Annotated in this window: 54 protein-coding genes and 2 tRNA genes (1 of these 56 running past the window's edge); 29 read left to right on the top strand and 27 right to left on the bottom strand. The window is 31.7% G+C overall.

Annotated elements, in window-relative coordinates:
* Positions 1 to 13, top strand: the 3' end of a protein-coding gene (locus tag H574_RS0110370) for a deoxynucleoside kinase (RefSeq protein WP_027880514.1). 602 nt of this gene lie to the left of the window's left edge; the window shows 13 of its 615 coding nt (coding positions 603-615); its start codon lies off the left edge, out of view; its stop codon occupies positions 11 to 13.
* Between the two features lie 96 nt (positions 14 to 109).
* On the opposite strand, the gene H574_RS0110365 is transcribed toward H574_RS0110370, so the two are convergent.
* The 5 genes from H574_RS0110365 to H574_RS0110345 all read right to left on the bottom strand — a co-directional run bounded on the left by H574_RS0110365 (position 110) and on the right by H574_RS0110345 (position 8,031).
* A complete protein-coding gene (locus H574_RS0110365; RefSeq protein ID WP_027880513.1) occupies positions 110 to 1,111 on the bottom strand; it encodes an App1 family protein in 1,002 nt (333 codons plus the stop codon).
* 75 nt (positions 1,112 to 1,186) lie between these two features.
* Positions 1,187 to 3,649, bottom strand: coding sequence for a sodium-translocating pyrophosphatase (locus tag H574_RS0110360; protein WP_027880512.1), 2,463 nt, complete (start codon positions 3,647 to 3,649; stop codon positions 1,187 to 1,189).
* Positions 3,650 to 3,794: 145 nt separating this feature from the next.
* Positions 3,795 to 4,322, bottom strand: a complete 528-nt coding sequence (locus H574_RS0110355; RefSeq protein ID WP_027880511.1) for an inorganic diphosphatase — start codon at positions 4,320 to 4,322, stop codon at positions 3,795 to 3,797.
* 151 nt (positions 4,323 to 4,473) lie between these two features.
* Complete coding sequence (locus tag H574_RS0110350) at positions 4,474 to 6,975, bottom strand: DUF5686 family protein (RefSeq protein ID WP_027880510.1); 2,502 nt, start codon at positions 6,973 to 6,975, stop codon at positions 4,474 to 4,476.
* Between the two features lie 78 nt (positions 6,976 to 7,053).
* Positions 7,054 to 8,031 carry a pyruvate dehydrogenase complex E1 component subunit beta gene (locus tag H574_RS0110345; RefSeq protein WP_027880509.1) on the bottom strand — a complete coding sequence of 326 codons (978 nt, stop codon included), beginning with the start codon at positions 8,029 to 8,031 and terminating at the stop codon, positions 7,054 to 7,056.
* 241 nt (positions 8,032 to 8,272) lie between these two features.
* On the opposite strand from H574_RS0110345, the gene H574_RS0110340 reads away from it, so the two are divergent.
* From H574_RS0110340 to lspA, 9 genes are all read left to right on the top strand, one after another.
* A complete protein-coding gene (locus H574_RS0110340) occupies positions 8,273 to 9,019 on the top strand; it encodes an electron transfer flavoprotein subunit beta/FixA family protein (RefSeq protein WP_027880508.1) in 747 nt (248 codons plus the stop codon).
* 45 nt (positions 9,020 to 9,064) lie between these two features.
* Positions 9,065 to 10,027 carry an electron transfer flavoprotein subunit alpha/FixB family protein gene (locus tag H574_RS0110335; RefSeq protein ID WP_027880507.1) on the top strand — a complete coding sequence of 321 codons (963 nt, stop codon included), beginning with the start codon at positions 9,065 to 9,067 and terminating at the stop codon, positions 10,025 to 10,027.
* 114 nt (positions 10,028 to 10,141) lie between these two features.
* Positions 10,142 to 10,756 carry a bifunctional nuclease family protein gene (locus H574_RS0110330; protein ID WP_027880506.1) on the top strand — a complete coding sequence of 205 codons (615 nt, stop codon included), beginning with the start codon at positions 10,142 to 10,144 and terminating at the stop codon, positions 10,754 to 10,756.
* Positions 10,757 to 10,772: 16 nt separating this feature from the next.
* On the top strand, positions 10,773 to 12,470 hold the full coding sequence (locus tag H574_RS0110325; RefSeq protein WP_027880505.1) for a NupC/NupG family nucleoside CNT transporter: 1,698 nt from the start codon (positions 10,773 to 10,775) through the stop codon (positions 12,468 to 12,470).
* Positions 12,471 to 12,680: 210 nt separating this feature from the next.
* A complete protein-coding gene (locus H574_RS0110320) occupies positions 12,681 to 13,505 on the top strand; it encodes a thymidylate synthase (protein WP_027880504.1) in 825 nt (274 codons plus the stop codon).
* Positions 13,506 to 13,515: 10 nt separating this feature from the next.
* The gene (locus H574_RS0110315) at positions 13,516 to 14,427 is read left to right on the top strand and encodes a dihydrofolate reductase (protein WP_027880503.1); all 912 of its coding nucleotides are present in this window, start codon (positions 13,516 to 13,518) and stop codon (positions 14,425 to 14,427) included.
* Between the two features lie 42 nt (positions 14,428 to 14,469).
* On the top strand, positions 14,470 to 16,026 hold the full coding sequence (locus tag H574_RS0110310) for an NAD(P)/FAD-dependent oxidoreductase (protein ID WP_027880502.1): 1,557 nt from the start codon (positions 14,470 to 14,472) through the stop codon (positions 16,024 to 16,026).
* 247 nt (positions 16,027 to 16,273) lie between these two features.
* Positions 16,274 to 17,167, top strand: a complete 894-nt coding sequence (fabD, locus tag H574_RS0110305; protein WP_027880501.1) for an ACP S-malonyltransferase — start codon at positions 16,274 to 16,276, stop codon at positions 17,165 to 17,167.
* Positions 17,167 to 17,655 carry a signal peptidase II gene (gene lspA / locus H574_RS0110300; RefSeq protein WP_036227548.1) on the top strand — a complete coding sequence of 163 codons (489 nt, stop codon included), beginning with the start codon at positions 17,167 to 17,169 and terminating at the stop codon, positions 17,653 to 17,655. Before fabD ends, lspA begins: the two co-directional genes overlap by 1 nt.
* A 55-nt stretch (positions 17,656 to 17,710) precedes the next feature.
* Here lspA and H574_RS0110295 read toward each other — a convergent pair whose 3' ends face one another.
* The 3 genes from H574_RS0110295 to H574_RS0110285 form a co-directional block, all read right to left on the bottom strand.
* Positions 17,711 to 17,902 carry a hypothetical protein gene (locus H574_RS0110295; protein ID WP_027880499.1) on the bottom strand — a complete coding sequence of 64 codons (192 nt, stop codon included), beginning with the start codon at positions 17,900 to 17,902 and terminating at the stop codon, positions 17,711 to 17,713.
* A gap of 162 nt (positions 17,903 to 18,064) precedes the next feature.
* Entirely contained in the window at positions 18,065 to 19,084 is a 1,020-nt protein-coding gene (gene galE / locus H574_RS0110290) for a UDP-glucose 4-epimerase GalE (RefSeq protein ID WP_027880498.1), read from the bottom strand.
* 88 nt (positions 19,085 to 19,172) lie between these two features.
* On the bottom strand, positions 19,173 to 20,315 hold the full coding sequence (locus H574_RS0110285; protein WP_205619341.1) for a DegT/DnrJ/EryC1/StrS family aminotransferase: 1,143 nt from the start codon (positions 20,313 to 20,315) through the stop codon (positions 19,173 to 19,175).
* A gap of 107 nt (positions 20,316 to 20,422) precedes the next feature.
* On the opposite strand from H574_RS0110285, the gene H574_RS0110280 reads away from it, so the two are divergent.
* Both H574_RS0110280 and H574_RS0110275 read left to right on the top strand, forming a co-directional pair.
* On the top strand, positions 20,423 to 21,655 hold the full coding sequence (locus tag H574_RS0110280) for a 3-deoxy-D-manno-octulosonic acid transferase (RefSeq protein ID WP_027880496.1): 1,233 nt from the start codon (positions 20,423 to 20,425) through the stop codon (positions 21,653 to 21,655).
* 101 nt (positions 21,656 to 21,756) lie between these two features.
* Positions 21,757 to 22,032 (top strand): hypothetical protein, encoded by a 276-nt coding sequence (locus H574_RS0110275; RefSeq protein WP_027880495.1) that lies wholly within the window; start codon positions 21,757 to 21,759, stop codon positions 22,030 to 22,032.
* Positions 22,033 to 22,140: 108 nt separating this feature from the next.
* Here H574_RS0110275 and H574_RS0110270 read toward each other — a convergent pair.
* The 3 genes from H574_RS0110270 to mutS form a co-directional block, all read right to left on the bottom strand.
* Positions 22,141 to 22,225 (bottom strand) — tRNA-Leu (locus tag H574_RS0110270).
* A gap of 29 nt (positions 22,226 to 22,254) precedes the next feature.
* Positions 22,255 to 22,326, bottom strand: a tRNA-Gly gene (locus H574_RS0110265).
* Positions 22,327 to 22,430: 104 nt separating this feature from the next.
* Positions 22,431 to 25,004, bottom strand: coding sequence for a DNA mismatch repair protein MutS (mutS, locus tag H574_RS0110260; RefSeq protein WP_036227558.1), 2,574 nt, complete (start codon positions 25,002 to 25,004; stop codon positions 22,431 to 22,433).
* Between the two features lie 183 nt (positions 25,005 to 25,187).
* On the opposite strand from mutS, the gene H574_RS0110255 reads away from it, so the two are divergent.
* Both H574_RS0110255 and H574_RS0110250 read left to right on the top strand, forming a co-directional pair.
* Entirely contained in the window at positions 25,188 to 25,652 is a 465-nt protein-coding gene (locus tag H574_RS0110255) for a DUF1573 domain-containing protein (protein ID WP_027880493.1), read from the top strand.
* Between the two features lie 69 nt (positions 25,653 to 25,721).
* A complete protein-coding gene (locus tag H574_RS0110250; RefSeq protein ID WP_027880492.1) occupies positions 25,722 to 26,267 on the top strand; it encodes an RNA methyltransferase in 546 nt (181 codons plus the stop codon).
* Between the two features lie 21 nt (positions 26,268 to 26,288).
* On the opposite strand, the gene H574_RS0110245 is transcribed toward H574_RS0110250, so the two are convergent.
* The gene (locus H574_RS0110245; RefSeq protein WP_027880491.1) at positions 26,289 to 26,768 is read right to left on the bottom strand and encodes a GyrI-like domain-containing protein; all 480 of its coding nucleotides are present in this window, start codon (positions 26,766 to 26,768) and stop codon (positions 26,289 to 26,291) included.
* Positions 26,740 to 27,891, bottom strand: coding sequence for a 2-amino-4-hydroxy-6-hydroxymethyldihydropteridine diphosphokinase (gene folK / locus H574_RS0110240; protein WP_027880490.1), 1,152 nt, complete (start codon positions 27,889 to 27,891; stop codon positions 26,740 to 26,742). Before folK ends, H574_RS0110245 begins: the two co-directional genes overlap by 29 nt.
* A 71-nt stretch (positions 27,892 to 27,962) precedes the next feature.
* Between folK and H574_RS0110235 the strand changes: the two genes are divergently transcribed.
* The 4 genes from H574_RS0110235 (at position 27,963) to rpsU (ending at position 32,673) form a co-directional block, all read left to right on the top strand.
* Positions 27,963 to 28,667: a queuosine precursor transporter gene (locus H574_RS0110235; protein ID WP_027880489.1), complete on the top strand. Its 705-nt coding sequence runs from the start codon at positions 27,963 to 27,965 to the stop codon at positions 28,665 to 28,667.
* A gap of 94 nt (positions 28,668 to 28,761) precedes the next feature.
* A complete protein-coding gene (locus tag H574_RS0110230; protein WP_027880488.1) occupies positions 28,762 to 31,434 on the top strand; it encodes an AsmA family protein in 2,673 nt (890 codons plus the stop codon).
* Between the two features lie 103 nt (positions 31,435 to 31,537).
* Positions 31,538 to 32,401 (top strand): sigma-70 family RNA polymerase sigma factor, encoded by an 864-nt coding sequence (locus H574_RS0110225; protein ID WP_027880487.1) that lies wholly within the window; start codon positions 31,538 to 31,540, stop codon positions 32,399 to 32,401.
* A 77-nt stretch (positions 32,402 to 32,478) separates the two neighbouring features.
* Entirely contained in the window at positions 32,479 to 32,673 is a 195-nt protein-coding gene (rpsU, locus tag H574_RS0110220; RefSeq protein ID WP_027880486.1) for a 30S ribosomal protein S21, read from the top strand.
* Between the two features lie 54 nt (positions 32,674 to 32,727).
* On the opposite strand, the gene murI is transcribed toward rpsU, so the two are convergent.
* From murI to H574_RS0110180, 8 genes are all read right to left on the bottom strand, one after another.
* On the bottom strand, positions 32,728 to 33,507 hold the full coding sequence (gene murI, locus H574_RS0110215; RefSeq protein WP_027880485.1) for a glutamate racemase: 780 nt from the start codon (positions 33,505 to 33,507) through the stop codon (positions 32,728 to 32,730).
* 69 nt (positions 33,508 to 33,576) lie between these two features.
* A complete protein-coding gene (locus H574_RS0110210) occupies positions 33,577 to 34,086 on the bottom strand; it encodes an OmpH/Skp family outer membrane protein (RefSeq protein ID WP_027880484.1) in 510 nt (169 codons plus the stop codon).
* A 78-nt stretch (positions 34,087 to 34,164) separates the two neighbouring features.
* Positions 34,165 to 35,007, bottom strand: coding sequence for an OmpH/Skp family outer membrane protein (locus tag H574_RS14155; protein ID WP_036227547.1), 843 nt, complete (start codon positions 35,005 to 35,007; stop codon positions 34,165 to 34,167).
* Positions 35,008 to 35,220: 213 nt separating this feature from the next.
* Positions 35,221 to 37,836, bottom strand: coding sequence for a BamA/OMP85 family outer membrane protein (locus H574_RS0110200; RefSeq protein ID WP_027880483.1), 2,616 nt, complete (start codon positions 37,834 to 37,836; stop codon positions 35,221 to 35,223).
* Positions 37,808 to 38,491, bottom strand: coding sequence for an isoprenyl transferase (locus tag H574_RS0110195; protein ID WP_051169874.1), 684 nt, complete (start codon positions 38,489 to 38,491; stop codon positions 37,808 to 37,810). The genes H574_RS0110200 and H574_RS0110195 overlap by 29 nt, the downstream gene beginning before the upstream one ends.
* 54 nt (positions 38,492 to 38,545) lie before the next feature.
* Entirely contained in the window at positions 38,546 to 39,235 is a 690-nt protein-coding gene (gene porG / locus H574_RS0110190; protein ID WP_027880481.1) for a type IX secretion system protein PorG, read from the bottom strand.
* 98 nt (positions 39,236 to 39,333) lie between these two features.
* Positions 39,334 to 40,203 carry an NAD kinase gene (locus H574_RS0110185; RefSeq protein WP_027880480.1) on the bottom strand — a complete coding sequence of 290 codons (870 nt, stop codon included), beginning with the start codon at positions 40,201 to 40,203 and terminating at the stop codon, positions 39,334 to 39,336.
* Position 40,204: 1 nt separating this feature from the next.
* Positions 40,205 to 40,864, bottom strand: coding sequence for a CBS domain-containing protein (locus tag H574_RS0110180; RefSeq protein ID WP_027880479.1), 660 nt, complete (start codon positions 40,862 to 40,864; stop codon positions 40,205 to 40,207).
* 94 nt (positions 40,865 to 40,958) lie between these two features.
* Here H574_RS0110180 and H574_RS0110175 point away from each other — a divergent pair, with 94 nt between their 5' ends.
* From H574_RS0110175 to clpX, 6 genes are all read left to right on the top strand, one after another.
* On the top strand, positions 40,959 to 41,672 hold the full coding sequence (locus H574_RS0110175) for a pyridoxine 5'-phosphate synthase (protein WP_027880478.1): 714 nt from the start codon (positions 40,959 to 40,961) through the stop codon (positions 41,670 to 41,672).
* Positions 41,673 to 42,434 carry an alpha/beta fold hydrolase gene (locus H574_RS0110170; RefSeq protein ID WP_027880477.1) on the top strand — a complete coding sequence of 254 codons (762 nt, stop codon included), beginning with the start codon at positions 41,673 to 41,675 and terminating at the stop codon, positions 42,432 to 42,434. It abuts the gene before it with no gap.
* Positions 42,435 to 42,456: 22 nt separating this feature from the next.
* Positions 42,457 to 42,810, top strand: a complete 354-nt coding sequence (locus H574_RS0110165; RefSeq protein WP_027880476.1) for a phage holin family protein — start codon at positions 42,457 to 42,459, stop codon at positions 42,808 to 42,810.
* A 127-nt stretch (positions 42,811 to 42,937) separates the two neighbouring features.
* Positions 42,938 to 44,266, top strand: coding sequence for a trigger factor (gene tig / locus H574_RS0110160; protein ID WP_027880475.1), 1,329 nt, complete (start codon positions 42,938 to 42,940; stop codon positions 44,264 to 44,266).
* 129 nt (positions 44,267 to 44,395) lie between these two features.
* Positions 44,396 to 45,073, top strand: a complete 678-nt coding sequence (clpP, locus tag H574_RS0110155; RefSeq protein WP_027880474.1) for an ATP-dependent Clp endopeptidase proteolytic subunit ClpP — start codon at positions 44,396 to 44,398, stop codon at positions 45,071 to 45,073.
* 15 nt (positions 45,074 to 45,088) lie between these two features.
* Entirely contained in the window at positions 45,089 to 46,321 is a 1,233-nt protein-coding gene (clpX, locus tag H574_RS0110150; RefSeq protein ID WP_027880473.1) for an ATP-dependent Clp protease ATP-binding subunit ClpX, read from the top strand.
* A 223-nt stretch (positions 46,322 to 46,544) separates the two neighbouring features.
* Here clpX and H574_RS0110145 read toward each other — a convergent pair whose 3' ends face one another.
* Entirely contained in the window at positions 46,545 to 48,059 is a 1,515-nt protein-coding gene (locus tag H574_RS0110145) for a GH3 auxin-responsive promoter family protein (RefSeq protein WP_027880472.1), read from the bottom strand.
* Positions 48,060 to 48,102: 43 nt separating this feature from the next.
* Here H574_RS0110145 and H574_RS0110140 point away from each other — a divergent pair, with 43 nt between their 5' ends.
* Together H574_RS0110140 and H574_RS0110135 are read left to right on the top strand one after the other, a co-directional pair.
* Entirely contained in the window at positions 48,103 to 48,897 is a 795-nt protein-coding gene (locus H574_RS0110140) for a DUF2797 domain-containing protein (RefSeq protein ID WP_027880471.1), read from the top strand.
* 56 nt (positions 48,898 to 48,953) lie between these two features.
* Positions 48,954 to 49,175, top strand: a complete 222-nt coding sequence (locus H574_RS0110135) for a hypothetical protein (protein ID WP_027880470.1) — start codon at positions 48,954 to 48,956, stop codon at positions 49,173 to 49,175.
* A 182-nt stretch (positions 49,176 to 49,357) separates the two neighbouring features.
* On the opposite strand, the gene H574_RS0110130 is transcribed toward H574_RS0110135, so the two are convergent.
* From H574_RS0110130 to H574_RS0110120, 3 genes are all read right to left on the bottom strand, one after another.
* Complete coding sequence (locus H574_RS0110130) at positions 49,358 to 49,873, bottom strand: gamma carbonic anhydrase family protein (protein WP_027880469.1); 516 nt, start codon at positions 49,871 to 49,873, stop codon at positions 49,358 to 49,360.
* A 225-nt stretch (positions 49,874 to 50,098) separates the two neighbouring features.
* Entirely contained in the window at positions 50,099 to 50,833 is a 735-nt protein-coding gene (locus H574_RS0110125; protein ID WP_027880468.1) for a LytR/AlgR family response regulator transcription factor, read from the bottom strand.
* A 47-nt stretch (positions 50,834 to 50,880) separates the two neighbouring features.
* Positions 50,881 to 53,046 (bottom strand): tetratricopeptide repeat-containing sensor histidine kinase, encoded by a 2,166-nt coding sequence (locus H574_RS0110120; protein ID WP_027880467.1) that lies wholly within the window; start codon positions 53,044 to 53,046, stop codon positions 50,881 to 50,883.
* A gap of 209 nt (positions 53,047 to 53,255) precedes the next feature.
* Here H574_RS0110120 and H574_RS0110115 point away from each other — a divergent pair, with 209 nt between their 5' ends.
* A complete protein-coding gene (locus tag H574_RS0110115) occupies positions 53,256 to 54,260 on the top strand; it encodes an SIMPL domain-containing protein (protein ID WP_027880466.1) in 1,005 nt (334 codons plus the stop codon).
* Between the two features lie 55 nt (positions 54,261 to 54,315).
* Here H574_RS0110115 and H574_RS0110110 read toward each other — a convergent pair whose 3' ends face one another.
* On the bottom strand, positions 54,316 to 55,332 hold the full coding sequence (locus H574_RS0110110; RefSeq protein ID WP_027880465.1) for a PorP/SprF family type IX secretion system membrane protein: 1,017 nt from the start codon (positions 55,330 to 55,332) through the stop codon (positions 54,316 to 54,318).
* A 259-nt stretch (positions 55,333 to 55,591) separates the two neighbouring features.
* Here H574_RS0110110 and H574_RS0110105 point away from each other — a divergent pair, with 259 nt between their 5' ends.
* Both H574_RS0110105 and H574_RS0110100 read left to right on the top strand, forming a co-directional pair.
* Positions 55,592 to 56,494: a NifU family protein gene (locus H574_RS0110105; RefSeq protein ID WP_027880464.1), complete on the top strand. Its 903-nt coding sequence runs from the start codon at positions 55,592 to 55,594 to the stop codon at positions 56,492 to 56,494.
* 115 nt (positions 56,495 to 56,609) lie between these two features.
* Complete coding sequence (locus H574_RS0110100; RefSeq protein ID WP_027880463.1) at positions 56,610 to 56,810, top strand: dodecin family protein; 201 nt, start codon at positions 56,610 to 56,612, stop codon at positions 56,808 to 56,810.
* A gap of 119 nt (positions 56,811 to 56,929) precedes the next feature.
* Here the strand turns inward: H574_RS0110100 and H574_RS14150 are convergent.
* Positions 56,930 to 57,671 (bottom strand): T9SS type B sorting domain-containing protein (locus H574_RS14150; RefSeq protein WP_240471266.1); only part of this gene is annotated, 742 nt, incomplete at its 5' end.

Genomic DNA, 57,671 nt, shown 5'->3' with positions numbered 1-57,671 from the left:
CGGATTATTTTAGATTTTTTTTGGCGTTACCCTAAAGGGTCAGGCTTTACGTTACAAATCCTCGCTCATGCTTCGCTGTGGGTTTTTCACTTCAATCCTTAACGCGGGTTTACTTAATAATACCTAAACCTTTAGCATGCGCAATAGCTTCTTTGCTGTTGTCTACTAACATAACAGGAATACTGTAATCTGCCAATAGCTTTTTAACACGCTGCATTTTCTGTTTATGTAATACACTACGTAAATAAACAACTTTAATACGGTTAGGAAAACTATTGACTAACTCTAAATAAATATCTGGATCATGCTCACTACTATCTCCAATTAATACAAAAGGTAGATTAGGATAGGTATTTAAAATATTAGTAATTTCTAGTTGTTTTTGAGGCTTGCAAGTAGATGTTTTCTTTTTAAAAATAGTTCTAAAACTACGAAGCAATATTGGTCCTTTAGGAAAGTTGTTAGTTTTTAAAAAAAACTCTAAATATCTGTATAAATTCCATGGACTATGACTTACATAAAATATAGGATTAGCCTTTTTACCAGTTGTACCACGATGTAAAAGATGATAAAACTCTGCTGCTCCTTCTAAAGGCATTCTACTTTGTACATGTTTTAAAAAGGTATTAAAAATAACACGCCATTTTAAAAATGAAGCTACTCCGGTATGAATAATCGTATCATCAATGTCACTTATTACACCAAAATCTGCATCTTTAGCAGGTATTAACATTTCACCTTTAAAACGGTTTTCTTTTTGAATGGTACGTTTTATGTTAGGTTCATCGTAAGAAAGCTCAAAATTTAACCAGCCTTCTTCATTAACTAGATGTTTTAAATCTTCATTACTAACATCTATTTTATAGTATCCATCTTTATCGGTTTTTGTATAATAAACCCTGTTGTCTGGTAAGGTTATTTTTAGTTTGGTGTTTTTAATTTCGTCGGTTTCAAAACGCTTCCAAGTATTAAGGATAAGATTCCACAAGCTTTTTTCTTCTAAATTAATAGTTTCGTCTTCTAAAGCGCGACCACGTATATAGAAATGGTTTTGTGTACCATAACTTAAAAATGAAATTATTTGTAACGGATCTTTTTTAAACCAGCTCATATTAGATTCAAATATAACACAAAAAAAACCTGCTAAAAACAATAGCAGGTCTTTAATTTTATAATACTTAAAGTATTAAGCTTGAGGTAAGTTTTTAATCTCTTCTTTTGTAACTTCTATTTGCTTATTCACTTTTTTGTTATTGCTGTCTTTAGCATTTTCTAAAGCATTAATTTTTGCATTAACTTCTTCTTCTGTTCCTGTAAAAACGTGCTTTTTCACAAAAGATTCTCCGTTACTAACTGTTGTTGATGTTACGTTTGCAGTTACAGTTCCGTCATTATTTTTTTCCATAATAACTTTAACTTTCACCTCTTTTTGATTACTTGCCACATTATTATTTACTGTAACCTCAACATCTTTATTCATTGCCATACCTTCTTCAACATCGTGATTTCCTAGGATTGGAGCTATTACTAATCCTACTAGACAGGTTAACTTAATTAAAATATTCATAGATGGTCCTGATGTATCTTTAAATGGATCTCCGACAGTATCTCCAGTAACTGCTGCTTTATGCGCTTCACTACCTTTATACTCCATTTTTCCATCTATTTCAACACCTGCTTCAAAAGATTTTTTAGCATTGTCCCATGCACCACCAGCATTGTTCTGGAAAATTGCCCACATAACACCAGACACACAAACACCAGCCATATAACCTCCTAATGCTTCTGCCTTAAAAATTAATCCGATAATTATTGGTGTTATTATCGTTATTAATCCTGGTAAAATCATTTCTTTTAATGCTGCTTTAGTAGAAATATCTACACATTTTGCATATTCTGGCGTACCAGTTCCTTCCATAATCCCCGGAATTTCTTTAAACTGACGACGCACTTCTTGTACCATTTCCATTGCTGCTTTACCTACAGATTGCATAGCTAATGCAGAGAAAATTACAGGAATCATACCTCCAACAAATAACATGGCTAACACATCTGCCTTAAAAATGTTAATACCATCAATACCTGTAAAAGTTACATAAGCAGCAAATAGCGCTAACGCTGTTAAGGCTGCAGATGCTATTGCAAAACCTTTACCTACTGCTGCAGTTGTGTTACCAACCGAATCTAAAATATCTGTACGTTCTCTTACGTGTGGCTCAAGCTCGCTCATTTCTGCTACTCCACCAGCATTATCTGCTATTGGTCCAAACGCATCTATTGCTAACTGCATTGCTGTTGTTGCCATCATTGCAGAAGCTGCTAATGCAACACCATAAAATCCTGCTAATGCATACGACCCATAAATTGCTGCTGCAAATAAAATTACAGATAAGAAAGTAGATTTCATTCCTACCGCTAAACCTGCAATAATATTTGTTGCCGCTCCTGTAGAACTATTTTTTACGATATCTAAAACTGGTTTTTTACCTAAACTTGTGTAATGTGCTGTTACCATAGAGATTAATGCGCCTACTGCTAATCCAATCATAGCTGCATAAAAGACATGTCTTGACGGAATAGCTTTTACACCTTCCCCAAAGAAGCTCATTTGTATTGTTTCTGGTAACATCCAACGAATTAAGAACCAACTTGCAGCAAGTGTAATACCTATCGAAACCCAGTTTCCTACATCTAGTGCTTTTTGAACTTGAGACTCTTTAGCTTCATTTGAAGAAATTCTAACTAAAAACGTCCCTATAATTGAAGCCAAAATACCAACACCAGCTATGACTATTGGTAGCAAGATTGGTCCCATACCGTTAAAAGATTCTAACACAGTACCAGCATCTGCCATATCTTTTATGATATAGTTACCTAATACCATTGCTGCTAAAACTGTTGCGACGTAGCTACCAAATAAATCTGCGCCCATACCGGCAACATCACCAACATTATCTCCTACGTTATCTGCAATTGTTGCTGGATTACGCGGATCGTCTTCTGGTATACCTGCTTCTACTTTTCCAACTAAATCGGCACCAACATCTGCAGCTTTAGTATAGATACCACCACCAACACGAGCAAAAAGTGCGATAGATTCTGCTCCTAAAGAAAAACCAGCTAAGGTTTCTAAAACGATAGTCATATTTTTATAAAAAGAACCTTCATTACCCATAAATTGTCCTAAGAACAATAAGAATAACAAACTAAGCCCTAAAACTGCTAAACTAGCAACTCCTAATCCCATTACTGTTCCACCACCAAAAGACACTTTTAACGCTTGTGGTAAACTTGTTTTTGCAGCTTCGGCAGTACGTGCGTTAGCGTCTGTAGCAATTCTCATTCCTATATTTCCTGCTAAAGCAGAAAAAACAGCTCCGATAATAAATGCAGGAATAATCATCCAACTAGTTGTTGATACAACTTGAGATATTCCAAATAATGCAATTGAAGCAATGACTACAAATATTGCTAATAATCTGTATTCTGCATTTAGAAATGCTAAAGCTCCTTCTTTTATAGCTTTAGAGATACCTTGCATTTTCTCGTTCCCAGCAGCTTGTTTTTTTACCCAAGCCATTTTAACGAACATAAAAACAAGTCCGAGAATTGCCAATGCTATTGGCAAATAAATCATGTTTGATTCCATATTTATTTTGATTTGTTAGTGTTAATTATCGTAAATGTAACAAAATGGAATCTAATACAAAAACCCTTACAATCAATATGTAAGGGTTTTGAATATTTAAAATGTTTATAAAATCTCCGTTTTTAGCGGGTATAATTTTATTAACTTAGATTAAGAAATCGCCGTTTGCTTTATGCTCGCTGTTTTCGTATCTATCTACGCATTTGCTTACAATTTCGTAAGCTTCTTTTGCATCTCCCCAACTTCCAACATCTACTTTCTTTTTTTCTAAATCTTTGTAAACTTGGAAGAAATGAGTAATCTCATCTAAACGGTGAGGATTAATATCTGATATATCATTTTTAGAATTCCAAATTGGATCAGATACTGGCACGCAAACTATTTTTTCGTCTGGACCTTTTTCATCAGCCATATGGAATACTCCGATTGGTTTTACCTCTACAACACACATAGGAAACGTAGGCTCATGCCCTAAAATTAAAACGTCTAACGGGTCACCATCTAAGGCTAATGTTTGTGGTATAAATCCGTAATCTCCTGGATACATCATCGAAGAGAATAGCATACGGTCAAAACGTATTTTTTTTAAATCAAAATCATATTCATATTTGTTTCTGCTTCCTTTAGGAATTTCTACTAAAGCATCAAATGTTGTTTCTCCTTTTGGGCTCATCTTAATTATTTTATACGCTAATAGCGTTATTTATTTATTAACTATCTAAAAATAAGGGATGCAAAAGTAAGTGATTATTTAGGTTTAGGCAAGAGAAAATAGTTTGACTTTGGAAAATTGATATAGTAACTTACCTATAGCGCATTCTTTTTTAAAAATAAAAACCAAAACTACCGGTTACTCCAAACTTTCTAGCATCTGGGTATAAAACAGGATCTGTATAATTACCTCTAAAATTAAAATCTATTCTAAAGACTTTAAAAATGTTTCCTACACCAAAACTATACTCATAGTAAGGTTTTCTGTTTGGAGCTTCATAAATTAATCCTGAAGCGTTAATATTTCTGTTGTCTTGAGATATATTACCAATAACACCTCTTGCTCCTAGAATAGCTCTTAAATTATATTTTTTTAAGAATGGAATACGCGAAAATAATCTTCCGTTAAAGTTATGTTCTATATGAAGTGTTGCATATTCATCGGTAACAAACTCATAAAAATCAAGGTTTGAAAAAGTATTATATATTGAAAAATAACTTTGGTTACCTGGTACAACACTTAACAAACCTAAAGGAACTTCTCCAAAAGTCTTACCTGCTTCTACGGTTGTGTACAGTCTACCAAAACCACCAATAGCCCAAGGTTGCGTATATGAAAATTGAACTTTAGTATAATCAAAATCACTATTTAAAATACTTTGATCGCCTATAGAAATCTGCGCAAAAAGCCTTGCAAAATCATCGTTTTTTGTTCTTCGTTCTACACCAAAACCTGTCATTTCTCTTTTTGGAAAGTAAGATAATGAGATTGCGGTTTCGTATTGTTTTACTTCAGATTTTGTTGTTGTTTGAGTTGCGTCTGTATAATAATCTAAACTAAAGGTTTTTGAAGCAGACTCTAAGGTTCGATAACTTCCACTTAAGCGAGTTACAAAGTTTCTTAATGGCTCTGCTTCTATTGCTAGAGTACTTAGGTTAATATTGGTTAATTTATCGTTTATTCCTGTTCCAACAACGGATGAACTTGCCAAACTTCGTCCTAAAACATCTGTGCTATTAGTTAGACTTGCACCAATTTGTTCTACATCACGACGGTTTCCTCCAGAAATTATCAATCTGCTTTTTTTATCTAATAGCCATTTTCCTGAAATACCATATTTAAACTTATTGTCTCTAAAACCGTACGCTGTAAATCCTTCTATACGCCATAAATCATTTTGCCCAAAATAAGTACGTCCGCCAGCTCTTAATCTAACACCTTCAACTTCATTATAACCAAAGGTTGAAAATATAGGTCCGTAGTCTAAATTTAAATCATCAAACTCTATATAACCAGATGCTAAAATGCTTCCTAAGTTGTAAAGTCTTTTAAATTTTTTAGTCTTTTTTAAAGAATCTAACATGACGTAAACACCTTTTTCGTCTTTACTTAAGGACTCCATGCGGTTTTTATCCCAAAAAGTATCATCTTGATTATAGATATCTTCATCAAAGCTATAAACTTTTTGCTTGTAAAATTTAGGATCTTTTTCTTTATCAAACTTGTAATTATCGTAAAGTGTTGTGCGTTTTCCGTAAATTCCTCTAGATTTTTCCTTTTTATTAAAAGCAAAATCTGACATAAAATAATCTCTTTTTATTAAAAAGACTGAATCGTTTAACACTTCAAAATCTTGCTCTATATAAATTTCTTTCACCCAATTTATATTGGCGCTTTTAGAGGCTTGCATATTGATGTTTTTTAATGCAAATGTGGTATCTGCTACCCAAAAATCGCCTTTAAAAGTAAGTTCGTTTTTACGTCTAGGATAATAAATAATATTATAACACCATTTGTTATCAATATATGCACTATCTGAAAGGACGTAATTATACGTTTGTATTCCGGTACGAGAGATTGGACTAACAAAGCTTTTATCAAAAAACTTTAAATAGTTATCATACACATCATAGTCTGAATACAAATCGTCTACAAAATCAATAATCACTTGGTTATTGCTAAATCCTGAGTTTTTATTTCCTTTTAAAATTTCTCGTTTTTCATTAATTACATTATCACCATAAACCTCACTAGCAGCTTCGTTAATAAACATTGGTAAATACGTTTTACCTGTAACTTTAGAAGTATCTACTTGATCAAATACAAACTCCATACCTTTAAACAACTTACTATCTATTAGCGAACTATCTATGGTGTTAAGGTCAAATTCTACCTTTTCGTATTTATCATATTGGTATTGTTTGTACTGCTTAAGTCCATTACTACGTTTATTTGCCCATATTTTTCTTAAAATATCAATTGCAGGATTGTTCTTTTTAGGTTGTTTTCCTGAAACAATAACCACTTCATCTAATGCAGCAGCTTCTTCTTGAAGCGTCACCTTTAACTGATAAGTTACTCTTTTTTTAAGTTGAATTTCTTGAGTTTCAAAACCAATAAAAGATATTTTTAATACGTCCCAATTGTTTTCATCTTCAATATAAAATGTACCTTCTTCATTAGTTATTACTCCTATTGAAGAACCTTTAAAAATTACATTTGCAAAAGGCACCGGATTATTTGATGCGTCAAAAACTTGACCACTAACTTTGGTTTGTGCTAACGCAGAAATGATGCTAAAAAGAAAAAAAAGGGCAGAAAGAAGTCTATTCATTAATTTTGGTTTATAAACAAAAAAACTTCATCAACAATCGTGCTAATGAAGTTTAGATATAACGAAAATAATATTTTTTTATTTGTACATCACTTTTTTAACAGCCTTTATCACATCGTTATGGTTTGGTAACCACTCTTCTAACAATACTGGACTATATGGTGCAGGCGTATCTGCTGTGTTTATTTTTACAATTGGCGCATCCAAGTAATCAAATGCTTCACTTTGTACAAGGTAAGTAATTTCAGTCGCTACGTTACCAAATGGCCAAGCTTCTTCTAAAACTACCAAACGGTTAGTCTTCTTTACAGACTCTAAAATAGCTTTTCTATCCATTGGTCTAACTGTACGAAGATCTATAATTTCTACAGAGATTCCTTCTTTTTCAAGTTCGTCTGCAGCTTTATAAGCTTCTTTTATAATTTTACCAAAAGAAACGATAGTTACATCTGTACCTTCACGCTTAATATCTGCCACACCTAATGGTATAGTGTATTCTCCTTCTGGCACTTCACCTTTATCACCATACATTTGTTCAGATTCCATAAAAATCACTGGATCATCATCACGTATTGCAGATTTTAATAAACCTTTTGCATCATATGGGTTAGAAGGCACTACCACTTTTAAACCTGGTGTATTAGCAAACCAGCTTTCAAAAGCTTGACTATGTGTAGCTGCTAATTGTCCTGCAGAAGCTGTTGGACCTCTAAAAACAATTGGACATTTAAATTGTCCACCAGACATTTGTCTAATTTTTGCAGCGTTATTTATAATTTGGTCAATACCAACTAAAGAGAAGTTAAAGGTCATATATTCTACGATTGGTCTATTACCAGTCATGGTAGATCCAATAGCTACACCAGCAAAACCAAGCTCTGCAATTGGTGTATCAATAACACGTTTTGGACCAAACTCGTCCAACATACCTTTAGATGCTTTGTAAGCACCATTATATTCTGCTACTTCTTCACCCATAAGGTAGATGCTTTCGTCACGACGCATTTCTTCGCTCATGGCTTCAGCAATAGCTTCTCTAAACTGTATTGTTTTCATTAAAATATCTATTTGAATTGCAAAAATAAGAATTAATAAAAAACTTACAGTAAAAGAATTCTTTAAAATTTATTATGCACGCATAGTAAATTTTAAAAATAATTCCATATCTTCGTAACCACAACATTTTAGAGTGTTTTTTGCTTTAAAATTTTATAAAAAATTGCTGATTAACCCATGTTACTATAACGATTTAGTAGGTCTAAAGGCATAAATTTAAAAACTAAATAAATTAAAAAATATGAAAATTTTAGTGTGTATTAGTCACGTACCAGACACTACTTCAAAAATTAATTTTACAGATGGTGATACAAAGTTTGACACAAATGGTGTTCAATTTGTAATTAATCCAAATGACGAATTTGGTTTAACAAGAGCAATGTGGTTTAAAGAAAAACAAGGTGCTTCTGTAGACGTTGTTAATGTTGGAGGACCAGAAACTGAGCCTACATTAAGAAAAGCATTAGCTATAGGTGCAGATACTGCTATTAGAGTAAATGCAGAAGCTAAAGACGGCTATCAAGTTGCTAAAGAGTTAGCTAAAGTTGTAAAAGATGGCGGTTACGATTTAGTAATTGCAGGTAGAGAGTCTATTGATTATAACGGTGCAATGGTACCTGGTATGTTAGCAGAAATGGTTGACGCTAACTTTGTTACTAACTGCATTAGTCTTGAGGTAGATGGCACAAACGCTAAAGCTGTTAGAGAGATTGATGGTGGTAAAGAAAGTGTTTCTACTACATTACCTTTAGTAATCGGAGGACAAAAAGGTTTGGTTGAAGAGAGCGACTTACGTATACCAAATATGAGAGGTATCATGATGGCTAGAAAAAAGCCTTTAAATGTAGTTGAGCCTAACGGTGCAAGTACAGAAACTGGAACTGTAAAATTTGAAAAACCAGCTCCAAAAGGTGAAGTAACTTTAGTTGCTCCTGATAACTTAGACGAATTAGTTAACCTATTACACAACGAAGCTAAAGTAATCTAATCGTTAGATTACGAAAATTAGTTTCAGAATTTAAAAAATATAAACATGTCAATTTTAGTATATACAGAATCAGAAAACGGAACTTTTAAAAAAGCTGCTTTTGAGGTTGCATCTTACGCTAAAGCGGTTGCAGACCAAATGGGCACTAGCGTTACTGCTGTTGCAGTTAATGTAAATGACACTTCAGAGTTAGGTAAATACGGTGTAGACAAAGTACTTAATGTATCTAACGATGGTTTAGCAAAGTTTAATGCAAAATCTTATGCTTCAGTTTTATCTCAAGCTGCAAAGCAAGAAGGATCTAAAGTAGTTGTACTTAGTCAAAGCGCAGACAGCAAATATTTAGCTCCATTATTATCTGTTTCATTAGATGCTGGCTATGCGTCAAATGTTGTAGCAGCGCCAACATCTACATCTCCTTTTACAGTAAAACGTACAGCTTTTACTAACAAAGCATTTAACTTTACTACTATAGATACAGATATAAAAATTGTTGGTGTATCAAACAACTCTTTTGGTTTAGTAGAAAACAGTGCAAGTGCTTCTTCTGAAGATTTTTCTCCGGAAATTACTTCGTCTGGAGTTACTGTAGAGTCTGTAGATAAGGTAACAGACAAAGTAACTATTGCAGACGCAGAAATTGTAGTATCTGCTGGTCGTGGCTTAAAAGGTCCAGAAAACTGGGGAATGGTTGAAGAATTAGCAGACGTTTTAGGTGCAGCAACAGCATGCTCTAAACCAGTTTCTGACTTAGGCTGGAGACCACATAGCGAACACGTTGGACAAACAGGAAAACCTGTTGCTTCTAACCTTTACATTGCTATTGGTATTAGTGGTGCCATCCAACACTTAGCTGGTATTAACGCCTCTAAAGTAAAAGTAGTAATCAACACAGATCCAGAAGCACCTTTCTTTAAAGCTGCAGATTATGGTGTTGTTGGTGACGCTTTTGAAGTCGTACCTCAACTTATAGAAAAATTAAAAGCTTTTAAAGCAGCAAACGCTTAATTTTTTATAACTTTAAGTCTGATATAACAAGGACTGTTTAAATTTTGCACAAAAATCTAACCCTTACGGTTTGGTAAAGTCCTAATTTAAACAGTTCTTTGTGTTTTTGATTGCATGAGTTTAGTAAGACTAAATATTAAAGGAATTTCGTACAGCCAAACCCAAAATGGCGCCTATGCGCTTATCTTAAACGAGGTAGATGGTGACCGTAAATTACCTATCGTTATTGGAGCTTTTGAAGCACAATCTATAGCTATTGCTTTAGAAAAAGAAATTAAACCACCTAGACCACTTACCCACGACTTATTTAAAAATTTTGCAGACCGTTTTGATATTGTCGTAAAACAAGTCATCATACACAAGTTGGTAGATGGTGTTTTCTACTCTTCATTAATTTGCGAACGCGATAAAATTGAAGAAATTATTGACGCAAGAACCAGTGATGCTATTGCATTAGCACTTCGTTTTCAAGCACCTATTTTTACTTATAAAAATATTCTAGACAAAGCTGGTATCTACTTAAAAGTAGATCCAAAAGATGAAGACAGCGAAGACGATGATGTACTTGTTAATGAAATAATTAACGAAGAATTAGAATTAGAACCTTCTTCTGAAGACGAATTACAGTCCAAAAACATAGAAGAACTCCATAAACTTTTAGATGAAGCTGTTATCAACGAAGACTACGAAAAAGCAGCAAAAATTAGAGACGAAATATCTAAAAGATAACTTACACTTTTTACAGATGAAAAAATTTTTAATTGTTACAGTAACCTTCTTACTTGCATTTACCTCTACTTTAGCGCAAGATATTAGTAAAGATTGGTTGTTAGACACTAGTAACATTAATATCAATTCTACAGACACCAAACCGCTAATTATTCAAAAAAACACAGAGCTTAAATTAAATCAAGGTTCTTTTAAGCTAAAAGATGCTAGTGGAGATTATATTTTTCAAAATAAAGTTTTAGTTTTTTATTATGATACACCTTTTGAAATGACAAAAAGGTTTAAAATTAAAAACTTAACAGATTCAACTTTAGTGTTATCCCAAAAAGAAAACATTTATAAGTTTGTTGTAAAACCACAATCCAAAAAAGAAACAACCGTTGCAGAAGCAAATCAAATAATCCCAAATCAAGGATTTTCATTTAATAGTTTATGGCGTGGTGCGTTAGGTATGGTTTCTTTAATAGTAATAGCTTTTCTATTTAGTAGTAATCGTAGAGCTATTGATTGGAAAATTGTTGGAATAGGTCTAGCTTTTCAATTATTAATTGCAATAGGTGTTTTAAAAGTAGACTTTATAAAAAATGGTTTTGAATTTGTTGGTGGACTTTTTGTAAGTGTCTTAGATTTTACAAGAGCAGGAAGCAAATTTTTATTTGAAGGCTTAGTAGTAGATATGGATACTTTCGGTTTTATCTTTGCCTTTCAAGTGTTACCAACTATCATTTTCTTTTCAGCATTAACATCTGTTCTTTTTTACTTAGGAATTATTCAAAAGGTAGTTAAAGGAATGGCTTGGTTATTATCAAAAGCCTTAAAAATTTCTGGAGCAGAAAGTCTATCTGTTGCTGGTAACATCTTTTTAGGACAAACCGAAGCACCTCTATTAATTAAAGCATACTTAGAAAAAATGAATAAGTCTGAGATGCTTCTTGTTATGATTGGTGGTATGGCTACTGTTGCTGGCGCTGTACTTGCCGCTTACATTGGATTTTTAGGAGGTGAAGATGAAGCTTTACGCCTTTTCTATGCTAAACACTTATTAGCAGCATCCGTTATGGCTGCTCCAGGTGCTATTGTTATTTCAAAAATACTATATCCTCAAACCGAAAAAGTAAATACAGACGTTGAAGTGTCGCAAGAAAAAATTGGATCTAATATTTTAGATGCTATTGCCAACGGTACTACAGAAGGTTTAAGACTTGCTGTTAATGTTGGTGCTATGCTTTTAGTTTTTGTTGCTTTTATTGCAATGATTAATGGTATTTTAGGTTGGGTTGGTGATGTTACTACATTTAATACTTGGATTGCAGATAATACACCGTATCAAAATTTATCATTAGAACTTATTCTAGGTTACATCTTCTCTCCTCTTATGTGGTTAATTGGTGTTGCTAAAGAAGACATGGCTTTAATGGGACAACTTTTAGGAATTAAATTAGCTGCATCCGAATTTATTGGATACATTCAGTTAGCAGACTTAAAAAACATAGCAAATCCAACACATTTAAAGTATGAAAAGTCAATTATTATGGCTACATATATGCTTTGTGGATTTGCAAATTTTGCTTCTATCGGAATTCAAATTGGTGGTATTGGTTCTTTAGCACCTGGACAACGTAAAACATTATCGCAATTTGGTATAAAAGCTTTAATTGGAGGTACAATTGCTTCTCTAATATCAGCTACAATTGCAGGAATGATTATTGGTTAAAACAATTTCTGCGAAAGCAGAAATCTTTAAATCCAAGACGTAACTTTTTCATTTAAAATAGTAGTTAATAACTTTTAATATCTTAAAATCAATTAACTAATTAACTACATTGATTTTTGTTTATTTTCGTTTTTAGCTATTTCTTATTTCAAAATAACTAGCTATTTTTATAACTAAAAATGAGATTTCTGCTTTCGCAGAGATAGTATTATGAAGCAATATCACGACCTTGTAAAACACGTTTTAGAACACGGAAACGCAAAAGAAGACCGTACAGGAACAGGCACCAAAAGTGTTTTTGGTTATCAAATGAGATTTGATTTAAGTGAAGGTTTTCCTATGGTAACCACAAAAAAACTACACTTAAAATCTATTATACATGAGTTACTTTGGTTTTTAAAAGGCGACACCAACATTAACTATTTACAAGAAAACGGTGTAAGAATCTGGAACGAATGGGCTGATGAAAACGGAGATCTTGGTCCTGTGTATGGTCACCAATGGAGAAACTGGAATAGTGATGAGATTGACCAAATAAAAGAAGTTATAGATACACTAAAAAACAATCCAGATAGTAGACGTATGCTAGTATCTGCTTGGAATCCTTCTGTAATGCCAGACACTTCTAAAAGCTTTAGTGAAAATGTTGCAAATGGTAAAGCGGCTTTACCACCTTGTCATGCGTTTTTTCAGTTTTATGTGGCTAATGGTAAATTATCTTGCCAACTATACCAACGTAGTGCAGATATCTTTTTAGGCGTACCGTTTAACATTGCATCTTATGCTTTATTCACAATGATGATGGCGCAAGTTTGCGGTTACGAAGCTGGAGAATTCATTCATACTTTCGGAGATGCACATATTTACAACAACCATTTAGAGCAATTAGAATTGCAATTATCTAGAGACTGCAGACCATTACCAACAATGAAATTAAATCCTGAAGTAAAAGATATTTTCGATTTTAAATTTGAAGATTTCACATTAGAAAATTATAATCCGCATCCACACATTAAAGGTGCAGTTGCTGTTTAATAACAATTATATGTTCGGCAAAAAAAAGGAAAAACCGCAGATAGATAGAGAGCAATTAGAATTAATAAAAAATGCTCAACAACGTGTTAAACAAAAAAAACGCCTATACTATCATTTTGTTATATTTTTAATTGGCGCTTTATTTTTAATCTTAGCAAATACCGTTTTAGGTATTGGTCAAGATCTAAAAATTTTTGGTCAAGATTGGTTTGTAATTGCTATTATTGTTTGGTTATTCTTATTTGCTTTTCATTTATTTAATGTATTTGTTACTCATAAATTTATGGGTAAAGAATGGGAAGAAAAACAATTGGCTAAGCTAGTAAACAAACAAAAAGTACGCATAGAAAAACTAAAAGCACAACTGGAAAAAGAAGATTTAACTATTGCAGAAAGTCAAGTATTTAATCAAAAAAACAGCAAAATAGTTGACAACTTAACTATGATTGTTGCTGCTGGCGAAAATAACGAAATAGGAAAAGATAACGATCTTATTTGGCATCTTCGTGATGACCTTAAACGCTTTAAATCACTAACTTCTGGACATCATATAATTATGGGTCGAAAGACTTTTGAAAGTTTTCCAAAACCATTACCAAATCGCACACACATTGTAATTACAAGACAATCAAATTATAAAGCGCCAGATGGTGTTATAATTGTTAATAGCATAGAAGACGCAATAAACATAGCTAAAAAAGACTCGCAACCTTTTATTATTGGTGGCGGAGAAATTTACAAACAGGCTATGCCATACGCTAGTAAAATAGAAATTACGCGAGTACATGCAACATTTCCGGAAGCAGATACTTTTTTCCCGAAAATAGATACTTCAATATTTAAAGAAACCTCAAATGTTTTTCATAAAAAAGATGATAATCATCAATATGAGTTTTCATTTTTAACATTTGAGAGAATTTAATTTATTACTAAGTTTCATTCAAAATTTACCTAATTTCGCATTATGGTAAAAGACATTCAACTTCGTGTTTCTCTTAAAGAAGAAGAAATCCCAGATATATTATTAATTAAATCTGCGGAATGGTTGTCTATACCGCGTGAAGACATTTCTGGCATTAAAATACTGCGTAAATCCATCGATGCACGTAAGCCTAAAATTATCTTCAACTATAAAGTTTCAGTCTTTATAAAAGAACCTGTTCAGGAAACTTCCGATTATCATTTTGAATACAAAGATGTGTCTAACGCTAAACCAATTCATATTATTGGTTTTGGTCCTGCTGGTATGTACGCAGCATTGCGCTGTATAGAACTTGGTTACAAACCCATAGTTTTAGAACGTGGCGCCAATGTACAAGATAGACGTCGCGATCTTAAAGCCATTAATCAAGATCATTTTGTAAATGAAGATTCTAATTACTGTTTTGGCGAAGGTGGCGCAGGAACATATTCTGACGGAAAATTATACACACGAAGTTTAAAACGTGGTGATGTACGTCGTATTTTTGAAAATCTTGTTTTTCATGGTGCAACAGATAAAATTCTGGTCGATGCGCATCCGCATATTGGGACTAACAAACTACCAAAAGTCGTTCAAAATATTAGACAAACTATTTTAGATTTTGGTGGCGAAATTCATTTTAATACGCGTGTTACTGATTTCATCATAAAAAATGAAAAAATAGTTGCACTTCAACTTAATGATGGCAAAGAATTAACTACCGAAAAAGTAATTCTAGCAACAGGTCATTCTGCAAGAGATATTTTCTATTTATTAGACAAAAAACAAATTGCAATTGAAGCTAAAAGTTTTGCAATGGGCGTACGTGCAGAGCATCCGCAGCAGATTATTGACAACATTCAATATCATTGTTCTGGCGAAAGACATCCGTTATTACCAGCTGCTTCATACAGTTTGGTACAGCAAGTAAACGGACGTGGCGTGTACAGCTTTTGTATGTGTCCTGGTGGATTTATTGTTCCTGCAGCAACTGCAAATGGCGAAGTTGTAGTTAATGGTATGTCACCTTCTAGACGTAACAATAAATTTGCTAATTCTGGTATTGTTGTTGAAATTAATGCGGACAAAGATTTACATAAATACGAACAATTTGGCGCTTTAAAAGCACTAGAATTTCAAAAAGATTTTGAAAAATTAGCCTTTACCTCAGGTAATCGTGATCAAACTGCGCCAGCACAACGTATGACCGATTTTGTAGAAGGTAGATTATCTTCAACTTTAAACGAAACGTCTTATCAACCAGGTATAAAAAGTGCGCCTTTACACAGTTTATTTCCTAAAATTATAGGAAGTACTTTACGTAAAGGGTTTAAAGCTTTTGGTGATAAAATGAAAGGCTATTACACCGAAGAAGCCAATATTATTGGTGTAGAATCGCGTACCTCATCACCAGTTAGTATTCCAAGAACAGACCAATTATATCATCCAGAAATCACCAATTTATATCCTTGTGGTGAAGGTGCTGGTTATGCTGGCGGAATTATTAGCGCAGCAATGGATGGCGAACGCTGTGCAGAAGCTGCTACTGGGAATTTGTAATTTATATATCCAAGAATATAGAGACAATAACCTAGATTTTTTCTAATATTTTAAATCAATTTAACATAATTCTCGATACAACGCTTCTATCGTCGCGACACTCGAACTTACGTCATGTAGTTATTAATTTTCGTCACTTCTAGTGATTTATGAAGTATGAACAAATTGTATCGAGAAGCTTTAAAATCAATAGTTTTCTTTAATATTTTATTCCTATTTTTGCTCAATAATTAAGAAACTAAATTTAATGAAAGCATATATTTTTCCTGGTCAAGGTGCTCAGTTTACTGGTATGGGACTTGATTTATACGAAAACTCTCCAGAAGCTCAACATTTATTTGAAGATGCCAACTCAATTTTAGGGTTTAACATCACAGATATTATGTTTGAAGGTACTGCAGACCAATTAAAAGAAACTAAAGTAACTCAACCAGCTATCTTTTTACATTCGGTAATTTTAGCAAAAACTTTAGGTGATAACTTCAAACCAGATATGGTCGCTGGTCACTCTTTAGGTGAATTTTCTGCATTAGTAGCAAACGGAGCATTAAGCTTTGAAGATGGTTTAAAATTAGTATCTCAACGTGCTATGGCTATGCAAAAAGCTTGCGAAATTAAACCAAGTACTATGGCGGCTGTTTTAGGTTTAGAAGACAAATTAGTTGAAGATATTTGCGCAAAAACCGAAGGTGTTGTTGTTGCTGCTAACTACAACTGCCCAGGTCAATTAGTGATCTCTGGAGAAGTAGAAGCAATTAATCGTGCTTGTGAAGCTATGAAAGAAGCTGGCGCAAGACGTGCTTTGGTGTTACCTGTTGGTGGCGCATTTCACTCTCCAATGATGGAACCTGCTAGAGAAGAATTAGCTGCAGCAATAGAAAACACAACGTTTAGCAAACCTAACTGCCCAATATACCAAAACGTAACAGCTAGCGCTATTATAGATGAAACAGAAATTAAGGCTAATTTAATTTCGCAATTAACAGCGCCTGTACGCTGGACACAATCTGTACAACAAATGATTGCTGATGGTGCTACACTTTTTACTGAAGTTGGTCCTGGAAAAGTTTTACAAGGCTTAGTAAAAAAGATTGATAGATCTGCTGAAACTGAATCTGCAACAATAAGTACAGAGCAATAATGAGCGCAAGAAACATACTTATTACTGCATTAATTTTTCTTAACATTGCTATTGACCAAATCTCTAAGTTTATTGTTAGAGCTGAAGTCGGAAAAGGTAGTGTTAGTGAAATTTTTGGTGATGTATTTACACTACATAATGTTGAAAATAAAGGTGCCTTTTTAGGTATGGGTAGCGACTTTAGTCCTGCTTTACGTATTACACTTCTATTAATTTTACCAATATTAGTGTTAGCTTTTGTGCTTAGACACATTATTAAAGACAAAACCATGAACATGTTTACATTAGTTGGTTTTTGTTGTATAATTGGTGGCGGTATAGCAAATGTCTACGACCGTATTGTTTACGGGTCTGTTACCGACTTCTTACATTTAGATTTTGGTGGTTTTTTAAGAACCGGAATATTTAACCTTGCAGATGTTTCTGTAATGGTAGGAATGGGTTGTTTAATTGTAGGTAGCTTTAAAAAGAAAAAAGAAGCCAATTAAACTTATTAATATCACATAAAAAAAGCCTCGAAATATTTTCGAGGCTTTTTTTATGTTATCTAGCTAAGTTGCAATCTATACAATCTTTAACTTCGCCGTAATACGTTTCGCGATATTTGTGTAATGTTTTAAAAGGAATACCTAATAAGTGCTTCTTAATGTAGGTTACTTTTGCAGTTAATTTACCCATTTTTGGTGTAAACCTGTCTTCGTGTTTTGTTTGTCTTTTTACGGTAATCAATTTCATTGTTTTATCATTTGCATTAGCTACAAAATAAACAAGAATATTAACCAATCACGAATTTTAAAGATTAAAATATTGTTAATCAACACATTAATAAAATATCCTTAATGATTTTGCGTAATACTTACGTATTTGACAATTTAAAACCGAATAATTTATGATATACTAATTTGAATTTAGACGTTTTTGCCATTTCCAAGCAGATATCATAGCGTCGTCAAGTGAAGATTCTGCTTTCCAACCCAAAACTTGATTGGCTTTTGTCGTGTCTGCATATGCAGAAATGACATCGCCTTCTCTTCTATTAGCAATCTTATAATTAAGTTTTTCACCTGAAACACGCTCAAAAGATTGAATAACTTCTAACACACTACTTCCTGTTCCTGTTCCTAAGTTAAAATACTCGTAATTACTTGTATTATTAGATTCTAACAAGCGTTGTAAAGCGACAACGTGTGCTTTTGCTACATCTACTACATGAATATAATCTCTTATACACGTCCCATCTGGTGTTGGATAGTCGTCACCAAAAACAGATAATTGTTCGCGTATTCCAACTCCTGTTTGTGTGATAAATGGCACTAAGTTTTGTGGTACTCCAATTGGCAATTCTCCAATTTTTGCTGTTGGATGCGCACCAATTGGATTAAAATATCGCAAAGCGATTGCATTTAATTTTGGAGTGACTTTACAAGTGTCTTTAATAATTTCTTCACCTATTTGTTTGGTATTACCGTAAGGTGATTCAGCTGGTTTTATTGGTGAGTTTTCTGAAATTGGTAACTCATCTGCTTGACCATAAACAGTACAAGATGAACTAAAGATGAAATTAGATTGCTTTAATTTTGTTAATTCTTGTAACACATAAACTAAAGTGTTTATATTATTTTCATAATACATTAACGGTTGTTCTACACTTTCTCCAACTGCTTTACTTGCTGCAAAATGTATAACACCAACTATATCTTGATGGTTTAAAAAGAATTCTTGTACTTTAGATTTTTCTTTTAAATCTATATTTTCAAATTGTGGCGCTTTACCTGTAATACTTACAATACCGTCTAATACTTTTATTGATGAATTTGATAAATTATCAATTATAACGACTTCAAAACCTTTGTTTTGAAGCTCGACTACAGTATGAGATCCGATAAATCCTAATCCTCCTGTTACTAGTACCTTCATTGACTGGAATGTGCGTTAGGGATTGAGCAATTGTTGGAGCACATCTTTGATTGCGACTTGCGAAAGCCCGACCCTTTAGGGTAACGCCCTAACTATTTGCTATAAATTCTTTAATTTTTGTTGTTATAAATTCGATTTGATCGTCTTCTAATTCGGTATGCATTGGTAAAGAAATGACCTGTTTTACCAACTGATTAGTGACTGTAAAATCTGCTTCGTTATACCTGTTATCTTGATAGGCTTTTTGTTTGTGTAAAGGTATTGGATAGTAAACGCCGCAAGGGATATCATGACTATTTAGATATTTTACCAACGCATCTCTATCTACATTTTCTAATTTTAATGTGTATTGATGAAACACGTGACAATCGCAAGTATCACAAATACCTTCGCAATTATTTACGGTTTTAGGCAATGTAATTTGTGGTACGTTTTTTAAGGCTGCATTGTACTTTCTTGCTGCGTCACGACGTGCTTGATTATAATTATCTAAATGAGGTAATTTGGCATCTAAAACTGCTGCTTGGATAGAGTCTAAACGTGAATTTACACCGACTACATCATGGTGATAACGCTCGTACATTCCGTGATTTACAATACCTCTTATGGTATGTGCTAAATCGTCATCGTTTGTAAAAATAGCGCCACCATCACCATAACAGCCTAAGTTTTTTGAAGGAAAAAATGATGTTGAGGCTACATGACCTATTGTTCCTGCTTTTGCTTTTGTACCATCTTGGTATGTGTAGTTAGCTCCTATAGCTTGCGCATTATCTTCTATAACATAAAGGTTATGCTCTTTAGCTATTTGCATTATCGCTTCCATGTTTGCACATTGACCAAACAAATGTACTGGCACAATTGCTTTTGTTTTAGGCGTAATTGCCTTTTTAATAGCATCTATATCGATATTAAAATTATCTGGATCTACATCTACTAAAACTGGTGTTAATTTTAAAAGCGCAATAACTTCTACGGTTGCAGCGAAGGTGAAATCGGCTGTAATTACCTCATCACCTTGCTCTAAACCTAATCCCATCATTGCTATTTGTAAAGCATCTGTACCATTTGCACATGGTATAACATGCTTTACACCTAAATAATTTTCTAAGTTTTTTTGAAATTGATGTACTTTAGGACCATTAATAAAAGCTGTATTATCAATAATCTCTTGAATTGAAGTATCTACTTCTTGTTTTATATCTGCGTATTGACCTTTAAGGTCAACCATTTGTATTTTTTTCACTCGATTTTAATTTATAATCGTTTATGTAACGAATTTACAAAATTAGCCAACGCTAACCAATGAATTACGTATTTTAGCACAAACAATTTAATTTGAACATTATCTACAACATCCTTATTTATTTGACTTCATTAGTATTAAAAGTAATTGCGCTTTTTAACCACAAGATAAAATTAGGCGTAAAAGGTCGTGCTAACACGTTTGATATTCTTAAAAATGAAATTAAAAAAGGAGATAAAACACTTTGGTTTCATTGTGCGTCTTTGGGTGAATACGAACAGGGTTTGCCTATTTTTGACATACTAAGAAAAGACTATCCTAAACACAAAATTGTTTTAACATTTTTCTCTCCTTCTGGTTTTGAGATTAGAAAAAATGCACCATTTGCAGATGTTGTTGTGTATTTACCATTAGACACAAAATCTAATGCTAAACAATTTATTAAACTTATAAATCCTGAGTTAACGGTTTTTGTGAAGTACGAAATTTGGCCAAATTATTTAAATGAAATTAAAAAGAAGGGTTTGCGCGCCGTATTAATTTCGGCTGTATTTAGAAAAGATCAATCCTTTTTTAAATGGTATGGTACACAAACTAAAGAAGCACTTTTTGCTTTTGAACATATTTTTACGCAAAACAAAGACTCTAAAAATCTACTTGAAAATATAGGCTATAAAAATGCTACTGTTTCTGGCGACACAAGGTTTGATCGTGTTTTAAATCAGTTGCAAATTGATAATACTCTTGATTTTATTGAAACTTTTAAACAAGATAAATTATGCATTGTTATTGGTAGTTCTTGGCCAGAAGATGAAGCTATTTTAGTACCATACATTAATCAATGCAAACATGATGTAAAGTTTATCATTGCGCCTCATAATATAAAAGCTAAGCAAATTGAAGGCTTAAAAAATTCAATAAAAAAGGACACTGTTTTATTCTCAAATAAAGAGAATTCAAACCTTAAAAATGCAAACGTCTTTATCGTTGATACTATTGGTATTTTAAGTAAAATATATAGCTATGCAGATATAGCTTATGTTGGTGGCGCAATGGGAAAAACAGGTTTGCATAATATACTAGAACCAGCTGTTTTTGGAGTACCAATTATAATTGGTGCTAACTACAAAAAATTTCCTGAAGCGCAAGAAATGATTGATAATGGCAATGTCTTTTCTGTTAATGATTATTCTTCACTTAAAAACAAATTAGACTTACTTATTGAAAATAAGATATTTAGAAAAGAAACCAGTAAAAAAAGTTTCAACTTTGTAAAAGAAAAAGAAGGTACTATCATCCAAATAATAGGTTTTCTTCGTAAATAGTATATGTAACAAGGTTATAAATTAAAAAAGTAAGAGAAATATTCATTTCTTTTAAAATTCATTCATAACTTTAAAGAATTACTAATCAAAAACAATTAAAAATGAAAAAACTATTATTAAGTGCTGTTTTAGTATCTGCAATAGCCTTTACATCTTGTAGAGACGAAAAAAAAGCAGAAGAAGTTGAAGATACCATTGAAAATGCTGCAGAAGCAACAGGTGATGCTGTAGAGAATGCTGCAGAAGAAACTGAAGAGGCTGCAAAAGATGGTTTTGAAGCTACAGGAAAAGCAATTGATGAAGCTGTTGAAGAGACTAAAGAAGCAGGTGAATCTGTTAAGGACGCAGTAAAAGAAGCTACCGATGACGATAATTAAGAGAATTACTATTTAAATTGAAAAGCTCACTTAAATTTAAGTGAGCTTTTTTTATGTCTATAACTTATTGTAAATAAAAAAAAGCCTTATCAAATGATAAGGCTTTTGTACTGAAGGCGGGACTTGAACCCGCACGACCAAAACGGTCATTGGATTTTAAGTCCAACGTGTCTACCAATTCCACCACTTCAGCATCTTGGTATATTTTAAAGAAAGTATCAGAGCGAAAGACGGGATTTGAACCCGCGACCCTCACCTTGGCAAGGTGATGCTCTACCCCTGAGCTACTTTCGCAGTCTTTTTTAATGAACGAGCAATATTGCTATTGCGGATGCAAATTTAAAATATATTTACGATTTACAAAGCCTTTTTTTAAAAAAAATAAAAATAATTTTTACTTACTTCTTTTTCAGCAACATACGTTTAATCTCATTTAGCTTCATTAGTGCTTCCACTGGTGTTAAGGTATCAATATCTGTTTCTAAAATTTCTTCTTTAATATTTTCTAGCAGTGGATCGTCTAGGTTAAAAAAGCTTAATTGCATTTCATCTTGCATAGATTTAACCTTGTCTGTTAGCTCTTCGCTAGAATGGCTTTTCTCTAATTTCTTTAATATTTTATTAGCTCTGTGTAATACTTGTTGTGGCATTCCTGCCATCTTTGCAACATGTATCCCAAAACTATGTTCGCTACCTCCTTCTATTAATTTACGTAAGAATAATACATTATCTTTAAGCTCTTTAACCGAAACATTAAAGTTTTTAATACGGCTAAATGTTTCTGACATTTCATTTAACTCGTGATAATGCGTTGCAAAAAGGGTTTTAGGTTTTGCTGGATGTTCATGTAAATATTCGCTAATTGCCCAAGCTATTGAAATACCATCGTAAGTACTTGTACCGCGACCAATTTCGTCTAACAAGACTAAACTTCTATTTGAAATATTGTTAAGAATAGACGCTGTTTCATTCATTTCTACCATAAACGTAGATTCTCCCATAGAAATGTTATCACTGGCTCCAACACGTGTAAAAATCTTGTCTACAACACCAATTCTAGCTTCTTTTGCTGGCACAAAACTTCCTATTTGCGCTAGTAAAACAATTAAGGCAGTTTGACGTAATATTGCCGATTTACCAGACATATTTGGTCCAGTAATCATAATAATTTGTTGTGTTTCTCTGTCTAAAAATACTGAATTTGCAATATATGGTTCATCAATTGGTAGTTGTTTTTCTATTACTGGATGACGACCATCTTTAATCTCTAAGTCAAAAGAATCATCTAATTGTGGATACACATAATTATTTTGTGTCGCCAATTGTGAAAAACCGCACAAACAGTCTAACTGCCCAATTAAATAAGCATTTTGTTGTACTGGTTTTATGTATTGGTTCATCCATTGTACCAAATCTGCAAATAACTTCTGTTCGATTGTAAGAATACGCTCTTCTGCTCCTAAAATTTTAGCTTCGTATTCTTTTAATTCTTCAGTAATATAACGCTCTGCACTTACTAAGGTTTGCTTACGTATCCATTCTTCTGGCACTTTATCTTTATGTGTATTTCTTACTTCAATATAGTAACCAAATACGTTGTTAGATGCTATTTTTAGAGAAGTAATACCTGTACGTTCACTCTCTCGCTCTAACATCTTGTCTAAATAATCTTTCCCGGATGTAGATAGTGCTCTAAGTTCATCTAATTCAGAAGAAAATCCGTTTGCAATTGTATTTCCTTTTAAAACATTAACCGGCGCGTCTTCGTTTAAAGTTTCTTTTATCTTTTCGCGAAGCACATTACAGCTTTGTAAATTATCACCGATAATCTTTAAAGATTCGTTATCACAATTGGTTGCCAATGATTTTATTGGAACAATTGCTTCTAATGAGTTTTTTAGTTGAATAACCTCACGAGGACTTACCTTTTGCGTAGCAATTTTAGAAATTAAACGCTCTAAATCGCCTATGTTTTTTATATAATTTTGAATTTTATGTAAAACCGTTTCATTGTCCTTTAAATAAGAAACCACCTCATGACGTTGCTTAATTTTATCTGCATGTTTTAACGGTAATGCTAACCAACGTTTAAGCATACGTCCGCCCATAGCAGATATGGTCTTATCGATAACATTTAAAAGCGTTACAGCGTTGTTGTTGGTAGAATTATAAAGCTCTAAATTACGTATCGTAAACTTATCCATCCAGACATAATCGTCTTCGGCAATTCTTGCTATTGAAGTAATATGCTCTAGCTTATGATGTTGCGTTTCGGCTAAATAATGTAAGATAGAACCTGCTGCAATAATACCTTCTTTTAAATCTTCTACACCAAAACCTTTTAATGATTTTGTATCAAAATGTTTTAGCAAAGTTTCATTAGCAAAATCGGTTTGATATACCCAATCTTCAAGATTAAAGGTATGAAAATCACCTCCAAATACTTCTGTAAATTTGTTGCGTTTTGGTTTAGAAACCAAGACTTCACTCGGACTAAAATTTTGAAGTAACTTATCTATATATTCTGCATTACCTTGTGCGGTTAAAAATTCGCCCGTAGAGATGTCTAAAAATGAAATCCCTATGGATAATTTTCCAAAATAAACCGAACATAAAAAGTTGTTTGTTTTAGACTGAAGCACCTCATCATTTAAAGCTACACCAGGAGTTACCAACTCGGTTACACCTCGTTTTACAATGGTTTTTGTCTGTTTAGGATCTTCTAACTGGTCACAAATTGCAACACGTTCTCCAGCCTTTACCAGCTTAGGTAAATAGGTGTTTAATGAGTGATGCGGAAAACCTGCTAATTCTGTTTCACTATCACTTCCTGCGCCTCTTTTGGTTAAAATGATACCTAAAATTTCGGCTGTTTTAACAGCATCTTCTCCAAAAGTTTCATAAAAATCTCCAACTCTAAACAGTAATAAAGCATCAGGGTATTTCGCTTTTATAGCGTTGTACTGCTTCATTAATGGAGTTACTTTTTTGGTTTTAGATTTTGCTGCCAAAGGGAATATATTTTGATTTTGGTTTGATTGCGAATTTAATCAATTTACCAGATGCTATAAAACGATGTTTAAATTATTATTTAATTAACCAAAGAAGTATATCTATTTTTCTAAATTTGTCTAATAATCCTATAATTATTTATCATGAAAAAAATAATATTGTTAAGCTTCGCTTTAATCGGAATATTAACATTAAGTGTTGCTCAAACAGCAGAAAAAACAGAAACTGTTAAAGCAGCAACCAATACTAAAGGCGCAAAAATTGAATTTGAATCTAAAACAATAGACTATGGTACAATTGAAAATGGTGCAGATGGAAATAGAGAATTTAAATTTACAAATACAGGTGACACTCCATTAGTAATCACAAACGCCAAAGGATCTTGTGGTTGTACAGTACCAACTTGGCCAAGAACACCAATTGCGCCAGGAGAATCTGATGTTATTAAAGTACGTTACGCAACAAACAGAACTGGTGGTTTTTCTAAAACAGTTACATTAACTACAAATGCTGTTAACTCGGCTACTGTTAGATTAAGAATTAAAGGAACTGTTAAGCCAAAAGTTGAAGAAACGAAAGAAACAGAAACTAAAGAAGAGGTACATTAAACCTTATTTAAATACTTTTTATTAAAACTTCCTTTGAAAAAAGGAAGTTTTTTTTTGAATATTTGCAATATGAGAAAACTAAAAAACAGCGAACTAGACCGACTAAGTGTTGAAGATTTTAAACACTCTAAAAAAACACCTATTATTATTGTGTTAGACAATATTAGAAGTTTAAATAATATTGGTAGTGTATTTAGAACAAGTGATGCGTTTTTAGTTGAAAAAATTTATCTCTGCGGAATTACAGCTACGCCACCACATAAAGACATACATAAAACTGCATTGGGAAGTACAGAAACTGTTGATTGGGAATATGTAGAAAACACTATTGAATTAGTTGAAAAACTTAAAGCCGAAAATTGCAAAGTTTTAAGTGTAGAACAAGCCGAAAATGCAGTTATGCTAGACCAGTTTACACCAGAAGTAAATACTAAATACGCGTTAGTTTTTGGTAACGAAGTAAAAGGTGTCTCTCAAAAAGTAGTTAATACTAGTGATAATGTTATTGAAATACCGCAATATGGCACTAAACACTCTTTAAATATTAGCGTAAGTTGTGGCGTTGTAGTTTGGGATGTATTTAGTAAGTTGAAAGGTTTGAATGTTGAAAATTAAAGGTTTTCGACAACCTAACTTCTACTTAATGGGAATCCAAATTTCTTCCTTATTTACAGCTTGATTTGGGTTATAATCTGGACCAAGTCTTTCAAAATGTGGTCTGTTATCTATTTCAAATTCTGAATTTGGTAGCCAATTAAAATGAAGGTCTTGCCAAAAGTTTACAAACGCTTCTATAGTTCCTTCAAAATTTACTACTAAATATCTGCCAGGATCTATAGTTAAAGTTTTCATATGTTCTGGCACAGATTGTAAGTTATCTACCTCTAAACCTATCCATTTTTGAAACGTTTGATTAGGATTAAATTCTGAAATATTAAAACTTGAGTATTTATGAAGTGACAATTTAAAGTTGTCTTTTCTATGTGTTACTTCTTCAACTCTTGGCATAAATTGTCTTGCTAACTGACCAGTTATTTGATTAGTATTTAAAAAATTGGCAGTTGCACTTAAACCTACAATTAAAATTTTATCGGTCTTGACTATCTTGTACTCCATTATTTATTTCGTTTAAAAGCCATAAATAGTCTGCTCTATTTTTCACAAAATCTTTATCAGAAATATCAATAATTTTCACATTAAAATCTGACTGACTTTTTAAGAAATCTAAATAACCTGCATTAATTTTTTCTAAATAATCGTCTGCTATTTCGCTTTCGTATTTTCTACCTCTTTTTTTTATATTAGCCTGTAAACGCTCAGTATTTTGATATAAATACACATACAAATCAGGCTTTGCAATATCTTTATACATCAAATAAAATAACTTTCGGTATAATTTAAACTCGTCTGGTTGTAGCGTAATTTTTGAAAAAATTAAAGATTTAAACACGTCGTAATCGCTAACAATAAAATCTTTAAACAAATCTAGTTGACTTAAATCATCACTAATTTGCTGGTAGCGATCTGCCAAAAAAGACATCTCTAAAGTAAACGCGTAGCGATTTGGCTCTTTATAAAACTTTGGTAAAAACGGATTGTCTGCAAAACGCTCTAAAATTAATTTTGCATTAAAATCTGATGCAATTTGTGTTGACAAACTTGTTTTACCTGCGCCAATATTACCTTCAATAGCTATGTAGTTGTTTTTAGATAATTTATACTGCTTAATTGGGTTTTTTAGCCAGATATTATAAGGTTCTAAAACGGTTTGATCTTCGCAAGCTTCATAAAGTTGCTCAACTGTTTTTTCTAAAACTGGATGTTCTGTTTTAGCTGCAATTAGTTTTAAGGGTTCTAAAACAAATTTACGTTTATGAGCTTCTGGGTGAGGAATTACCAAGTTACTTTCATCTAAAATTTCATCTTCAAAAAAGATTATATCTAGATCGATTTCTCTAGACTCGTAACTTTCACTTTTTTTAGGTGTTCGACCTAATTTCACTTCAATGTCTTGAAGCGTTTTAAGTACTTTTTTAGGTGTTAGTTTTGTATTTACAACTATGCATGTATTTAAAAAATCATCGCCTTCAAAGCCCATTGCTTGACTTTGATAGACTTTTGAAATACTAATTATTGTGCCAATTTTTTCAAAAATAGCATCTACCGCAAGTTGTAAATTTTTAAACTTATCGCCTTTATTACTACCTAATGCTATGTATATGGTTTTAGAATCCTTCATAAATCTTTGACAAAATAACTAAAAGAAATTCACTTAGTCCTTATCTTTACACAAACTGTTAATAAGTTTTTATGACCTTAAAAGACAAACTAGCTGCTCAAAAAATCTACCTGTTTTTAGGTGCCTTATTTATAACCTCTTTGGTGGTTTCTAACCTAATTTTTCAGAAGTTTTTTTATTGGCATCCTTTTGATATTGAAATTTTTGGCGCTAAGTTATTTGAGATTTCTGTTGGTATTCTTCCTTACCCAATTACCTTTTTAATCACCGATTTAATTAGTGAAATTTATGGTAAAAAACGTGCAAACCAAATTGTAATTGCTGGTATTTTTGCTTCAATTTTTTCTTTATTAATAGTTTACACCGCCAATCTTGTTCCTGCTACAAGTTGGTCGCCTGTTAACAATTCTCTTTTTACCACAGTATTTGGCAACACTATTATTGCTGTATTTGCCAGTATGATGGCCTATTTATTAGCGCAACTTGTAGATATTCAGATTTATCACTTTTGGAAACGATTAACCAATGGAAAAATGCTTTGGCTGCGTAATAATTGCTCTACTTTTTTATCTCAGTTTGTAGACACCTTTTCAGTTTTATTTTTACTGTGTTCTTTTGGTGAAATTGGTTGGGATAAATTTGCTGGATTATTGATTAGCGGTTTTTTATTTAAGGTTTTTATAGCCATCATCGACACACCATTTTTGTACTTAGGTGTATATCTTTTTAGAAAGCGTTTTAAGCTTAAAGTTAACGAAGAGATAAATCTACTTTAAAAATGCTAAACTTATATTAAATCTAAGCTTATCAAGATCTTTTTACCTATTTTAATACGTAAATTCGTATGAAAATTCAACTTAAAAAGTTCTCATGAAGAAAAAGCTTAAAATTATCGGAATTTCATTTTTAATTCTACTTCTACTTTTAATAGCTAGTCCGTTTATTTTTCAAAGTCAAATAAAGGATATGGTTAAAAATTTCATTAACAACAATGTAAATGCAAAAGTTGAATTTAATGATGTAGACTTAAGTTTTATTAGAAGCTTCCCACAAGCTAATGTGACTTTAGACAACTTAGTTATCACCAATTTTGAGCCTTTTAAAAATGATACTTTAGCTAGAGTAAAACAGCTATCCTTAGATATGTCTGTTAAAGAACTTTTTAAAACCGCTAGCGAAGATCCAATTATAGTAAACAGCATAAATGTTGATGACGCCTTAATTAATTTAAAAACAAACAAAGATGGACAAGTAAATTGGGACATTGCAAAAGAAAACACCAACAATACATCACCTGACACTTCAAATAATGATGGTTTTGCTTTTGATATTGAAAATTACAGCATAAATAATAGTGCTTTTAATTATATAGATGAAAGCGCTAATACACTAATAAAAGTTACCAACATTAATCATACAGGTAACGGAACCTTTTCTGGAGACACTTCCGAATTAGACACAAAAACCGAAGCCAACGTAACTTTCAGCCTTGATAGCACAGAATATTTAAGCAATAATCTAATCAAACTTGATGCTTTAATAGATTTAGATATACCTAATCAAACCTATACATTTAAAGACAACGAAGGTTTTGTAAATGATTTACCTTTACAATTTAAAGGTTACGTAAAGCAACTTGAAGAAGGACAAGAGATTGATATTTCTTTTGAAAATCCTGGCTCTTCATTTAAAGAGTTTTTAGCAGTTATCCCAAAGACCTATGCTAAAAACTTAGACAACGTTAATACTACAGGAAACTTTAAAGTAAACGGAGTTATTAAAGGAAAAGTAACTGAAGAAACCATACCTACTTTAGATATTAATATTCTATCTGATAATGCATCTTTTAAATTTGCAGATCTACCAAAACGAGTAGAAAACATTAATATTAACGCACAAATAAAAAATGAAACTGGTTTAGTAGACGATACTTACGTTAACTTAAATGCGCTTAATTTTAAAATAGACCAAGATGTTTTTAAGAGTTCGGCTACTATAAAAAATCTAACGACTAACATGTTAGTAAACGCTAATATTGATGGTGTTTTAAATTTAGCTAATATTACAAAAGCGTACCCAATTGAACTTGAGAATGAATTAAAAGGTATTTTAAAAGCTAAATTAAATACCAGTTTTGATATGAATGCTATCGAAACTAATGCATACGAACGCATTAAAAACAACGGTATGGTTAGCGTTAGTGGATTTGAGTTTTCTTCAGCAGATATTGTAAATCCAATTAATATAAGCAACGCAGAAGTTAATTTTAATCCTGGCACCATAAAACTAGATAAATTTAATGCAACAACAGGACAGTCTGATTTAAACGCAACAGGTACCATAAATAATTTACTTAGCTTTTTATTAAGTGATAAAAAGCTAAAAGGAGATTTTAATGTCAACTCAAACAAATTTGTAGTTAGCGACTTTATGATAGAAGGCGGTAGCGAAGCACCTGTAAATCAAAGTACAGAACCAGATACTGCATTAAAAATCCCAGAATTTTTAGATTGTAATGTAACAGCAAATGCAACTACTGTAGTTTATGACAATCTTACTCTAAAAAACGTAAAAGGAAGCTTAAATATAGCTGATGGTAAAGCGCAGTTAAACAATATGACTTCAAGTATTTTTGATGGTAATTTAAGCTTAAACGGTTTAGTGGACACCACAAAAGAGCAGTCTACATTTAAGATGCAACTTGGTGCTTCTAACTTTAATATTTCAGAATCATTTAATGGCTTGGATATGTTACAAGCGTTAGCGCCTATCGCTAAAGCTTTAGAAGGAAAACTTAACAGCTCTATTGATATTTCTGGTACATTAGGTCAAGATTTTACACCTATTTTAAATACAATTTCGGGTGACGCTTTCGCGGAATTATTAACTGGAGAATTTAAGCCTAAAAACGAACAGCTATTTACAGCTTTAGAAAACAAATTAAGCTTTTTAGACTTTAGTAAGCTTAATTTAAAAGACCTTACCGCAAAATTATCTTTTAATAATGGTCAAGTCAATGTACAACCGTTTGATATAAAATATAAGGACATAAAAATGACAATTGGCGGATCGCATTCTTTTAGCAACACAATGAACTATCAAGTAGTTATTGATGTACCTGCAAAGTATTTAGGAAGCGATGTAAACGCACTAATAAATAAAATTAACGATCCTGCAGTAAACAATATTACAATACCTGTAACCGCATCTGTTTCTGGTAACACAACAAAACCGCAAGTGTCTACAGACTTAACTAGCGGTGTAAAAACATTAACACAGCAGTTAGTCGAAATTCAAAAACAAAAATTAATAAACCAAGGTAAAGGCAAGCTTAATGATGCTATTGGTAACATTTTAAACAACAACAATCAAAGTAGTGACAGTACATCAACCACTACTAACAATCCTGTAAAAGATGTTATTGGCGGACTTCTAGGCGGAAACAAACCAAAAGACTCGACAAAAACAGATTCTACAAAAACTAAAAATAATGTAAAAGACGTGTTAGGAGGACTTTTTGGAAAAAAGAAGAAATCTGATTAATTCTTTTAAAAACTTCGCAACAAAACACCTAAAAAACTGTTAAATATTAGGAATTGTCGAATATTCTGTTAGATTGAAAATGTTAAACATTAAACTACATTGAATGCGACAATTAAAAATTACGAAACAAGTTACCAATCGCGAATCTAAATCACTTGACAAATACCTACAAGACATAAGTAAACTTCCTATGGTTACTGCTGAAGAAGAAGTAGAATTAGCCAAGAAAATTAGAGAAGGATGTCAAAAATCTTTAGACAAATTAACCACTGCTAACTTACGTTTTGTTGTTTCTGTTGCCAAACAATATCAAAATCAAGGCTTAAAACTTCCAGATCTAATTAACGAAGGAAATGCAGGTTTAGTAAAAGCAGCTAAACGTTTTGACGAAACTAGAGGTTTTAAATTTATTTCTTATGCTGTTTGGTGGATTAGACAAGCTATTCTTTCTGCTTTAGCAGAACAATCAAGAATTGTTAGGTTACCACTTAACAAAATTGGAAGTATTAATAAAATAAGAAAAGTAACATCTCATTTAGAGCAAGCTAATCAAAGACCGCCAAGTGCAGCAGAAATTGCTAAAGAGTTAGACTTAACCATAAGTGATGTAAAACAATCTATGCGTATCTCTAGCAGACACGTATCTATGGATGCACCGCTAAAAGAAGGCGAAGATTATAGCCTTTATGATTTAGTAAAATCTGGAGAATCTCCAAACCCTGATAATCAACTAATGCATGAATCTTTAAATATTGAAATTGAACGTGCATTAGAAACTTTAACACCAAGAGAAAGTGATGTAATTAGATTAAATTTCGGTTTAGGTAATCAACCAGCAATGACATTAGATGAGATTGGAAGAACCTTTGATCTTACAAGAGAACGCGTTAGGCAAATTAGAGAAAAAGGTATAAGACGGTTACGTCAAACATCAAAAAGTAAGATTTTAAAGACCTATTTAGGTTAAAAAACTAAAATAAAACATTAATAATTTGAATAATCCTAATATTTGAGGGATATTCGCAAAAGATTTAAAATACTGATATGTTAAGAATAGAAATTAAAGAAGGCGAAAACATAGAACGCGCCTTAAAACGTTACAAGCGTAAACACAGAAATATTAAAGTAATGCAAAACTTAAGAGACAAGCAATACTTTACAAAACCTTCTGTAACAAGAAGAAAACAAGTTCAAAAAGCAGCTTACATTCAAAGCTTAAGAGATGCTGAAGAAGTATAGAACTGAACATATATAATAAAAAAGCCAAGTGTAACACTTGGCTTTTTTTTATGACTAAAAATCTTTTTGATTTACCTCAAAGTTATTATTTAAAAGTTGAGACATCACTTTTGGATTAGAATTGATATAAAATTTTAAATCTGGTTTAACATCCGCTATATTAAGCAAGTTTAACTGTTTTAAAATAGCTTTTGTCTGTCTAGCAACAGCTTCACCAGAGTCTATTATTTTTATATGCTTAGGAAGCATTTTTAAAAGTTGTGGTATTAAATATGGATAATGTGTACAACCTAACACCAAATAATCGATATTAGCATTTAGCATTGGCTTTAAATAAATTTTTAAAAGCGCTTTCATCTCTTCCGAATTAATATTCCCGCTTTCAATTAATTGCACAATACCTTCTCCTTCTTGTTCTATTACTTCTATTCCATTAGAATACAATTGTGAGGTGTTAAAAAAAAGCTCACTACTTAAAGTGCCTTTTGTTGCTAAAATACCAATAGCTTTTGTTTGCGTTTGCAATGCTGCAGGTTTAATTGCTGGCTCTATACCTATAAAAGGCACATCATATTTTTTTCTTAAATGTTTAATGGCATTTGTTGTTGCTGTATTACATGCTACAACAATTATTTTGGAATTTTGATTTAATAAATACTCGGTGTTTTTTTCTGATAATGCTATAATAGCATCTTTTCCTTTAGGCCCATAAGGTGCATTTGCACTATCTGCAAGGTAAATAGTGTTTTCGTAAGGTAATAAAGCGTGTATTTCTTTCCAAATAGAAGTACCACCAACTCCAGAATCAAAAATACCAATAGGCTGTTTACTCATAAAAAATTATAGTATAAAAAAAGCTGTCTAAATTTAGACAGCTTTATTGTATTTTAAAAGAGATTTTAATTAAAATCCTAATTCTTTTTGAACGTCTTGTAATAAGTTTTTACCTTCTGCCATGATTACTCCTGAACCTTGAGAAGAATCTAATACATAATCAAAACCTTGTGCTTTTGCTACTTTTAAAATAGCTGCTTTAGCCTTTTTTGTAATTGGCTCTAAAAGATCTAATTCTTTTTGTTGTAATTGTTGTTGTGCATTAGCTTGAAATTGTCTAATATTCTGTTGCATACCTGCTAACTCTTCACCTCTTTTTTGGTTATCTTCATTAGTTTTTGTTGCAGCTTCTGCTTCGTATTGTTGAGCTTTTGTTTTATACTCATTCATCATTTCTTGAATGTCAGTTTCAAACGTTTTACCCATTTGTTCCATTTCTGCTTGTGCAGTTTTCATCTCTGGCATTGAAGTTACAAGCTCTCCAACATTAATATGCGCTACTTTTGATTGAGCATTAGTAAAACTTGTTGCTCCTATAAATAATGCTGCAGCGAATAAAAGTGATTTAATTTGTTTCATTTTTAATAGTATTTGTGTTATAAATTATTAGTGTTTATATGAGAGTTTGTTGTTAACTAAACTCTTTTTTTTTTTAGATTATTTATCTTCTTTATTATTTTCGTCTCCATCAAAAGATGGGTTTTCTTCGTCTTTAGTTTCTTGTCTAGCTTTTAATTTTTCTTCTCTTGCTTTTGCACGTTCTTCTATAAGCTTTTGTCTCTTCTCTTGTGCTGCTTTTTTCTTAGCTTCTCTTGCTTCTAATATTTCTTGTCTGCGTTTTTCTGCAGCAGCTTCTCTTGCTGCTCTTTTTTCGTCTAACGCTTTTTGTCTAGCTTCTTGAGAGTCATTAATCTCTTCTACAACTTCTTCTTCTTTTGCTTCTTTACGCTCTTTTCTGTTTGTTGCTTGTTTACGTTTTGATGCTCTTGTAATTGTTCTTATTACTAAGTCGCTAATATCAAAACGTTCTGCTGAATATAGCATAACAACATCTGCAGATTTATCAAAAACAAAATCGTATTTTTTATTTGCTGCTATGTCTTGTACTGCTTGAAAAATTTGGTCTTGTACTGGTTGCATTAACTGCTTTTTTTGAATCATCAAATCACCATTAGGACCAAAGCGTTTTTGTTGATAATCTAATATTTCTTTTTCTTCAAATAAAATATCTTCTTCACGCTCTTCTATTAACTCTTTTGTTAATAATGCTTTTTCGTTATTAAGTGCCTCGCGTTTTTGCTTTACAGTATTTAATCGACCTTCAATTTCAGTTTTCCATTTTTGTACTTTAGACTCTAATTGCTTAGTAGCTTCGGTATATTCTGGAACATTTTCTAAAATATATTCAGTATCTATATAACCTATTCTTACGCCACGTTGTGCATTTGCTTGAAAGGACACACTTAATATGAACAATACTAAAAGAACTTTAAATTTCATGTTGGATTTATTTAGTTTTTAATTTAAACTTAGCCGCCAAATTATTTGTGTTTAAGCTGCTATTTTCAAAATAACGAATTTTAATTATAAAAATTTTAATTCTTTAATTAAATCCTCAACTTGTTATTAGAAAATATCGTGCCAAAAATAAAAAAATTAGTAAACTATCAAGCTTATTAACCTATTTTATTGGGTTTTAGCATTGTTTTTTTTTTAAAACTGTTGTCCTATGATAAAGTGAGTTTCCCAACCGTGTTTAGAAGTTTCGCCTGGTTGTGGATCAAATCCATGTCCAAAGTCTATACCTAATAATCCAAATGCTGGCATAAAAATTCTTACACCAAATCCTGCAGATCTTTTTAACTCAAAAGGATCATAGCTCCTAAAATCATTATAAGAATTACCTGCTTCTAAGAATGTTAAAGCATAGATTTTTGCAGATTGTTTTAAGGTTATTGGATAACGTAATTCTAAAGAAAACTTATTATAAATTGTTCCTCCATCTTGAGTTGATAAGGATTGGTTTTGGTAACCTCTTAAGGCTATTGCTTCCCTTCCGTCTAAGCTATAATTTCCTAAACCATCACCACCAACAAAGAAACGTTCAAAAGGTATAATTCCTCTATCTTGATTATAAGCTCCTAAGAAACCAAATTCTACACTTGGACGTAATACTAACTTATCTACTAATCTAGTGTACCAATCTCCTTTAAACTTAACCTTGTAAAACTCTAACCACTTAAAACGTTCTTGATCAATTTCGCTAACTCTACTTGATGCTGCGTTAGACTCGCTTACTGTGCTATTAGAGTCGTTAATGATAGCTATATTGTCTTCTCTTTCTTGCTTTAATGCTTCATAATCTACATTATTAAACACAGAGTACGGTAATGACATTTTTGCTGTAATAGAGAAGTTAGATCCTCCCATTGGGAAAATAGGATCATTAAAAGTGTTGTTTCTTGTTAAACCTATCGTATAAGATAAGTTGTTTGAGTAACCATCACCAAATGTAAATAATCCTGTGTTATAATTTTTTAAGTTATAATGCTGAAAACTTACTGCTTGAGATAAGGTAAAATAGTCATCTGGGACAGATAAACGTTTAGCTAAACCGAAAGTAATACCTGTTATATTAAAACGTCTATCCTTATCTGCGTTTTGTGTTAAAGGATTATATAAAAACTGTTTTGTTTGTGATATAGAGGTAGAGAATTGCACTGGTTTTTTACCTCCTAACCAAGGTTCTGAAAATTGAAAACTATAGGTTTGAAAAAATCTACTAGCTTGTAATCTTAAAGCTAATCTTTGTCCATCACCCATTGGAATTGGCGTATAAGCATCTTTTTTGAATATATCTTTTAAAGAAAAGTTATTGAAAGATAAACCTAAGGTCCCAATAAATCCTCCGCCACCGTAACCACCTTGCAATTCTATTTGGCTAGATCCAGATTCTACTACAGAGTATTCCATATCTACAGTTCCTTCATCTGGATTTACATTTTTAAAATTTGGTGTTAATTGTTCTGCATCGAAGAAACCTAGTTGACTTAACTCTCGTATTGTTCTTACTACATTTTCTTTACTGTATAATTCTCCTGGACGTGTTCTTATTTCTCTATAAATAACATGGTCATTTGTTTTGTTGTTACCAACCACTGTTACTTTATTAAAATAAGCAGGTTTACCTTCGCTTATTCTAATTTCCATATCGATAACGTTACCATCTGCATTAACCTCTACTGGGTTTATTGTTGAGAATAAGTATCCATTATTTTGATATAAGTTTGTAAGGTCATCTGCATCTGGACTAGATGCATCTGCTATTCTTTTTTGTAGTTCTATACCATTATATGTGTCTCCTTTTTCAATTCTTAGCTTTCTTTTTAAGAACTCATCAGAATATACTGTATTACCTATAAATGTAATGTCTCCAAAAGTATACTTTTCTCCTTCTTCTACTTTTATGTCTAAAGACACAGTTTCTTCTCCATTGTATGTTAAAGTGTCAGAAATAATACGTGCATCTCTATAACCTATCTCTTTATATTTGTCTACAATCGAAGATAAATCTTCTTTGTAGTCTGCTTCAATAAACTTTGATCGTTTAAAAATACGAATTGGATTTTTCTGTTTCGTATTTTTCATTGCTTTTCTTAGCTTTTTGTCCGATAAGACTTCGTTACCTTCAAAGTTGATTTTTTTAACTTTAACTTTTTCTCCTTTATCTACAGCAACAAACATATTTACTTGTGGCTTAAATGTAGAGTCACTAACAACTTCTGTAGTATTTACTTTTACATCTGCATTTAAAAAACCATCTTTTCTATACTTATTTTCAAGGTAGTTTCTTGTCGTTGTTACTAGGTTTTCTGTAACCTTTGTACCTTTAAGTAACTTATTTTCTTTGATTATAGTTTCTTTCTTATTCTTTTTAACACCTGTGATGTTAATTTCATTTAATTCTGGAAGATCTGATAATCTTATTTCTAAAAAGGCATCTTTACCTTCTGTTTTGACTAAGTAAACTTCTATATCACTAAATAAATTAGAACTCCAAAGCTTTTTTATAGCATTACTTATTTGTTCACCTGGTATTTGTATTTCGGTATCTTTTCTTAATCCCGAGTAGGTTATTATGGTTTGTTCACTAAAGGTTGTGTTTCCTTTTACTGATATACCGGCAAGGTTATATTTTTCTCCGCCTTCGTAGTCTAATTCTTGCGCGTTACCTAATGCTGAAATGGCAAATATGAAGGTAATTAAAACGTATTGTAATGCTGTTTTCAATGGTAATTGTTTAGCTAATTTGTTCACTTGTTTTCCCAAATCGTCGTTCTCTTTTTTGATATTCTATAATAGCTTCACTTAAGTGTTGCTCTGTAAAGTCTGGCCAAAGTACTGGAGTAAAATACAACTCTGCATAGGCTATTTGCCATAACAAAAAGTTACTTATACGTTGCTCTCCGCTAGTTCGTATAAGCAAGTCTACATCTGGTAAATTGTGCGTGTAAAGATGCTTATTTATAACTGACTGGTCAATACTTTCTTCAGAAATTATATTATTTTTAACTTTATTACTGATTTCTTTAACAGCTGTAACTAACTCTTCTCTAGACCCATAACTAAGTGCTAAAGTAAGATTCATATGCGTGTTTTTGCTAGTTAAATTAATAACTTCTTGTAATTCTTTATACACTTTTTTTGGTAATAATGACAAATTACCAATAGCGTTTAGTTTAATATTATTATCTAAAAGTGTGTTAATTTCTTTTTTTAGTGAAGACACTAAAAGCTTCATTAGTGTATCTACTTCTAATTTTGGTCTGTTCCAGTTTTCTGTAGAAAACGCATAAAGTGTTAAGTTTTCTACACCTAATTTTGCACAAGACTCAACTGTTGTTCTAACTGCTTTTGTTCCGTTTTCATGACCAATAGCACGTAACATGCCTTTTTGTTTTGCCCAACGCCCATTTCCATCCATTATAATAGCTAGATGTTTGGGTAAATAGTCTTTATTTATTTTATCAATACTCACTTAAAATGCGCAATAACAAGGGTTTTTACCAAATGTATAGGTTAGTGTTACACCTGTAAAGGTATACCAATCATTATTATTTAAATTACCAAAGCTTCTACTTTGAAGTTCTTCTGCATCTGGTACACTTCCATCAATTTCATCTGAAAATGTATAACGTGCACCAATTTCAAAAGCAAGCACAAAATGCTGTGCAATTGCTGCTTTATAACCAACTACCATTGGTATACCGTAAGCAAAACTCTCGGTTCCTTCTGGTTCTAATTGTCCTGAATTTGCTAAGAAGAAGTTATCGTGTTTTGTTACTGTAACACCTGTATATAAATATGGTGTTGAAACAAAACCTCCTTTGTGAAGATTAAAATCTAAAAAGGTAAACTCCATTCCGGCAGATAATTCTATTATTTGACTATTAAATTCTAATCCTCTTATTTGACGACTTGGGTCATCAGAGTTTTTATCAATTCCTTCTAGCTCGCTAAACAGTAATGAAATTCTGTACGAATGTCTTGGACTTCTATTCCATTTATAAATACCACCTATAGTTAGGTTTTTGGGCGCAATATAATCTGTTGCTCCAACATCGCCTATAAAATTAGAACCTCCTAAATACAAGCCAAATTCGTGTATTTGAGCAGTGCTAAACTGTATACTAAATAGTGTTATTATGATTACTGTTAATTGCCTCATAAATCTTCAAAGTTTGCAAATATAATAAATAAGATTAGCCTATAACAATTCTATTGAAATAGTTACTCATTTAAACAGATTTAGGCAAATTTTATTGTTTAATTACGCTTATCTTCTCCCCAAAGTAATTTTTTACGTAAGGTATCTAAGAAGGTTTCGTTATGAAGCGCTATCATTTTAATTGAAAATGGAGCTTTTTTTATGGTAATTTCTGTTTTATTTGAAAGTGTTGCTATACGAGAGTCTAAAGATACTAGATGTTGCTTCTCTCTACCATCTACTTTAAGTTTAATTGTAATAGAGTCTTCTATTACTAAAGGTCTTGCGCTTAAATTATGTGGTGCAATTGGCGTTAGCACAAAGCTTGCTGCTTTAGGCGTAATTACTGGTCCGCCACAACTTAAAGAATATCCTGTTGATCCTGTTGGTGTAGATATAATTAATCCATCACTCCAATAAGAGGTTAAATATTCACCATCTAATTCGGTTTCAACCGTAATCATAGATGTGGTGTTTTTACGACTAACAGCTATTTCGTTTAAAGCGAAATTACAAGATTCAATTTCTTTATTAGGTTCAGAAACTGAAATACTTAACAAGGTACGTTCAGAAATTTTATAATCTTTTTCTATTATAGATTTAATAGCGTCTTCAATTTCGTCATGTTGAATAGTTGCTAAAAAGCCTAATCTACCAGTATTAATTCCAACCATTGGTATATCTAAATCTCTTACCAAAGTAACAGCTCGTAAAATTGTACCGTCACCACCAATGCTTATTAAAAAATCGTAAGAACTATCTAAACTAGAAAAAGTGTTTAATGTCTTTTTTATTTTGGATGAAATGTTTTTAAAAAAGGTTTCTTCAATAAAAACATCAAAATTCTCTTTCTCTAAAACCTCTAGTAATACTTCTAAAGATGCTAAAGGTTTTTTCTTTTGAAATTGACTGTAAATAGCAACCTTCATCTTAAATATCTAGATATTTTTTTAAATAATCAGATCGTTCTTTCAAGCCTTCTAAATAGGTATCTTCTTCATGACCTGAAACTATATTATAGCTATACCTCCTAAAACTTTGCATAATATCGTTTAAGCCTGTATTACCTATTTTTAAAGTAATTTGCGCTAAATCATTTTCATGTTTAGAGACAAAAGCACCTAATAACCTTCCGTTATTACTCTCTACAATTTGACTAATTTCACTAAACGAATAATCCTGAATACCTTTTTCTACAATTAAAATCCCTCCATTTGCCGAGAAAAATGGAGTTTCATTAAACAACCCAATTACATCATTAAGTTCATAATACCCTAAGTATTTATTATTCCTATTTAAAACGGGCATTATGTTAGTATGATTTTGAGCAAAAGCCTCTAAAACATCTAACCAGTTAGTTTCTTCTCTTACAAAAAAACCTTCTACAGAATACGCTATATCGCTTATCACTTCAGAGCCTTTAAAACAATGTGCATCATTTTCAGAAACACAACCTATATACACATCATTTTGATCCTTAATTGGTATATGCGAGAAGGTTAACTGATTAAACAGCAATTGTAAATCGCTTATTTTATCAGTACTTGATAAAGGTTTAATATCATTTAAAATGTATTCTGAAAGATTCATTTAGTTTAACTTTTTGTTTATGCAAATTAATTAAATTTTAGCACAAAAAGCCTTTAAGAGTTCGTATTTTTGTGTTAAAATAAACTTTAAGTTAATGACAAAATTAAGCGTTAATATTAATAAAATTGCTACTTTACGTAATTCTCGTGGTGGCGATGTACCAAATGTTGTTCAATTTGCAAAAGACACACAACGTTTTGGTGCAGAAGGAATCACTATCCATCCCAGACCTGACGAAAGACACATAAGATACCAAGATGCTCACGATTTAAAACCTGTTGTTTATACAGAGTATAATATAGAAGGTAATCCCATACCTAAATTTATAGATTTAGTATTAACTACAAAACCAACACAAGTTACTTTAGTACCTGATAGCATAGACGCAATTACAAGTAATGCTGGATGGGACACTATTAAACACAAAGATTTTTTAGTTGAAGTTATTAAGGAGTTTAAAAACAACGGAATTAGAACATCCATTTTTGTTGATCCGGTTTTAAAACAAATTGAAGGCGCTAAAGAAACAGGAACGGATAGAATTGAATTATACACCGAAGCTTTTGCACACCAATACAGCTTAGGTAACAAAGATGCCGTAATACCTTATGCAGATTGTGCAAAATTAGCAGATAGTTTAGATTTAGGTGTTAATGCTGGTCATGATTTATCATTAGATAATATAGAATTTTTCAAACAAAGCATTCCTAATTTATTAGAAGTATCTATTGGTCATGCTTTAATTGCAGAAAGTTTATACTTAGGTGTAGAAAATGTAATAAACATGTATAAAAACAAACTAAAGTAAATGATTTTACATTCACAAATACTAGGTCAAGGCAAACCATTTGTGATCCTTCATGGTTTTTTAGGCATGAGTGATAACTGGAAAACTTTAGGGAATCAATTTGCAGAAAGTTTTGAAGTCCACCTGATAGACCAACGTAATCACGGTAGGAGTTTTCATAGTCCAGACCATCATTACGAAGCATTATCTGAAGATTTAAAGCAGTATTTTGATCATCATAATATTAAAGAAGCTATTGTTTTAGGACATTCTATGGGCGGCAAAACCGCTATGTTTTTTGCTAGCAAATATCCAGAACTAGTTAGCCACTTGATAGTTGCAGATATTTCACCTAGATTTTACCCTATACATCACGACACGATTTTATCTGGATTAAATAGTTTTGATTTTAAAGAAATTAAAAGTCGTGGTGCTGCAGATAAGCAATTAGCAAATTATATCCCACAGGTTAGTGTTAGACAATTTTTACTTAAAAATTTATATTGGAAAGAAAAAGGAAAACTTGCCTTTAGGATAAATCTTGAAGCACTTACTGAAAATGTTAGTGAAGTTGGCGAGGCGCTTCCACTTCATTTTAAATTCGACAAAAGCACATTATTCTTAAAAGGTGATAAAAGCGAATATATTGGCACACAAGATGAAGCTATTATAAAAAGACAATTCCCTAAAGCCAATATAATAACAATTACAAACGCAGGGCATTGGCTACATGCAGAAAACCCAGAACAATTCTACGAAGCTGTAATTAATTTTGTAAATTAGAACAACTCTTAATACTTAATTTATGAATCAAATTCTTAGACTTTTACTTAACGCTGTTGCTGTTTTTGTCCTAGCACACATCTTAAATGGCGTAAGTGTAGACAGTTATATTACAGCTATTATTGTAGCATTGGTATTAGCTGTTTTAAATCTATTAGTAAAACCCATCTTAGTTTTATTAACATTACCTGCTACTATTTTAACGTTAGGATTATTCCTTTTTGTAATAAATGGACTTATAATTTTATTAGCAGATAAATTTATAGACGGTTTTGCCGTTTCAAGCATATGGACAGCCATTTTATTTAGTGTTTTACTCTCAATTTTACAGTGGTTTTTACAATCTTTATTAAAATCAGACATGAAATCTGAGTAAACACAAAAAACTCTGAAATACAACAGCTTAAAAAATTGGTTGGAGTGTAAAAAAGTAGTACTTTTGCACTCCTTTTTAAATTAAAACAAGTGTTAAATGCCTTTAAAAAGGCTTTATACCATTTATAATGAATATTACAAGAGAAAACATTGATGCATTAAATGCTGTAGTAAAAGTAGATATCGCTAAAGAAGACTATAGTGATAAAGTAGAAAAAATCTTATCAGATTACCGTAAAACAGCTAACATTCCTGGATTTAGAAAAGGTCATGTACCAATGGGAATGGTAAAAAAACAATACGGTAAAGCTGTATTAGTAGACGAAGTAAATAAATTACTTCAAGATGCATTAAATAAATACTTAACAGAAGAAAAACTTGATGTTTTAGGACAACCTTTACCAAAACAACAAGATGATATTGATTGGGATGGAGATAATTTTTCTTTTGAATTTGAATTAGGTTTAGCTCCAGAATTTTCTGTAGATATTAAAAGCAAAAAAGCAATTACGCACTACAATATCGTTGCAGATGATAAAATGATAGATGAGCAAATAGAGCGTATCCAAAAACAATACGGTAAAATAGTATCTCAAGACACTGTTGAAAAAGATAGCGAAATTACCGGTACTTTCAAAAACGAAGACAAAGACATTGACAACACTGTAACTTTAACTTTAGACAAGTTTAAAGGAAAAACTACCGAGAAGAAATTTATCGGCGCTAAAGTTGGTGATGTAATCACTTTAAAGACTAAAGGTCTTTACGAAGATGATCACGAGTTAATGCATGCTTTAAAAGTATCTCATGATGATGCTCATGGTTTAGACATTGAAGTAACGTTTACAATTACTGAAATTAACAAACGTGAATTAGCAGATTTAGACCAAGAGTTATTTGATAAGTTATTTGGAAAAGACACCGTAAAATCTGTAACCGAATTAAAAGAAAAGATTAAAGAAGATGCAGAAAAGCAATTCGTACAGCAATCTGATCAAAAACTATTAAACGACGTTACCGAATATTTAGTAGACAACACAAAATTTGATTTACCGGCAGAATTCTTAACAAAATGGATGCAAGTTTCTGGTGAAAAAGAAATGGATGAAGCTACTGCTAAAGAAGAGTACGAAAAGTCAGAAAAAAGCCTACGTTACCAATTAATCGAAGCAAAAATCATGGAAAAACATGGTTTAAAAGTAGATTTTGAAGACGTAAAAAGCAACGCCAAAAACATGATTAAAATGCAAATGGCACAGTTTGGACAATTAAACCCTTCAGAGAAAGAATTAGATGATATTGCAGCACGCGTATTATCTAATCAAGATGAAGTAAGACGAATTTCTGAACAAGTTGTTAGCCAAAAACTTTTAGAGTTATATAAAGAAGAAGCCAACATCAAAACTAAAGAATTATCTTACGATAAGTTTGTAAAAGAAGTTTACGGAGATAAGTAAACCCTTTTTAAACCTTAAAAAGCAATAGTTTCTTTAGTATAGGTTTAACAAAATAATCATTATCTTTAGGCGTTGTTTTATCACTATAAACAACGCCTAATTTTATTTAAAAAAATATTATTTACAACTATGGATTTCGGAAAAGAATTTGAAAAGTTTGCAATAAAAGACCAAGGGATAAACAGTAATTACTACAACAAAATTGTTAGTAGTATGTATCCAACTAATTTAACACCTAATATTATTGAAGAGCGCCAGATGAATATTGCTATCTTCGATGTGTTTTCTCGTTTAATGATGGATCGTATTATCTTTTTAGGAACAGGCATAAATGACCAAGTTGCAAACATTATACAAGCACAATTATTATTCTTAGAAAGCACAGACGCTAATAAAGATATTCAAATATATATTAACTCTCCAGGTGGTAGTGTTTATGCTGGATTAGGCATTTATGATACTATGCAATTTATTAAACCAGACGTAGCTACTATTTGTACAGGTATGGCAGCATCTATGGGAGCAGTATTATTATGTGCAGGAGAAAAAGGAAAACGTAGTGGTTTACCACATTCACGTGTTATGATTCACCAACCATTAGGAGGTGCACAAGGACAGGCTAGTGATATTGAGATTACTGCAAGAGAAATTCTTACTTTAAAAGAAGAATTATATAAAATAATAAGTAAACATTCTGGACAAGATTACGATAAGGTTTACAATGATAGTGACCGTGATTATTGGATGAAAGCTGATAAAGCTAAAGAGTACGGAATGATTGACGAAATCTTAACAAGAGGCGAGTAAAAATTAAAATTAATAATGGCAAAAGAAGAATTAGAGTGTTCATTTTGTGGTAGGAAAAAGCCAGAAACAAATTTATTAATTGCTGGTTTAGATGCTCATATATGCGATAGATGTATAGAACAAGCTCATGGCATTGTTATAGAAGAATCTAAACAAAACGAAGACAATGGTTTATCGGCAGAGCTAATGCTAAAAAAACCATTACAGATTAAAACGTTTCTTGATCAATACATTATTGGACAAGAATACACAAAAAAAGTAATGTCTGTAGCTGTATACAACCATTACAAACGTTTGTTACAACCAGCAAGCAATGACGATATTGATATACAAAAATCAAATATTGTTATGGTAGGACAAACCGGTACAGGAAAAACATTAATGGCAAAAACAGTTGCCAGAATGTTAAATGTACCATTAGCTATAGTAGACGCTACTGTTCTTACAGAAGCTGGTTACGTTGGTGAAGATGTAGAAAGTATTTTAACTAGACTATTACAAGCAGCAGATTACAATCTTGATAAAGCAGAAAAAGGTATTGTTTTTATAGATGAAATTGATAAAATAGCACGTAAAAGTGATAACCCTTCAATTACAAGAGATGTATCTGGTGAAGGCGTACAACAAGCATTATTAAAGCTTTTAGAAGGAACAGTAGTTAATGTACCACCAAAAGGAGGACGTAAGCATCCTGATCAAAAATTTATAGAAGTAAACACAGAAAACATCTTATTTATAGCTGGTGGAGCTTTTGATGGTATAGAACGTGTTATTTCTAAACGTTTAAACATGCAAGCTGTAGGTTATAGCGCTTCTATTAAAGAAGAAGTTGTTGACCAAAATAACTTGTTACAATACATCATCCCTAAAGATTTAAAAGACTTTGGTTTAATACCAGAAATTATTGGTAGATTACCTGTCTTAACTTACATGGATCCTTTAGACGAAAAGACCTTAAGAGCTATTTTAACAGAGCCAAAAAATGCCATTATCAAACAATACAAAAAACTGTTTGAAATGGACGAAATAGAGCTTAACATTACAGATGGCGCTTTAGATTATATTGTAGAAAAAGCAATAGAATACAAGTTAGGAGCTAGAGGTTTACGTAGCTTATGTGAAGAGATTTTAACAGACGCAATGTTTGAGCTACCAGGAAGTGAGACTAAAAAGTTTAGTGTAACTAAATCTTACGCAGAAGAAAAGCTAAGTAAAACAAAACTTAAAAAACTAAAAGCTGTATCTTAAAATAAGAACACACTTTTTAAATAAAATTAAACCACTCACGTTTTGAGTGGTTTTTTTATACATAATAAAAAAACCACTTTATACATTTACAAATATAAAGTGGTTTTCAAATTAAATGTTAATTTGACGTTTCCCCTAAGTCAGATTAATAGCTTTCTAAATGTAGTTAATTTTTTGTTAATATCCAAATTAGATAACACCAATTAACTGATTTAAAACATGTTTAATTATTGATAGATAATAATTCGTCTATATACTGGCGTGTATTAGACAATCTTGGCACTTTATGTTGTCCTCCTAGTTTATTATTTTTCTTAAGCCAATCGTAAAATAAATTTTCTCTAGCTACATTAATTTTAGGCTTGTTCAACGTCATATTATTATAACGCTTAGCTTCGTAATCTGAATTTAAGCTTTTTAATGCATTATCAAACAACTCACTAAAATAATTAATATCTTTTGGAGGAGTTTTAAACTCTATTAACCATTCGTGCGCACCTTTTTCCTTACCTTCCATAAATATTGGTGCAGCTGTATAATCTTTAATTTCTGACTGAGTTTTTTTACACACCTTTTTTAGTGCATCTTCTGCATTTTCTATAATTAACTCTTCTCCAAACACATTAATATGATGTTTTGTACGTCCAGACACTTTTATTCTATAAGGATTAATAGATACAAACCTTACGGTATCACCTATCTTATAACGCCATAAACCTGCATTTGTAGTAATTATAACTGCATAGTTTTTATTTAGCTCTACCTCGCTTAACGGTATTACTTTTTCATCTTTTGTACCATAAGTATCCATTGGGATAAACTCGTAAAAAATCCCATAATCTAGCATTAATAATAAATCGCCAGAGTAATTTTGATCTTGTATAGCAAAAAACCCTTCAGAAGCATTATAAATCTCGTAATACTTAAATTCTTTCTTCGGAAGAATAGCTCGATATTGTTCTATATAAGGATTAAAACTTACACCTCCATGAAAGTAAACTTCTAGGTTTGGCCAAACATCAAAAATGCTATTTTTTCCTGTTTTATCTAAAATATTGTTAAGCAAAACCAACATCCAACTTGGCACACCAGCAAGACTTGTTACGTTATCCTCTATCGTTTCATCAACTATTGCTGCCATTTTAGTTTCCCACTCGCTTAACAAACTTACTTTATTGCTTGGTGTACTACTAAATTCTGCCCAAAATGGCATATTATCTATTAAAATAGCACTTAAATCTCCAAACGCAGTACCATTTTCTTTGTATAATTCTTTACTTCCTCCTAACCTTAAACTTTTACCTGTAAAAAGCTGAGAATCTTCATTATTATTAAGATACATACATAGCAAATCTTTACTAGCAGCATAATGACAGTCTTCTAAGCTATCCATACTAACAGGTATAAATTTACTTTTAGAATTAGTAGTACCACTAGATTTTGCAAACCACTTAATAGGTTTTGGCCAAAAAATATTAGACTCGCCTTTACGTGCGCGCTCTATATCATCTTGTATATCTTCATAGGAAGAAATCGGAACACGATCAGCAAAAGTTTTATAATTTTTTATTGAAAAAAAGTCATACTTCTTACCTACTTCTGTGTCTTTAGAAATATCTATAAGGCTAGATAACAACTCTTGTTGTACTTCGTTTGGATACTTTAAAAACAACTCTATTTGATGAAAACGTTTCTTTAAAAACCAAGATGCAATAGAATTAACAAGAGGAATTGGCATAGTAATTTGTATCTTTAAAGTTTTAAAAATAATACTTTTTTTTATGACCTACCAAGGTGTTTTAACAAAAATGCAAACCGAGTTTTTAGACCCAATTGCCTACTATTTGGTTTTTAAAAACGACTTTATAAACTTTAATCAACTATTAGATAAAACCATATCTTTTGAATTTGTTGGTTATGAGTGTTTAAACTGTCATTTAAATAAACCCATTTACCGCCAAGGGTTTTGCAAAAGTTGTTTTTTTGACATTCCTCAAGCTGCAGAATGGATCATGAAACCCGAATTGAGTCAAGCTCATCTAGATATTGAAGACCGAGATTTAGAGTATGAAAAAAAAGTACAATTACAACCACATATTGTTTACTTAGCTAATTCTAGTAACGTTAAAGTTGGTGTTACCAGAAAAACGCAAGTCCCAACAAGATGGATTGATCAAGGTGCACATGAAGCTATTGAAATTGTAGAAGTCCCAAACCGCTATCTTGCTGGTATTACAGAAATAGCATTAAAAGACCATATTAGCGATAAAACCAATTGGCGCACCATGCTTAAAAATGATATTAAAGATGAAAATTTAGTAGAATGGAGAGATCGTTTGAAAGCTTATATACCAGATGAAGCTAAAGACTATTTTATTGAAAATAATAGCGAAACCGAAATACACTTCCCGGTTTTACAATATCCTAAAAAACCAAAATCGTTGAATTTTGAAAAAGCCAAAACATATACTGGTGTTTTAAAAGGTATTAAAGGTCAATATTTAATTTTTGAAGATGATACCGTTTGTAACATTAGAAGTAACGAAGGTTACGTTGTAAACATTTCTATTTTATAATTACATTAACGCATTAAAACACTGGTTTTTAGTAATTTGTAAATAAAATTACAATTATGAAAATTCCAGTATTATTTTGGGTAGCAATTACTACCATGCTTTTAGTTACCGTAACTATAATGGTATCTATGAATATGCCTTTTAATTGGGTATTTTATTTAACTTGTATTGGTCAAGTTTTAGTTGGCGTTATGGTTTATAAGGTGTTAACCGATAACTATACAACCGATAAAACGTTTAAACATTTTTATGAAGACCGACCTATAAATTATCGTTAGTAATTTTACGTTTAATAAATGACCATTGGTTATACCTGCGTTAGGGATTATTCATTACTACTTATTTTCAAATTTATGTATTCATGATTACTTCGTAGTTGAGGCATTATTGGAGCACATCTTTGATTGCGACTGCCGAAAGACTGACCCGATAAGGTAACGCCCAAAAAATTATAATTACACTATTCTTTAAACCAACTTGAATATTTAACGTAGTTATTTGCTATTCGGTTGATTTCGCCATTAATTAATTCTTTACTAATGTCTTTTACTTTTTTGGCTGGTACGCCTGCGTAAATGCTACCAGACTCGACTATTGTATTTTGTGTTACGACTGCACCTGCTGCAATAATGCTATTGCTTTCTACCACGCAATTATCCATTACAATACTTCCCATACCTATTAAAACATTGTCTTTTATAGTGCAGCCGTGCACTATAGCATTGTGACCAATTGATACATTATTACCGATGTTGGTTGGATGTTTTTGATACGTACAATGGATAACTGCGCCATCTTGCACGTTAACTTTATCGCCCATTTTTATGTAATGTACATCGCCGCGTATTACGGCATTAAACCAAATACTACATTGGTTACCTGCTTGTACATCTCCTACTATGGTTGCGTTTTCGGCAATGTAGCAGTCTTCTGGAAGTTGTGGTGATTTACCGTTTACTGGTTTTATAATTGGCATTTTGAAGTATGATTTTTGATTTATGAATTATTATTTGTTCTCGATACATTTTGCTTATACTTCGCAAAACACTCGAACTGACGTATGTTGAGTTTTATGTTTTGATCATGCGTTTCAATACATATGAACTGAATTTATTAAATAATTTAGTTTTGGACTGCGCTTAGCCTGACAACATATATTATTAATTGTTTTTTTTCTTAGAGATTCCTGCTTACGCAGGAATTAGTTAAAATACGATAATAATCCTGATTTTTTGGAGGCTGAAACCATAATTTCTTTTCCGTTGCTTAAAATAACGCTTCCGCCTTTTCCTTTAACGTATTTAACCACTTCTGATACATTTATTAAGTAACTTTTATGTACTCTTGCAAAACCAGATTCTGATAAAATGTCTTCAAAATATTTAAGCGTTTTACTTACTAATTTTTTCTTGTTATTATTTAAAAATATTTGCGTGTAATTATCATCTGCTTTGCAATACAAAATGTCTTTGGTGTTTAATACTTCAAAACCATCTTGTTGCGGAATGGTTATTTTACCTTCTACACTATTGGTTTTTGGGATTAGTACTTGGTCTTGTAAAGCGTCTTCTTTGGTTTTTATTTCGGCAACGTAATCTACTGCTTTTATCAGCTCGTCTATATCTATCGGCTTCATCAAATAATAAGACGCGTGCGCATTTAATGCATCCATCGCATAGTGATTATATGCGGTTACAAAAATGGTCTCAAAATTACGATCGCCAACCTTATCTAATAAGTCAAAAGCGTTTCCGTAAGGCATTTCTACATCTAAAAATACGAGGTCTAAATCTAGTTTTCTTATGAGTTCTAAACCTTCGTTTATGTTAGAAGCTTCTCCTAAAATATTAACTTTTGGACAGTATTTGGTCAAGTAGTTTTTTAAAATTGTTCTACTTTGTTCTTCGTCTTCTACTAATATGGCGTTTAGTTTCATTGTTTATCTTTTTAAGCTTGAAAACCGAAGTCTGAAGCTTTTTTTTATTAATCCTTCTTTAAAGTCACTATTACTTTTGTACCAACATCTTTTGCATTAAACTGATTATCTTCTATGTTGATGTCTACTTTATCTTTGTACATTTCGTTTAAAATAGTAACACGTTTTTTGATGTTTCCTAATCCTTTAGAGTTGTGTTTTTTCTGATTTTCGGTCTTTAATCCTTTAGATTTTTTGCGACCAATACCATTATCTGCAATAGTGATTTCTATTTGGTCTTTTTGTTTTTTACAGATTTTAATATCTAAAATTCCTTTGTCTTCTTTATACCGTAATCCGTGCCAAACCGCATTTTCTATATAAGGTTGCAATAGCATAGGTGGTATTTTATAGGCTTCTATATCTATTGTCTCTTCCACAGAAATTTTATAATCAAATTTATCTTTAAACCTAAAATGTTCTAGCTTGGTGTATAATTCTATAAGTTGAATTTCCTTTTGTAATGGAATAAAATCTTCTTCTGAATTTTCTAAAACTGCTCGCATTAATTTTGAAAAATCTGACAAGTATTTATTAGCTGTACGCTCGTCGTTAGTAGCAATAAAACTGTTAACCGAGTTTAATGCGTTGAAGATAAAGTGCGGATTCATCTGACTTCTTAAAGATTTTAAAGCCAGTAAATTGTTAGCCAATTTTTGTTGTTTGATGTATTTATACATTAAATACGACAAGACAACTAATAAAAATAAGCCGCCAATTAATGAGTAAATGATAAGTTGTTGACGCTTGTTTTTCTCGTCAGACAATTGCATTTGGCTTAAAGTAAGCTGTCTGTCGTTTTCTAGTGAAAGAATACGATTTTGCTTTTCGGCAATGCTTTTGGATATTCTTGCTGCTTGAGATATTTCTTGTTCTTTCTTAATATAAAGCTGGTCTACAGCTTCAGTATAAGCGTTAAAGGCTTCTTTAGCTTTTTCAAAATTACCCGAAGCCACAAATACATCGGCTAACTTTTTGGTAGCGTCTTTTTTAACTATTAAATCTTCTTTTTTATCGGCTTCTTCAATACTTTCTTCTAGATACGGAATGGCTTCATCTAAATTATTTTTTAAAAAATAGGCATTACCAATTTTATAGTTTTGTTTTTGTTTGGTTAACGGACTTTCGTTAGTGATGACAGAGTCTTTTTCTATAGCATCTATATCTTTGATAATTTCTTTTCTTAATTGAATTTCTTTATCAAATGCTCGGTTTGTGTTTTGAAAATCGGCTATTTTAATTTTTTGTTCTAACGCTTTGGCTTTATTTTCTTTAGATGCTAAATTTATTGAATTTGTGAAATAGCTTTCTGCTTCAGTTTTATTTCCACTTTCGCTGTAAGAATCACCTAATTTTGAGTTTAAATCAGTGATTTTTGGTTTTATATTATTGGTCTCGGCTATTTTTAATCCTTGCTTAAAAGATTGTGTTGCTAGTTTTATTTTATTTTGTTCTAAAAAGACATCTCCTAAACCTTCTTGTTTTTCAATTTGCTGCCAGTTATTAAGTGTTTTATCTTCTAAGTCATTATAAATCTCTAGGCTTTTTTGATAATTTTTATTTAAAAAGTAGGCTTTTGCTAATTTTAATTTTACATCTATATTACTTTCATTTTTAAGACTTATACGGTAATTAGTGGTTGCTAAATCATATTGTTTCCAATACATATTTACATCGCCCAAAACTTCAAATGCTTGTGCATTTTCTTTTACTGATGTACTTTTAGATATACTTTCGGTGATAAATTGAATACTTTTTTCTGCTGAAATTTTCTTGTAAAATATAGCTGAGTCTATTGAGCTTCTAAAAGTGTTTTCGTTAGTTTTTATTTTTTGCACGTAACCGTTTACGCCTACTGATTGGACTTCAACAGTTATATCATCATTATCTTTAATTGTGTAATAAACGGTTTCAAAATCGTCGTGACTAATAACAATTTGATCTCCTTTTTTTACTTGAATTCTAAACGTACCGTCTAAAGACGATTTGGTGTAGCTACCACCATTTACCTGTATATCTGCGTTTTCTATTGGATTACGCGTATCGCTTTCTCTAATATTCCCTCTTACTGTAAAGGCTTCTGCATTATCAATTATTGTATTAGTTTGAGCCAATACAGATTGAAATCCGATTGTAAGAAAATAGATTAATATAAATTGTTTTAAAAGTTTCATTTTAAATTAAATATCGAGCATAAAGCTACACGTTTTAACTCATTTAATAAAATAGCATTTTAGGTATTTATCACTAAAAACTAACAAAATAACATCACTTACTCAGTCGTATTTCTTATTCACTAAACTAAAGCTTATGTTGCCTCATTGTTATTTTTATTATAAAAAAGTTGAGTATAGGTTTATGCCTAATTTTAAAAAATTCAATTATGAAAAACCTTCACTTATTTTTATTTATCCTAACTATTTTAACAGCAAAAGCACAACACAAGGGTAATTTTAATCAAAAAATATCTAGAGCTAACATAGCCGGTAACGCTATTGCTTATGGTCATACTCCTAAACAAAAACAACAAAGCCTAAATCCAAACAGTACGTTGATAATAGATGTTAGAGCTTTACAAAATGTAAAAGCATCTAGTTACACTGCTATTTTTAACGTTTCTCAAATTGCAGAAACTGCAGAAGTAACTAAAAATTTAATGAGTCTTAAAGTTGAAAATATTAAAAAGGAACTAACAAAGATCGGCTTAAAAGAAAGTGATATTGCTATAGATGTAATTTCTTTTATACCTGTTTATGAAGTTGAAGTTACTAAAAAACTGTTTAGCAAAACTTACACCGAAGTCCCTAAAGGCTTTGAGCTACAACAAAACATACATATACAGTTTAAGAAGACTAATCAATTTGAAAAGATACTTTCTGCTTGTGCTAATAACGAAGTCTATAACCTTGTTAAGGTGGATTATTTTATCGAAAACATTACTGAAGTCTACAAAAATCTACAAACACAACTTTTACAGTTAATAAAAGACAAAAAAGAATATTACTCTGTTTTAGGTTTTGATTTAAGAGAATATGACGTACTAATGGCTGATCAAAAGTATTGCTACTTCCCTAAAGATTTTTACAATAATTATCAGGCATTTAATAGTATTTCTTTTGAAGCCTTAAAGCAAAACGAAGGTGTTACTACTGTAAAAAAGCAAACCTCTTATTACTACCAACCGCTAACCTATGAAAATTATGATATTGTTATTAACCCTTCTATTATAGAGCCTGTTGTACAAGTTGGTATGGAAATTAAACTACACTACAACCCTAAACCTAAAAACGATAAGCCAGAACCAATAGTAAATAAAGAAACTGAACGTAAATATTATGTGATCTCTCCAAATGGTGATATTGATATTAAAGAACTAGACACTAAATAATACAAAAAAAGCCTTGAGATCTCTCAAGGCTTTTTTTAATATGTATTTTTATATCTTAGTTAACCGCTGGACAGTTACAGCTATAAGCAGCTCTACCACAATTAAAGTTAAAACCTAAAGTAATTTGATGAAAACCACCACTATTATACACAATATCATTTGTTTGATAATTGTAAGAATAGGCAAACATAAAGTCTTTTACATTAACCCCTAAAAGCGGTGTTAAATATTGTAACTTTTGACTACTTACAGATTGTCCATCTAAATACTCTGCACCATCTAAAGAACGTCTGTAAGATAAACCTCCCCAAACTTTACCAAAGTCCATTTCTTTATAAACTTTAAGATTTACATCAAAAAGAGCTTCTTCAGTAGATTCTCTATATAAGAATAACGCAGATGGTTCAAAACTCCACTCACTTCCGTAGCTACCAAAAGTATTACCCACAGTAAAGATGTATGTTCTTAAATTATTAAAGTTTAAATTACCAGGATTATTATTATAGTTTACACCATCGTTGTTTAATAAATTCTTCACGGTTGCATGAGCATAAAAATCGTAAAGGTTATAAGAGAACCCAAAATCTACATTAAACTCTGTAGCAGACTGCTCTATACCAGCAATTAAAGGGTCAAATCCATCAGCTAAAAAAGTAGTCTCGTCTAATTTATATTGTATTGCACCAACACTTAAACCAAAAGATAATTGATTTAAATCTGCTGTACTACGAGAAAACATTAAATGATGAGCATAAGTTAAATAAGCTCCTGTTTGAGAATGATAACCATTTCTATCAGAATAAACTATTGCACCTATACCTGAAGGAGAATCTCCAATTCTACCATTTACACTTGCAGTAATTAATCTTGGTGCATCATCATCTCCAAACCATTGTTGTCTACCAGTAATCCTAACCTTTGCACAGTTAGCAGCACCAGCCATAGATGGATGAATTAAATAATAGTTATCAGTTAAATAATCTGAATAAATTGGAAGTCCTTCTTGAGCGTTAGCTAATTGCGATCCAAATAAAGTTGCAATTGCTATAAATAGAATATTTTTTAATCTCATAATCTCTTTTTTCCGAGGTCGTATGGTCTGTTATTTCAAATCAACTTATAATTTATAACTTAATTTTAAGTAAAAAATTATAACGTTTGTAAATATATAAATTTAGAACGTATAATTAAGTTGAAAATAGTTAAAGGTTTCAATTTAAAATTCTTTTAGTAAAATTACTAAAGTTATATTAAAAATTTCAACGTATATAAACATCAAATATATAGATATCTCTGCTATTGTTTTAGTATTTTTGCAAAAAAATTACAGCATGAGCACATATAAAATCTCTATACAAAACACAAGTAACCCTACTATTTTAAAATTTGATGTTAATCAATTTATTACCAAGCATCAAAACTATGAGTACAATAATATTGATGAAGCAAAAGACTCGCCTTTAGCACAGCAATTATTCTACTTACCGTTTGTTAAAAAAGTATATATATCTAGTAATTTTATTGCAATAGAACGTTATAACATTGTTGAATGGGATGATGTAAAAGATGAAGTTGCAAAACAAATTGAGAACTATTTAAATAATGATGGTGTCATTGTGACCGAAACTGCTACTACACAAAAAGTACCTGTAACAGTTTACACAGAAAGTACTCCTAATCCAGCCGCGTTAAAGTTTGTAGCTAATAAAAAATTAGTGACTGCGACTTATGATTATGATTCTATAGAAAAAGCAAAAACATCTCCTTTAGCAACAGCGTTATTTCATTTTCCGTTTGTAAAAAGTGTATTTTTTGATGAAAATTATATATCTATAACAAAATATGATATTGCCGAATGGAACGATATTACTGTAGAACTTAGAGATTTTATCAAAAAGTACATAGAAGAAGGTAAAAATATTATAGATCCTAACGCGCCTGAAGTTATTGAAAAATCTACCGAAAAAGTAGAACAGCATTTTGAAAATTTAGATACTACTTCTCAAGAAATTATAAATATCTTAGAAGAATATGTTAAACCAGCAGTAGCAAGTGATGGAGGTAACATTCAATTTGAATCTTATGATGAACCTTCTAAAAGTGTAAAAGTTATATTACAAGGTGCTTGTAGTGGTTGTCCATCTTCTACTTTTACTTTAAAAAATGGTATTGAAAATATGCTAAAAGAAATGTTGCCTGGTAGAGTTAATACTGTTGTAGCTATTAATGGTTAATTAATCCTAAAAATTAAACCTTTCATCTATTTTCAGTTCATTTAACTATAAATCAAACTTTTAAACATCAATTATTTGTAAATTTAATAGTATTAACATTAAAAAAACAAATATTATGGCAGTATTAAAAGTTATTGAAGTTTTATCTAACTCTGAAAAAAGTTGGGAGGATGCAACAAAAAAAGCAGTAAAACACGCATCAAAAAGTGTAAAAAACATACGTTCTGTGTATGTACAAGATCAAAGTGCAATTGTTAAAAGTGGTGAGGTAACTGAGTTTAGAGTTAACCTTAAAATTACTTTTGAAGTTGAGTAATCACTTATAGTTTTTATTTATAAAACACCTTATACTAAAAAGCCTGAACACTATGTTCAGGCTTTTTTGTTTCTATTTCTATTTGTATTGGTTTGTTTGTTTTTATTAGGAGTTGTTTCCTAGCGTTTCAGAGTAAAGTGTGCTCTAAACTGCTTCTTGGTATCACTTGTATCTCCTGGTTCTCTATATTCTACTGTAAACCAATAGTCACTTGTTGGTAATGGGTTACCGTTATAGGTTCCGTCCCATCCTGGTCCTGTTGGATTTAATTGCTTTAACAGCTTTCCATATCTATCAAAGATGTATATTACTGCATCTGGCTGATCACTTATTCCGTATATCTGCCATGTTTCGTTAAATGTATCTCCGTTTGGCGTAAAGAAATGTGGATAATCCATAACCATCACAGTTGTGCTTGACTCGCCACATCCATTAATATCTCTTACTGTTATTGTATGCTCGCCACCACTTACATCATTAAAGATGTATGTATTGTCATTTGGCTCGTTATTATACCATGGTCCGCCATCTAACTGGAACTCATACTCTGAGATGCCTGTCCCAGTTGCAGTAACTTGTATACTATGCACATCTGCAAATGCTGGTGTAATTACATCTGCTTCTATACTTGGTGGTGCACTTTCTTCTACTAGAGTTGTATCTGTACTTATACAGCCTGTTAGGTTATCTTCTATAGTTACTGTATAGCTTCCGCCTTGTGTTGGCATGATACTACTTCCGGTTCCTACTACAGTACCGTTTAAGATCCACTCAAACGTGTAGTCTGATGTACTTAATCCTGTATCAATCTCTAATGGATTGATAACTTCGGTTCCGTTTGTATTTACACATAATAAGTAG

This window comes from Mesoflavibacter zeaxanthinifaciens DSM 18436 (genome assembly GCF_000422365.1).
Lineage (GTDB): Bacteria > Bacteroidota > Bacteroidia > Flavobacteriales > Flavobacteriaceae > Mesoflavibacter > Mesoflavibacter zeaxanthinifaciens.
The sequence above is the reverse complement of the archived record's forward strand: the minus strand, read 5'-3'. Positions and strand labels throughout refer to the sequence as shown.

Bases quoted from the DNA above. Each gene is read 5' to 3' on its own strand.
- H574_RS0110365 (WP_027880513.1), bottom strand. From the start codon at position 1,111: ATGAGCTGGTTTAAAAAAGATCCGTTACAAATAATTTCATTTTTAAGT.
- H574_RS0110360 (WP_027880512.1), bottom strand. From the start codon at position 3,649: ATGGAATCAAACATGATTTATTTGCCAATAGCATTGGCAATTCTCGGA.
- H574_RS0110355 (WP_027880511.1), bottom strand. From the start codon at position 4,322: ATGAGCCCAAAAGGAGAAACAACATTTGATGCTTTAGTAGAAATTCCT.
- H574_RS0110350 (WP_027880510.1), bottom strand. From the start codon at position 6,975: ATGAATAGACTTCTTTCTGCCCTTTTTTTTCTTTTTAGCATCATTTCT.
- H574_RS0110345 (WP_027880509.1), bottom strand. From the start codon at position 8,031: ATGAAAACAATACAGTTTAGAGAAGCTATTGCTGAAGCCATGAGCGAA.
- H574_RS0110340 (WP_027880508.1), top strand. From the start codon at position 8,273: ATGAAAATTTTAGTGTGTATTAGTCACGTACCAGACACTACTTCAAAA.
- H574_RS0110335 (WP_027880507.1), top strand. From the start codon at position 9,065: ATGTCAATTTTAGTATATACAGAATCAGAAAACGGAACTTTTAAAAAA.
- H574_RS0110330 (WP_027880506.1), top strand. From the start codon at position 10,142: ATGAGTTTAGTAAGACTAAATATTAAAGGAATTTCGTACAGCCAAACC.
- H574_RS0110325 (WP_027880505.1), top strand. From the start codon at position 10,773: ATGAAAAAATTTTTAATTGTTACAGTAACCTTCTTACTTGCATTTACC.
- H574_RS0110320 (WP_027880504.1), top strand. From the start codon at position 12,681: ATGAAGCAATATCACGACCTTGTAAAACACGTTTTAGAACACGGAAAC.
- H574_RS0110315 (WP_027880503.1), top strand. From the start codon at position 13,516: ATGTTCGGCAAAAAAAAGGAAAAACCGCAGATAGATAGAGAGCAATTA.
- H574_RS0110310 (WP_027880502.1), top strand. From the start codon at position 14,470: ATGGTAAAAGACATTCAACTTCGTGTTTCTCTTAAAGAAGAAGAAATC.
- fabD (WP_027880501.1), top strand. From the start codon at position 16,274: ATGAAAGCATATATTTTTCCTGGTCAAGGTGCTCAGTTTACTGGTATG.
- lspA (WP_036227548.1), top strand. From the start codon at position 17,167: ATGAGCGCAAGAAACATACTTATTACTGCATTAATTTTTCTTAACATT.
- H574_RS0110295 (WP_027880499.1), bottom strand. From the start codon at position 17,902: ATGAAATTGATTACCGTAAAAAGACAAACAAAACACGAAGACAGGTTT.
- galE (WP_027880498.1), bottom strand. From the start codon at position 19,084: ATGAAGGTACTAGTAACAGGAGGATTAGGATTTATCGGATCTCATACT.
- H574_RS0110285 (WP_205619341.1), bottom strand. From the start codon at position 20,315: ATGGTTGACCTTAAAGGTCAATACGCAGATATAAAACAAGAAGTAGAT.
- H574_RS0110275 (WP_027880495.1), top strand. From the start codon at position 21,757: ATGAAAAAACTATTATTAAGTGCTGTTTTAGTATCTGCAATAGCCTTT.
- mutS (WP_036227558.1), bottom strand. From the start codon at position 25,004: ATGAAGCAGTACAACGCTATAAAAGCGAAATACCCTGATGCTTTATTA.
- H574_RS0110255 (WP_027880493.1), top strand. From the start codon at position 25,188: ATGAAAAAAATAATATTGTTAAGCTTCGCTTTAATCGGAATATTAACA.
- H574_RS0110250 (WP_027880492.1), top strand. From the start codon at position 25,722: ATGAGAAAACTAAAAAACAGCGAACTAGACCGACTAAGTGTTGAAGAT.
- H574_RS0110245 (WP_027880491.1), bottom strand. From the start codon at position 26,768: ATGGAGTACAAGATAGTCAAGACCGATAAAATTTTAATTGTAGGTTTA.
- folK (WP_027880490.1), bottom strand. From the start codon at position 27,891: ATGAAGGATTCTAAAACCATATACATAGCATTAGGTAGTAATAAAGGC.
- H574_RS0110235 (WP_027880489.1), top strand. From the start codon at position 27,963: ATGACCTTAAAAGACAAACTAGCTGCTCAAAAAATCTACCTGTTTTTA.
- H574_RS0110230 (WP_027880488.1), top strand. From the start codon at position 28,762: ATGAAGAAAAAGCTTAAAATTATCGGAATTTCATTTTTAATTCTACTT.
- H574_RS0110225 (WP_027880487.1), top strand. From the start codon at position 31,538: ATGCGACAATTAAAAATTACGAAACAAGTTACCAATCGCGAATCTAAA.
- rpsU (WP_027880486.1), top strand. From the start codon at position 32,479: ATGTTAAGAATAGAAATTAAAGAAGGCGAAAACATAGAACGCGCCTTA.
- murI (WP_027880485.1), bottom strand. From the start codon at position 33,507: ATGAGTAAACAGCCTATTGGTATTTTTGATTCTGGAGTTGGTGGTACT.
- H574_RS0110210 (WP_027880484.1), bottom strand. From the start codon at position 34,086: ATGAAACAAATTAAATCACTTTTATTCGCTGCAGCATTATTTATAGGA.
- H574_RS14155 (WP_036227547.1), bottom strand. From the start codon at position 35,007: ATGAAATTTAAAGTTCTTTTAGTATTGTTCATATTAAGTGTGTCCTTT.
- H574_RS0110195 (WP_051169874.1), bottom strand. From the start codon at position 38,491: ATGGATGGAAATGGGCGTTGGGCAAAACAAAAAGGCATGTTACGTGCT.
- porG (WP_027880481.1), bottom strand. From the start codon at position 39,235: ATGAGGCAATTAACAGTAATCATAATAACACTATTTAGTATACAGTTT.
- H574_RS0110185 (WP_027880480.1), bottom strand. From the start codon at position 40,203: ATGAAGGTTGCTATTTACAGTCAATTTCAAAAGAAAAAACCTTTAGCA.
- H574_RS0110180 (WP_027880479.1), bottom strand. From the start codon at position 40,864: ATGAATCTTTCAGAATACATTTTAAATGATATTAAACCTTTATCAAGT.
- H574_RS0110175 (WP_027880478.1), top strand. From the start codon at position 40,959: ATGACAAAATTAAGCGTTAATATTAATAAAATTGCTACTTTACGTAAT.
- H574_RS0110170 (WP_027880477.1), top strand. From the start codon at position 41,673: ATGATTTTACATTCACAAATACTAGGTCAAGGCAAACCATTTGTGATC.
- H574_RS0110165 (WP_027880476.1), top strand. From the start codon at position 42,457: ATGAATCAAATTCTTAGACTTTTACTTAACGCTGTTGCTGTTTTTGTC.
- tig (WP_027880475.1), top strand. From the start codon at position 42,938: ATGAATATTACAAGAGAAAACATTGATGCATTAAATGCTGTAGTAAAA.
- clpP (WP_027880474.1), top strand. From the start codon at position 44,396: ATGGATTTCGGAAAAGAATTTGAAAAGTTTGCAATAAAAGACCAAGGG.
- clpX (WP_027880473.1), top strand. From the start codon at position 45,089: ATGGCAAAAGAAGAATTAGAGTGTTCATTTTGTGGTAGGAAAAAGCCA.
- H574_RS0110145 (WP_027880472.1), bottom strand. From the start codon at position 48,059: ATGCCAATTCCTCTTGTTAATTCTATTGCATCTTGGTTTTTAAAGAAA.
- H574_RS0110140 (WP_027880471.1), top strand. From the start codon at position 48,103: ATGACCTACCAAGGTGTTTTAACAAAAATGCAAACCGAGTTTTTAGAC.
- H574_RS0110135 (WP_027880470.1), top strand. From the start codon at position 48,954: ATGAAAATTCCAGTATTATTTTGGGTAGCAATTACTACCATGCTTTTA.
- H574_RS0110130 (WP_027880469.1), bottom strand. From the start codon at position 49,873: ATGCCAATTATAAAACCAGTAAACGGTAAATCACCACAACTTCCAGAA.
- H574_RS0110125 (WP_027880468.1), bottom strand. From the start codon at position 50,833: ATGAAACTAAACGCCATATTAGTAGAAGACGAAGAACAAAGTAGAACA.
- H574_RS0110120 (WP_027880467.1), bottom strand. From the start codon at position 53,046: ATGAAACTTTTAAAACAATTTATATTAATCTATTTTCTTACAATCGGA.
- H574_RS0110115 (WP_027880466.1), top strand. From the start codon at position 53,256: ATGAAAAACCTTCACTTATTTTTATTTATCCTAACTATTTTAACAGCA.
- H574_RS0110110 (WP_027880465.1), bottom strand. From the start codon at position 55,332: ATGAGATTAAAAAATATTCTATTTATAGCAATTGCAACTTTATTTGGA.
- H574_RS0110105 (WP_027880464.1), top strand. From the start codon at position 55,592: ATGAGCACATATAAAATCTCTATACAAAACACAAGTAACCCTACTATT.
- H574_RS0110100 (WP_027880463.1), top strand. From the start codon at position 56,610: ATGGCAGTATTAAAAGTTATTGAAGTTTTATCTAACTCTGAAAAAAGT.